This is a genomic window from Streptomyces sp. NPDC001339 (genome assembly GCF_042895955.1).
Lineage (GTDB): Bacteria > Actinomycetota > Actinomycetes > Streptomycetales > Streptomycetaceae > Streptomyces.
Window position 1 is genome coordinate 1,123,387 of sequence record NZ_JBIAWT010000001.1, and the last position, 57,671, is coordinate 1,181,057.

The window sequence follows — 57,671 nt, forward strand, 5'->3', positions numbered from 1 at the left end:
GCACGCGGCACGCGGCACGCGGCACGCGGCACGCGGCACGCGGCACGCGGCACGCGGCACGCGGCACGCGGCACGCGGCACGCGGCACGCGGCACGCGAGGAGACCATGGCATGCGAGGAGACCGTGGCACCCGGGGCCGAGAAGAACGCGATATCCGAGACCGCGATATCCGAGGCCGCGGCGCCCGGGTGCCGGAGCGCCCGGGGCCGAGGAGACGGTGGACTAGAGCTTCTCCACCGGGGCGTAGCGCAGCAGGAGACGTTTGGGCTTCTCGCCGCCGAAGTCGATGGTCGCCTCGGCGTTGTCGCCGCTGCCTTTGACGCCGACGACAGTGCCGAGCCCGAAGCTGTCATGGGTGACGCGATCACCGACGGCCAGCGAGACCACCTGACGGTCCTTGGCACGGCGGGTGGCGAAGCCGCTGGGCCCCTTCGAGCGGGCCGAGGACGACGACAGCGTGGAGCCGATGCCCCCGCCGAAGCCTCCACCACCACCGCCGCCCCGCGAGGACAGACCGCCCATCGAGGCGGAAGGCGTCGCCGGGCCCGTACGCTTCCACTCCACGTAGTCGTCCGGGATCTCCTCGAGGAACCGGGAGGGCGGGTTGTACGAGGGCTGGCCCCAGGCGCTGCGCATCGTCGAGCGGGTGACATAGAGCCGCTCACGGGCGCGAGTGATGCCGACATAGGCCAGCCGGCGCTCCTCCTCCAGTTCCTTGGTCTGGCCCAGTGCGCGCATATGCGGGAAGACGCCGTCCTCCATGCCGGTCAGGAAGACGACCGGGAATTCCAGGCCCTTGGCGGTGTGCAGGGTCATCAGCGTGATGACGCCCGCGCCTTCCTCGTCCTCGTCGGGGATCTGATCGGAGTCGGCGACCAGCGCGACCTGCTCCAGGAACTCGGCGAGAGTGCCGGGCCCCGGGGCGGCATCCCCTGATGTCGCAGCCTCGCCCCGCTCCTGCTCGAACTCCAGGGCCACGGCGGCGAGTTCCTGAAGGTTCTCGATCCGGGTCTCGTCCTGCGGGTCGGTGGAGGCCTGGAGCTCGGCGAGGTAGCCCGTACGCTCCAGGACGGCCTCCAGGATCGTGGCGGGTCCGGCGCCGGACTCGACGACCGTCCGCAGCTCCTCCATGAGGACGTTGAAGCGCTTGACGGCGTTGGCGGACCGGGCGGCCATGCCGTACGCCTCGTCGACCCGGCTCAGCGCCTGCGGGAAGGTGATCTTCTCGCGGGAGGAGAGCGCGTCGATCATGGCCTCGGCGCGTTCACCGATGCCCCGCTTGGGGACGTTCAGGATGCGGCGCAGCGGGACGCTGTCCTCGGGGTTGGCGAGCACCCGCAGATACGCGAGGACGTCGCGGACCTCCTTGCGCTCGTAGAAGCGCACGCCGCCGACGACCTTGTAGGGCAGCCCGACCCGGATGAAGATCTCTTCGAAGACCCGGGACTGGGCGTTGGTGCGGTAGAAGACGGCGACGTCGCCGGCCTTGGCGTCGCCTGCGTCCGTCAGCCGGTCGATCTCGTCGGCGACGAACTGGGCCTCGTCGTGCTCGGTGTCGGCGACATAGCCGGTGATCTTGGGGCCGGCGCCGGCGTCCGTCCAGAGGTTCTTGGGCCGGCGGTTCTCGTTGCGTTCGATGACCGCGTTGGCGGCGGACAGGATCGTCTGCGAGGAGCGGTAGTTCTGCTCCAGCAGGATCGTCGTCGCCTCGGGGTAATCCTCCTCGAACTGGAGGATGTTGCGGATGGTCGCGCCGCGGAAGGCGTAGATCGACTGGTCGGCGTCACCGACGACGCACAGCTCGGCGGCGGGGATGTCGGCGGTGCCCGGGCCGACCAGTTCGCGTACGAGCGTGTACTGCGCGTGGTTGGTGTCCTGGTACTCGTCGACGAGGACATGGCGGAAGCGGCGGCGGTAGTGCTCGGCGACATCGGGGAAGGCCTGGAGCAGATGCACCGTCGTCATGATGATGTCGTCGAAGTCCAGGGCGTTGGCCTCGCGCAGCCGCGCCTGGTACATCGCGTACGCCTCGGCCAGCGTCTTCTCGAAACCGTCGGCGGCCGTTCCGGCGAAGGTCTCCTCGTCGATGAGCTCGTTCTTGAGGTTGGAGATCTTCGCGCTGAAGGACTTGGGCGGGAAGCGCTTGGGATCGAGATCCAGATCGCGGCAGACCAGGGCCATCAGGCGCTTGGAGTCCGCGGCGTCGTAGATCGAGAAGGAGGACGTGAAGCCCAGCTTCTTGCTCTCCCGGCGCAGGATGCGGACGCAGGCGCTGTGGAACGTCGAGACCCACATGGCGTTGGCGCGCGGGCCGACCAGCTCTTCGACGCGCTCCTTCATCTCACCGGCGGCCTTGTTGGTGAACGTGATCGCGAGGATCTGGCCGGGGTGGACATGGCGCTCGGCGAGGAGATGGGCGATGCGGTGGGTGAGCACCCGGGTCTTGCCGGAGCCGGCGCCGGCGACGATCAGCAGCGGGCTGCCCGAGTGCACCACGGCGGCCTTCTGCTGGTCGTTGAGCCCCTCGAGCAGCGCCGCGGGGTCGATGGCCGGGCGGGCGGCGCCGTCGCGGTAGTACGCGTCTCTCGAGGCGGGCACGTCGAACTGCCCGCCGAAGAGGTCGGCAGGGATCTCCTCCGAGGCCGGCTCGTGCTCGTCCTCGGGAGGCGGCGGGGGCTCGTCCTCGCCCTTGTGGGCGAGGTCCGCCAGGAAGCTGTCGTCAAAGAGGCTGCTCATCGCCCACCGAGTCTAGGCCGCGGCACTGACAGCGCGCTGGGGAGTGTGGACAAGTGTGGCCGGCGGGCCGGATGAACCCGGTCTGTGTACCGGCGAACGCCGTCCGTAGTGGGCCGTAGTGGCCGTAGCAGTCGTAGTGGGCGTAGTGGCCGTAGTGGGCCGTAGTGGCCCGTCGTCACTGAGGTCACGAAAAGGTTTCGGGCATATCGAACACCAGCCTTCCCAGAAGCCACACCAGTTGGCTAACGTCCTGGCTCGGGCAGCCCGCACGCCGTCGGTGACAGCACCGGCACGGGCCGCCTCCGCCGAGTCCAGACGCGCCGGAAGATCCGAACCCCGGGTCCCGGCCGGAGCCGGGGCCCCACACGCACCACCGGGGTGAATCGATCCCGCGACCGCCGCTCACAGCGGACGCCCGGACCGTAGGGCCGCCCTTCCGTCAGCCCGAACCCTTCAGCTAACCCGGTAGGCGGCACACGGAAGGAGCCGCCGGTCGTGGCGTCCCACCGCAAGCCTCGCACCAGCGTTCTCACCTCGCCCGGAAGCCGCCGTACGGCCGTCGGGCTCACCACCGCCGCGCTCGCCTCGGTGACCCTGCTCGCACAGTCCGCCCAGGCGGCACCCAGCGCGCCCCGGCCCACCCTCGAAGGGGCCGAACAGCTCGAAGAGGTCCAGCAGAAGGTCGACAGCCTCTACCGCCAGGCCGAGGTGGCCACCCAGAAGTACAACGCGGCGAAGGAGAGCGCCGACCACCAGCAGGAGACCGTCAACGACCTGCTCGACGCCGCCGCCCACCGCGCGCAGAAGATGAACGACGCGCGGCGTGAACTGGGCACCTTCGCGTCGGCGCAGTACCGCGGCGGTGGCGTGAACCCGACGGCGCGGCTGATGCTCGCCGAGGACCCGCAGCAGTTCTTCGACCGCACCCACCTGATGGAGCGGCTGACCACCCGGCAGCAGCAGGCCGTCGCCGACTACCAGGGGCAGGCGGCTGCGGCGGCGCGCCAGCGGGCCGAGGCCACCCGCGGCCTGGAGCGGCTGCAGGCGTCACAGGAGTCGCTCAAGGCGTCCAAGCGGTCCGTCCAGCAGAAGCTGGCCGAGGCCCGGCAGCTGCTGTCCCGGCTGACGGCCCAGGAGAAGGCGCGGCTGGCGGAGCTGGAGCGCCGGAAGGAGGCGGAGGCCCAGCGCAAGGCCGAGGAGGAGGCGCGCCGCCAGCAGGAGCGCGAACGGCAGCGGGAGCGGGAGCGCGAACGGCAGCAGGACGGCGGCAGGACGGATGACGGCCACTCCGGCGACCAGTCCGGTGGCGGTACGGACGGCGGCCGGCCCGGTGGCGGCACCGGCGGTGGCGGCTCCACCGGGGACGCGTACTCCACCAAGGCCGAAAAGGCCCTTGCCTTCGCCCGCTCCCAGATGGGCAAGCCGTACGTCTGGGGCGCGACCGGCCCCAACTCCTACGACTGCTCGGGCCTGACCCAGGCGGCGTGGAAGGCGGCCGGGGTCGAGCTGCCGCGGACGACCTGGGACCAGGTCAAGGTCGGCGAGCGGGTGGCGACCAACGACCTCCAGCCCGGTGACCTGGTCTTCTTCTACAACGACATCAGCCATGTCGGCATGTACATAGGCGGCGGGAAGATGATCCACGCGCCGAAGCCAGGCGCCAGCGTCCGGGAGGAGTCGATCTACTACATGCCGGTCTACGGGAACGTCCGCCCGGCCTGAGCCCTTCGCGAAGACGCCCGGGCCGCCTGCGAAGCCGCCCGGGCTGCGCGCGAAGACACCTGAGCCGCGCGCGAAGACATCACGTCCAGAGCAGAGCGATGAAGATGTTGGCGACCGTGAGCGCGCCCACCGCGCCGAAGAGCGGCTTGGCGACCTTCTCCTCGTCCCGCTTGACGTAGACCAGCGCCAGGATCACCACCAGGACGGCCATCTTCACGCCGATCTTGATGTTGTTGACGTGGTGGTCCTGGGCCTGGTGGAGGCCGACCAGCACGATGCCGGTCACCAGCATCGTCAGCGCGCCGTGCAGCATCGCTGGGACAAAGCGCGCGGTGCCCGCGCCCATCGCCTTCATCTGGGTCAGAAAGCCGCCCAGCAGGGAGGCGATACCGATGATGTGCAGGGCGACGAAGACATTGATCACTACGTCCATAGTGCTGGATCGTATCCGCCGTATAGCACGGCACTTCCGGCAGGGCGTGCACAATCGTCGCTTCGGTCACGGCAGACCGGTCCCGGCCGTACGGCCATGACGCCGCGGTCAGCCGCATGTCGGCGGCGGTCGAAACCGAACAATCCCGGGCAAGCGGGCTCATTCCCACGACAGCCCGGTCTAGCGTCCTCCTCCAGGCGGCCGGCTCACCACCATCGCCGGACTCCGCACCGGCGTCCGTCGGCCGCCCCGCCGGGAGATCCGGCGGCGGTCCGCTCCCTCGTGACGGACCGCCGCCGGATCCACGGCCCGCAAGGGAAGGAAGTGACGGCCACCGTGGCCTCGCACCGCAAGCCAAGGCAGCATCCGCTTGCCGCGCTCTTCGGCCTCGGCCCGCGCAGCTCGCGCGCCGTCCGCCTGGCCGCCACGCTGGCCCTCGCCGGCGCCGCCACCGCCACCGCGCTCGACGGCACCGGCCAGGCCGCTCCCCAGCCCACTCCCGCCCAGGTCAAGGACCGGATCGACGCGCTGTACCAGGAGGCAGAGGTGGCCACACAGAACTACAACGGCGCGAAGGAAGCCGCCGACACGGCACGCGAGGAGCTGAGCAGACTGCAGGACGAGGCCGCCCGCCGGTCCCGGAAACTGAACGCCGCCCGCGCCGAGCTGGGCGCCATGGCGGCATCCCGCTACCGCTCCGGCGGCGTCGCCCCGGCCGTGCAACTACTGCTCTCCGCCGATCCGCAGCGCTATCTGGACGGCGCCGCGGTGCTGGAGCGGGCGGGCAGCCATCAGGCGGCCGCGGTGGCCGGTTACGCGCGTCGGCTCGGCAGCGTACGGCAGGTCCGCCGGCAGGCCGAGGACACCACGCGGCGGCTGGCGGCCGCCGAGACCAGGCTGAAGAGACACCGGGTCACCGTCGTACGGAAGCTGGACGCCGCCGAGCAGTTGCTGAGCCGGCTGACCGCGGAGCAGCGGCGGCTGATGGCGAGCCAGGGCCCCGCCGAGGACGCGTCGGACACCGGCCACGAGGACCGGCGGACGGGGCACGGGGACGGCCTCCTCGGCGGCATCCCCGCCGGCTCGACGGCCACCGCGGCGGCCGGGGCCGTCACACAGGCCCCCAACTCCCGTGCCGCACAGGCCGTTTCCTTCGCCTATGCGGCGCTCGGCAAACCGTACGTCTGGGGCGCCACCGGCCCCTCCGCGTACGACTGCTCGGGACTGACCCAGGCCGCCTGGAAATCCAGCGGTGTCGCCCTCCCCCGCACCACCTACACCCAGATCAACTCCGGACCCCGCATCAACCGTTCCCAACTCGCCCCGGGCGACCTGGTGTTCTTCTACTCCGGCGTCAGCCACGTCGGCCTCTACATCGGCGACGGCAAGATGATCCACGCCCCGCACCCGGGCGCCCCGGTACGCATCGCCCCCATCGACCAGATGCCCTTCGCCGGCGCCACCCGCCCGGCGTAACCGGCCCCGACCGGCGGGCTCCGACGCACCACACGGGGCCGGACACGCCTCGCGGGGTCTGACCTCGCGGAGCCGGACGCACCGCCCGGGGCCAGGCACACCTGACAGAGCCGGACGCGTCTCGCAGGGGCCGGACGCGCCTCGCGGGGGCGGGGCGCCTACTGCGGGAATATCTCCCGTCCCCGGTTCGCTGAGGACCGCAAGGGGTGCTCGCGCCCCCTAAGGGATCCGTTCGAACGCCCCCTACGGGACGGCCGGCCCGTCGCTCACGGCTTGAGCTGATGCCCCAGCCAGCGGAAGATCTCGGGGATCTGCTGCCGCCAGACCGCCGTGGTGTGGCCGCCCGCGCTCGCCGGGATCAGCTGGACGTTGATCGACGTCGGCGGCTTGGCGATCTGGCGGAGGCCGATGCCGGCCTGGTAGCCGTCAGCCGCCGCGCCGGACACGTACAGCGCCGTACGAGGCGGCTTGCCGGCCGCGTTGGCCGACTTCAGGATGTTCAGCGGGTTGGACTCGACGCGCAGCTTGGGGTCCTTGCCGGCGAGCGAGTCCGGTTCGAGGGCCGGGTTGTTGTAGCCGGACATGGCGACCGCGGCGCGGTAGCGGTCCGGGTGGGCGAGGACGAGCTTGCTGGCACAGTGCGCACCGGCCGAGTAGCCGGCCAGGGCCCAGGAGTCCGGGGTGTCGCCGACGCGGAAGTTGTCAGTGATCATCTTGCGTACGTCGACGGTCAGCCAACTGTCGGCGTTGACCTTGCCCGGGAGGTTGACGCACCCGGTGTCGGCACCGTTGATGATGTTCGTGCGAGGCGCCACCAGAATGAACGGCTTGACCTGACCGCGCTGCATCAGCGGTTTGAGCTGCTCGGTCACGTGCAGCGACCCGAACCAGGCCTTCGCCGAGCCGGGGTAGCCGGGGAGCAGCTCGACCACCGGGAACTTCTTGTCCTTGTAGGCGGGGTCGTTGTACTGGGGCGGAACCCAGACGTAGACCTCGCCCGTCACGCCCGAGATACGGCCCTGGAGATCGGTCATCTGCACGCCCTGGCCCATCCGCGGGTCATCCGCCGGCCGGAACTGCTGGATCTGTTTGGGCTCATCCTCGACCTGCTTGCCGCCCATGCCGTCCGGCCCGAGGTCCTTGGCCGCCGCGACATGGCTGTTGGTGCCGAGCAGATCACCCCACGTGTCGTAGAGGTTGTTGGCGTTGTTGACCAGGACAAAGACCAGGGTGATGGCCGTGACCTGGGCGAACAGCAGCATGAGCAGCCGGGCGAGGCCGCGCACCACAGCGGGCCCGGATATTCGGGTCCACAGCGCGAGCGGCAGGACGACGGCGACGATCAGCAGGGCGACCGCGGTGAGGAAGAAAGGGGTGCCCGTCAGGCTCATCGGGAACTCGCTTCCAGGACAGCTATGCGAAGGACGTGGGGGGTGGTTCGGGCCCCGCCCTCCGGCAGTGAGCCTCTCCGCGCCCTTAGAGGACATCCGCGCGGCTCTTGGTTGCCCGTCTTTGCTCTTCTTTACGTCGTCGTGGCCAACGTCACCTCCTCGGTCTGTCTCTCGTCCCTTCTCTCGTCCGGCTTTCACCCGGCTCTCATCCGGCTCCCGGCCCGCTCCCGGCCGGCTCTGCCGGGCTCCCGGTCCTCCCAGGTCAGAACACCAATACGGCGGTCAGACCAGGCGGCGGGCGGCTGCCCAGCGCGTCAGCTCGTTGCGGTTGGAGAGCTGGAGCTTTCTGAGTACCGCCGACACATGTGATTCGACGGTCTTCACCGAGATGAACAGCTGCTTGGCTACCTCCTTGTAGGCATAGCCGCGGGCGATCAGCCGCAGGACCTCGCGCTCACGCTGGGTGAGGCTGTCCAGGTCCTCGTCGACCGGCGGGATGTCCGTCCCGGCGAAGGCGTCCAGGACGAAGCCGGCGAGCCGCGGGGAGAAGACCGCGTCGCCGTCGGCGACCCGGAAGATCGCGTTGACCAGGTCCGTGCCGGTGATCGTCTTGGTGACATAGCCCCGCGCACCGCCACGGATCACGCCGATGACGTCCTCGGCCGCGTCGGAGACGGAGAGCCCGAGGAAGCGGACCGGGCGGTCGGGGTCGGTCATCATCGCCTCGCTGCGGCGCAGCACCTCGACGCCGCCACCACCGGGGAGGTGGACATCCAGGAGGACGACCTCGGGGCGGGTGGCGGTGATGACCGTGACCGCCTGGTCGACGTCGGCGGCCTCGCCGACCACCTCGATACCGGTGCGGCCGGTCTCACCGATCTCGGCCTGGACGCCCGTACGGAACATCCGGTGGTCGTCGACCAGCACGACCCGTACCGTCCGGCTCTCCGCCGCCTCGTCGCCGGGCTCGTGCTGCTGTGCGTCCTCGGTGTTCATGTGTCTTCCGTCCGTCCTTCGGTGTCTGCTCCGTCATCATCCCGTGTCACGGGCGGCTCCGCCGATGGCCGCCGCCGGCCCCAGCCGGTCATCGGCCCCACCCCGTCATGGGTCGCTCTCCGTCGCCTCGCGCTCCATCTCCAGCTCGACGACCGTGCCGCCGTCGGGTGCGGAGCGCAGCCGGGCCGTGCCGCCGTTGCGTTCCATCCGGCCGATGATGGATTCCCGTACGCCCATGCGGTCGGCGGGGACCGAGTCCAGGTCGAATCCGGGGCCCCGGTCGCGCACCGAGACAAAGACCGTACGGCCCTCGACCTCGGCGAACACCTGCACCGGGCCGCCCTCGCCACCGTACTTGGCGGCATTGACCATCGCCTCGCGTGCGGCCTGCATCTGGGCGCCCAGCGCCTCGTCCAACGGGCAGTCGCCGACGATCACCACCTCGATCGGGACGCCGTGATCGTCCTCGACCTCGGCGGCGGACCGGCGGACCGCCTCTGCCAGAGTGGACGGCTCCTCGTCCTCCTCCTTGCCTCGGCCCTCTGGTTTGTAGAGCCAGGCGCGGAGCTCGCGCTCCTGGGCCCGGGCCAGGCGCGCCACCTCGCGGGGGTCGTCGGCGTTGCGCTGAATCAGGGTGAGGGTGTGCAGCACGGAGTCATGGACATGGGCGGCCACCTCGGCGCGTTCCTGGGCGCGGATGCGCATCAGCCGCTCCTCGGAGAGGTCCTGCATCATCCGCACGAGGTAGGGGCCGGCGAGCAGCGCGACACCGACGATCACGGCGAGCGAGGCCTGTAGCACCGAGCCGAGGTTCCGCACCGAGCCCTGGAGCACAACGATGCCGGTCACACCGACACCGACCAGCAGTACCCCGGCCGCACCGCGCAGCACGGGCAGCAGGGCCTTGCGGCGGCCGATCTCCAGCCATTGGGCGCGGCGGGAGTTGTCCGCCTGGCGCCATACCAGGGCTACACCGGCGCCGATCAGCAGCACCGGCCAGAGATAGCCGTCGGCCCGGCCGAGCTGGAACCGCGAGGCGATGACGGAGGCACCGATCAGGAGCGCGATCAGGGCGACGACCTGGCCCTTGTCGGGTTTGTGCCGCAGCAGGCGCCGCTGCCCGAGGGCCGGGGCGGGCGGGCGATGCTCCACTCCGCCGACGCCCAGCGGGACGAAGAACCAGAACGCCGCGTAGAGGAGGGCGCCCAGGCCGTCGGCCATGAAGAGGGCCACGAAGACGATCCGCACCCAGGAGACCGGCAGGCCGAGGTGCCCGGCGAGCCCCCGTGCGACACCGCCGAGCAGCCGCCCTTCGGCGCTGCGGTAGAGCTTGCGCACGGGCGGCTCGTCGGGATCCGGTGCCGGACCGTAGGCGGTCTCGGCGCGGGGCGGTGCGGTGGTCATGTCCCCGATCGTCACACGCTGCGGGGGTCGGCGGCATCAGGGTCGTCCCTGAGCCCGCCCCTGACGTTTCCGCCGAGCGGCTCAGGGACGGGCGGCGGAGCGGCGGGTCAGCCCTGTCAGCTCTGCGGGCTGAGTCGGCTCATCGGACGGCGTCGGCTCAGCGGTCGGCGTCGGCTCAGCGGTCGAGGTCGGCCCACCGGTCCGCGTCAGCTCTTCGGGTCGGCCCTGCGGAAGCCGTCCTTCACGTTCGAGAAGACCTTCTTGTAGGTGGTCCAGTCGGCAGACGGAGCGGACACGTAGATCGCGTACTCCTTGCCGCCCTCCCGCCCGAACCCGAGATCGATGCCCCGGTACATGCGGGCCCGGCCCCCGAAGGTGAACTCCCAGATCGCCGCGGGGTCGCCCTGGAAGACGGTGTCCTGCATACGCAGCCGGGAATAGACGGGGTACTTGTGCTTGAAGGAGACCTCGACGTCCTTGAAGTGCTGCACCTGATCCGCCGAGGAGAAGTCCAGGACGCTCAGGGTGAGCTGCGCGTAGTCGGTCTTGGAGGCGTAGACGATTTGCCGGCCGCCGTCCTCGACCTTTCGCGTCCAGCCGTTGGGGACGGGGAAACTGACGCCAAGCGCGGATTCGGTGACCTGTCGGTAGCCGTCGGGAAGGGGTGGCGGCGGTCCGATGCTGCTGTCCGGGGGGCTGGGGAGGACCGGAGCCGGGGCGCCCTCGTCGCCGGTCTCCTGGGACGTGCCGGAGTCATCGTCGCGGTGCAGCAGGTACCAGGCGGTGCCCGCGCCACCGCCGACGGCCAGCACCCCCACGACGCCCCAGGCCACCGCCCGGGCGGCGCGCCGCCTACGGGGTGCCGGGCCGGCCGGGAGCCCGTCCGTACGGCCGTCGACGGGCCGCCCGCCGGACGCGCCATCCGGGACGGCCAGTCGGCCGGTCGCGGCACCGGTCCCTGTACCGCTGCCCGTACCGGCGGTGCCCTTACCAACAGTGTCCGTACCGGTGCCCGTGCGCCCCCCGGCATCGCCCGATACGTCTCCGGCTCCGCCCCTGTGGGACACCGGGCGGGTAGGCGCCTCCGTGTGCTCGTCCGCCGCCTCCGGGCCACCGGGGTCCACGGTCCCCCGTGCCAGGGGCGGCTGGACGATCCGGGCCGTGTCCGCGTCGGTCTCGGCCACCCGCAGCGCCCGCTCGACGATGTCGGCCGTCGGCCGGTCCCCGGGTTCCTTGGCGAGCAGCGCCTCGATCAGCGGGGTCAGTGGTCCACCGTTGCGCGGCGGCTCCAGCGGGTCCATGGCGATCGCGTACGCCGTCTCGACCGCGGTGTTCTTCCGGAAGGGGGGCCGTCCTTCGACCGCCTGATAGAGCGTCGCGCCCAGCGCCCACAGGTCGGAGGCGGGCCCCGGAGTACCGCCCTTGACGCGCTCGGGCGCCAAGTAGTCGATGGAGCCGACCAGCTCGCCGGTCTTGGTGAGCGTGGAAGCGCCGGTGGCAACGGCGATACCGAAATCGGTGAGCACGACCCGGCCGTCGTCGCTCAGCAGGACATTGCCGGGTTTGACGTCACGGTGCAGCACACCGGCGGCGTGTGCGGCACGCAGCGCGGCGACCATGCCGCGGCCGATCCGGGCTGCCTCGCGCGGGGGGACCGAACTGCCGGCCCGGGCGGCCTCCTTGATGGCGTCGCCGAGCGTCGTGGAGGGGACGTACTCCATGACGATGCACGGCAGCCCGGCGTCGTCCACGACATCGTGCACGCCCACCACATTGGGATGGTTGATGCGGGCCGCGGCCTGCGCTTCCCGGGTGGTGCGCTCATGGCGGGTCGCCAGTTCGTCCGCGTCCAGCTGCGGTGAGACATGGAGACGCTTGACCGCGACCTGGCGGCCGAGGAGTTCGTCCCGTGCCCGCCAGACGGTACCCATACCGCCCTGGCCTATCCGCTCGATCAGGCGATATCGCCCGGCGACCAGTCGTCCCTCGTCCACCGACGCCGCCTCCGTCACCGCACGCCCCTCCGGAAACCCGTACTCATCCCGGGCGCAACGATAGTCAACGGCGGCCGCGGACAGGCCTCTGCCCGCCGCGCGTCCGCCATGTTGTCCGGCCGCAGGAGGGTGGCCGCGGGGCATATGCGTACCTGCGAGGGATTCGGGACCCCTGGGCCCCCTGGGCCCTGGGGCGTCTCGGGGTGCCGGCGGCGGATCTCAGGGTTCGGCCAGGGTTTCCACGGATGCCGTGACGAAGCCGGCCTTGTCACCATGGCTTCATGAACGAAGCAGCCTCCGTCGACGAGTCGGCGCCCTCCGGCCCCGCCGGCTCCGCCCCGCCGCATGCACCGCTGCGCCGCAGCCGGCGGAACAAGGTCCTGGGCGGGGTGTGCGGCGGGCTGGGCCGACAGTGGGATCTCGACCCGGTGATCTTCCGGATCGTGCTCGCCGTGCTCGCCGTCGGCGGCATCGGCCTGATCGTCTACGGTTTCGCCTGGCTGCTCATCCCCCTGGACGGCGAGGACGAGAACGAGGGCCGCAGGCTGCTCTCCGGCCGGGTCGAGGGATCGGCGCTGACGGCGCTGCTCTTCGCGCTGGTCGGCTGCGGGCTGTTCCTGACGACGCTCGGCAAGGGCAGCATGATGTCCTTCGCCATCATGCTGGGGCTGGCGGTGGCCGGTTCCGCGTACTGGTCGCACCGGCGCAGGGAGGCGAAGGCCCAGGGACCGGATGCGATGGACGCCGCCACCGCCCAGGCGGTCGCCGACGCCCCGCCGGAGACCAAGGCGCCCCCGGCGCCCGTGAGCCCCTCCTGGTGGCGCGGCCCGCACTCCAGGGAAACGGCCGGCCGGGCCTACCTCTGGGGCCCCGATACCACCTCTCTCCCCCTCGACATCACCTACCGGTTCGAGCACGGCGCCGCGCCGGCCGCCGCCCCGGGCCCTCCGCACGGCTGGCGGCACACCGGGCCGGAACGCCCGCCAGGTGTGCCGCCGCACGGTGCGCGCCCCGTCGGCGCCCCGCCCAGCCGTCGCCGCGGCGGGCGTCCCCTCGGCGGCTGGACGTTCCTCCTCGCGCTGCTCATCGGCGCCGGTACGGCCGTCGCCGTCTCCGGGCACGACGCCCTCGCGTCGTCCCTCCAGGCCGGGCTGGCGGCCGCACTGGTCGTCTTCGGCCTCGGACTCGTCCTCAGTGCCTGGTTCGGCCGTACGGGCGGCGGCACGGTCTTCATGGTCGTGCTGACCGCCGCGCTGCTGGCGGGTGCCACGGTGCTCCCCGAGAACCTCACCGCCAACTGGCAGCGGCACACCTGGGCTCCGACCAGCCTCGCCGCCGTCCAGCCGCACTACGAACTCGGCTCCGGCGAGGGGCGGCTGGACCTCAGTGAACTGCCCCTCACCAACGGCCGCACGCTCCATACCGGGGCATCGGTCGGCGCCGGCCGCCTCTGGGTGACGCTCCCCCGAGGCGTCACGGCCCGCCTCCACATCTCCCTCGGCTTCGGCGACATCCAGCTGCCCGGTGAGTCGCCCGACAACGTCGATCTCACAACCGGGGGCCGGGACGAGACCGTCACCCTGCCCGCCGACGGCCTCAAGAAGGGCGAGAAGCCGCGCGGAACCCTGGACCTCGATCTCCATGTCGGCGCCGGCCAGGTGAGCATCGAACGCGCCGTCCCGGCCCCCGTCCCGTCGCCCACCCCCTCGCCCACCCCTTCGTCCACGCCGCCGTCCACCCCGCCGACCGCCCCGACCCGCCAGGGAGCCCCACAGTGAAGCGCCATCCCTTCGAGCCGGCCCGCCTGATCTCCGGCCTCACCGCCCTCACCGTCGGCACCGCCTACGGCCTGGACGCCCTCGGCATCTGGCACGCCCCCGGCCCCTGGCTCTTCCTCGTCATCCCCGCCGGCCTCGTCCTCTCCGGCATCACCGCCGCGCTCTGGGCCACGGTCCGCCGCCACCGCGCCCAGGACGCCGACGAACCGCCCATATCCCAGCGGCCCGAGACCGCATGACGCCCACCCCGGGCGACAGCTCGTCCGCTCTCCCCTGGACAGGGCTCAGCTCAGGACGTCAGCGGCCCGTCTGTGAGGGCCTGTACGAGCGCCAGCGTGGCGGCCTGTGAGGGCGTGACGGTCTGAGGGCGTGACGATCTGTGAGGGTCTGTGTCGGAAGTCCCGCCTGCCCCGCGACGCCCGGCACAGGGCCTAACCGAACAGTTTCGTCCCGTGCCGCTTACGGCGATTCGCCATGGCCGCGTCCACGGAGAATCTCGGGGTGCCGGCCAGCAACAGGGGGAGCCAGGCCATCAGATAGACGAGGTCGTTGCCGTAGTAGTAGGGCGTGGTCGCCCAGCTCACGGTGAGCCAGAAGGAGAGGGAGATCAGTGCACCGCCGAATGCCGCGAGCCGGCCCAACAAGCCGAGGAGGACCCCCAGGCCCACCGCCATCTCACCCACGGCGATGGCGTAGCCGAAGCCCACCGGGCTCTTCTGGCCGAGGTCCACCAGCAGCGGGAGCGCCGCGGTGTCGTGGACCTGCCGCAGTGTCTCCCCCAGTGAACCCGCACCGCCGTCCGCCAGGAACGCCGGATCTGTCAGTTTGTCCACGCCCGCGTAGAGGAAGGTGACGCCCAGAAAGGCACGGAGCGGGAGCAGCGCATGGCGAGCCAGCAGCGCGCGCAGCCAGGCGCCGGAACTACTGAACCCCGCCCCTCCGCCGATGCCTGTCCCTCCCACGTCGGCACCGATCGAACGATTCGCGTGAACCACAACGTCCGCCTCCTCTCCATTCCATTGCCACTGGCAGCAGAACGATTGTGCCGGTGCCCGGGGCTCAAAGGGAGGTAGGTACGCGCGGGCGCAAGACGTTCAACGGACTGATGCACGTCGGGCGCGTGACACACACAGAATCGACACGCCGTGGAGATGTCGAGTCGAGTCGGGTCGGGTCGCCTGGTGTCCCTGTCGGGGCGGCGAGTCAGTCCAGTACGTCGAGTGGGTAGCCGGCCGTCTCCACGCCGGCCGCCGTGATCACCCGGACCTCGACGCGGCCCGGCTCCACGTCGACCGGTACCGGGACCGTCAGCACCCCGTCCGTCGGGTTGGCGAAGCCCCCGGCCACCGGGACCAGGGGGACGGGGACATGGACGCCGCCGATCCGTACGACGGTACGGGCGAGCCGGTCGGGCGTGGCGGCGCCCGGTGGGACGAAGCCGGTGCCGCGGATCTCGATGTCGTCACCCGTACGGACGGGCGCGGCGAGATCGCCCAGTTCGCGGGAGCGGACGACAGAAAGGATCACGGGGCGGCCGCCGCCCGCCGACTTCCCCGCCAGATACACCGCCCCGGAGAGGAAGGCCAGGGCCACCAGCCCCCAGGGCAGTCGCGGCAGCGCATCGGGCTGTTCGGCCAGCCGGACCAGGGCGAGCGTCAGCACGACCGTGTTGACCAGGGCGTACTGCACATCGAGGAGGCTGCCGCGCCCGGCGTCGTCCGTCAGCAGGTCGGCGGCGCGGGGCCGCTCCGCGGGGATCTTCTGCAGCCGCCCCGACCGCACCCGCGTGGCGACCATCCCGTACGCCAGAACGGCGACCCCGCAGGCGAGTGCGAGGGCCGCCAACAGGGCTCCGGAACGCTCCAGTTCCAGGCCGTTCAGCAGGCGGCGTCGCACCCGCGGGCCGGGCCGCGCCGCCAGTTGCACGGCCAGCGTCAGAACGGCGTACAGCACCGCGGTCGCCCAGGCCGCCGCGACCGTCCGCGAAGTGGACAGCCGACCGTCCTCGCCGATCAGCGGCGCCATCGCCCCACCCTGCGCACGGTGCCGCCAGGCAGCCAGCGTCAGCCCCAGCGCCAGGACGACGGCCGCGACCAGGCCCGCCGTACGGGTCACCGTCCAGCCCGCGCCGATGGCGGTCAGCGCCTGCACCAGCAGCAGCGCCACCACCGCGATCCAGATCAGGAGCAGGGTGGACCACCGTACGGCGGTGAGCCAGGCGATCCTCTCGTCGGCCCTGCGCCGCGCCAACTCACGGGCGGACAGGGTCAGTTCATCGGAGACCCACTGCCGGGCGGCACCGGCGGAGCGGGCGAGCCCCGACGGTACGCCGCGGCCGGCCGCGAAGTCCTCGCGCAGCGCGATGAACGCGGCTAGCGCCTTCCGGTGCCCCGTCCGGGCGCCGTGCGGGCACCGCCCGCATCGGCACTCGCCGCCGCCGTCGGCGCGCAGCGCGCCACCACTCCCCTTCGGCCTGCTCGTTCCGGCCATCCTGCCCGCCGCCTCAACCGACACGTCCGTTACCGCCCCGCGACCGCTTGCCATCAACTTGTCTTGCGCGAAAGGGAATTGTGCCGCATACGGCCGGGCCGGATATCAAATGTCCAGCTGGTGGCGGGTGGCGTGGTGCGGCGGCACGTTGACGCCGGTAGGCGGATCCGCACACCTGATCGTCGGCCGACCATGCAAACCCGGCGCTTCCCCCCTTTGGGCGAACCGAGGCGATGCGACGGCTGAGCAGCCTCCGCTGCGCGCAAGCTCTCGCCGTGCGGCAGATATCCAGATTTCCCAGATTCCCCAGACTCCGTGGACTGCACAAGAGACTCCGTGGACTGCACAAGTCGCACGGACTGCATGAATCCCACAGCCTGCGCAGTTCCCCTAGCCTGCACAGTCCCCACGGGCCGCGCAGGCCTCATGGAGTGCGCAGGCCTCATGAGGTAAGCAGGCCTCATGGGGTGCGCGGTTTCTGCGGCCTGCCTCGAAGCATCGCCGCCGGGGCGCTGGCCACCGTCCTGCTGCTCCTGACCGGCGTCGCCGCCGCTCTGTCAGCCGACGCGACGCCGGCGTCCGCTCACGACGGGCCCCACCGGCCCAACGGCCCCAACCGGCCAGGCGGGTCCAACCGGCCAGGCGGGCCCCACCAGTCCAACCACCCCGGCCGCCCCGGCCACCCGAGCCACCCGAGCCACCCGAGCCAGTCTCCACGAGACAAGCAGCTCAGTAGCCCCAACCACCCACCCACCGGCGACAATTGCGCCTTCGCCGGGATCCGGCCCCCGGTGCACGTACCGAGCCGATTCCCGATGCCGCGCGGCTGGCACTTCCCCTGCACCAAGGTCAAGCCCTCACCCGCGCCCATCCGCCCGCTGGCACCTCGCCCACGCCCACCTGCACCACCCCCACCACCACCTGCGCCCCCACAGCCCTCATCACCCCCGCCACCAACTCACCACGCCCGCCCCGCTCCCCCTCCCCCATCGCCGCCCAAGACTCCCCCTCCTCCGCCCTCACCCACCCCCGCCATGCCCCACAGCCATCCGCAGGCATCACACTCACCACACCACGGACGTTCCCTCGTGACCACGACCTTGCTCATCACCGCCCCGGCCGTACTGGCCGGCGCCGCCCTCCGTCCCCGTTCGAGCTCCTCGTCCGGTTCCGCCGGGCGCCGTTCCTCGTAGGAGGTCTCCATGTCGCAATGGCTGGTACTGGGCATCGCCATGGCCGCGGTCTGCGGCGTCGTACTGATCATCACCGTCCTCAAGGAGCGCCGGATCGGCGAGGACGACGACCCGACCGAAACACCGGATGTCATCGAGTACCTGACGATGATGGTGGGGGTGGTGTACGCGATCGTGCTGGGCCTCGCCATCGCCGGCGTCTGGGAGGCCAGGGGCGCGGCCCAGGACACCGTACGGACCGAGGCACAGGCCCTGCACGAGGTCAGTGTGCGGGCGCGGGCCTACCCTGCGCCGGTGCGGGACCGGATCCGCTCGGACGTCGCGGCGTACGTGTCGTACGTCGTGCACGAGGAGTGGCCGGTGATGGCCGAGGAGGAGCAGCTGACCCAGCGTGGCGCGGATCTGCTGGCGAAGGTACGCGCCGATGTCACCGACTACCACCCGGCCAACGACTTCGAAGGGCAGTCCTACCAGCCGCTCGTGGACCAGGTGGCGGCGATCGACGCGGCCCGCAGCGCCCGTTCGGACGCGGCGGGCTCGACGCTACCGGGGGTGGTGTGGTTCGGCCTGGTGATCGGGGGCGCGATCTCCATCGGGGTGATGTTCACCTTGCAAATCCGGCGGTCGGGACGGGAGTTGCTGATGGCCGGACTGTTCAGCGCACTGATCGCCTTCCTGCTGTTCCTCGTCTGGGACTTCGACTCGCCGTTCGGCCAGGGCATCGCGGCGGGTGCGGAACCGTTGCTGGAGCTGTTCCCGCATGTGTGACGACGCTGTCCCCGCATGCGTGACGACGCTGTCCCCGCATGCGTGACGACGCCGTACTGGACGACGCCGTACTGACCGAGAAGGCGGGGGCGGTCATCCACAGGGACGCGCCACTACCCCAGAAGGTCGGGCTCGCTCCGTACGATCTGCTGGTACAGCGGCTGGTAGTTGATCCAGGCCACCAGATCGCTGCCCAGCTGCTCGCGGGTGCGGACGGCGTGGTGATGGTCGATCAGGACCGGTTTGCCGGCAGCCTTGGCGGTCAGCTGCACCTGGCAGGAGCGCTCCATCGCGATGAACCACCACGCCGCCGCGTCCACCGAGCCGCCGACCGTCAACAGCCCGTGGTTGCGCAGGATGACGGCCTTGTGCGGCCCGAGCGCGGCCGCGATCCGGCGGCCCTCTTCCTCGTCCACGACCACGCCCGTGTAGTCGTCGAAGAGCGCGGTGTCCTCGTAGAACGCGCACGCGTCCTGGGTGATCGGGTCCAGCAGCTCACCGAGGGCGGACAGCGCCCTGCCGTACATGGAGTGGCTGTGGGCCGCGGCGATGACGTCGGGGCGGGCCTGGTGGACCTGTGAATGGATCACGAACGCCGCCTGGTTGACGTGATAGCGGCCCTCGACGACCCTGCCCTCCGCGTTCACCAGGAGGAGATCGCCGACGGTGACGTGCCGGAAGGACATTCCGAACGGGTTGACCCAGAAGCAGTCGGGGAACTCCGGGTCGCGGGCGGTGATATGGCCCGCGACGCCCTCCTCGAAACCGAAGCGGCCGAAGAGCCGCAGCGCCGCGGCCAGCCGTTCCTTGCGGTGGCGCCGCTCCTCCTCGACGGTCCGAGGCGCCGGCGGCATCGCGAAGTGCAGCTGCTCGGTGGGTATGGGCGTCGGCTCGGGCATCGCGGCTCTCCTCCTGGCGCATCCGGCTTCTTCATGCGACGTAGAGCGCTCGGTGGCTCGGTGGCTCGGTGGCTCGGTGGCTCGGTGGCTCGGTGCGGAAGCTACCCTCCAGTTCCGCGGGTGACCAGGGTTCCGACGCGCCCCTGTGTGCCCACCGGCGTCACGATGTGCCCACCGACATCACGAACAGAAGACCCGCAGCACCCCCATACGCATACGACAACACGACGACGCCGCCGCTCAGACGCATGAGCGGCGGCGTCGACGTCGACCTCGGCGGAGCCCCGGATCAGCAGAGCCCCGCAAGAGTGGTCACTCCCACTCGATCGTGCCCGGGGGCTTGCTGGTGACGTCCAGGACGACCCGGTTCACGTCCGGGACCTCGTTCGTGATGCGGGTGGAGATCTTCGCCAGCACCTCGTACGGGAGGCGCGACCAGTCGGCCGTCATGGCGTCCTCGGAGGAGACCGGGCGCAGCACGATCGGGTGGCCGTACGTACGGCCGTCGCCCTGGACGCCCACGGAGCGGACGTCGGCCAGCAGCACCACCGGGCACTGCCAGATGTCGCGGTCCAGGCCGGCCGCGGTCAGCTCCTCGCGGGCGATGGCGTCGGCCTCGCGCAGCAGGTCGAGACGCTCGCGCGTGACCTCGCCGACGATGCGGATGCCGAGGCCGGGGCCGGGGAACGGCTGACGCTGGACGATCTCGTCGGGCAGGCCCAGCTCGGCGCCGACCATCCGGACCTCGTCCTTGAAGAGCTTGCGCAGCGGCTCGATGAGCTCGAACTCGAGGTCCTCGGGGAGGCCGCCCACGTTGTGGTGGGACTTGATGTTCGCGGTGCCGGTGCCGCCGCCGGACTCGACGACGTCCGGGTAGAGCGTGCCCTGCACCAGGAACCGGACCGGCTGGTCGTCCGGGGCCCCGGCGACGATCTCGGCCTCGGCCTGCTCGAAGACCCGGATGAACTCCCGGCCGATGATCTTCCGCTTCTCCTCGGGGTCGGAGACCCCGGCGAGCGCGTCCAGGAACCGCTGCTGCGCGTCGACGACCTTCAGCTGGACGCCGGTGGCCGCGACGAAGTCCTTCTCGACCTGCTCGGTCTCGTCCTTGCGCATCAGGCCGTGGTCGACGTACACGCAGGTCAGCTGGGAGCCGATGGCCTTCTGGACCAGGGCAGCGGCGACCGCGGAGTCCACGCCGCCGGACAGCCCGCAGATCGCGCGCTTGGTACCGACCTGGGCCCGGATCGCCTCGATCTGCTCCTCGATGACGTTGCCGGTGGTCCAGGACGGCTGGATGCCGGCGCCGCGGTAGAGGAAGTGCTCCAGGACCTGCTGGCCGTACGTGGAGTGCATCACCTCGGGGTGGTGCTGCACGCCGTACAGCTTCTTCTCGTCGTTCTCGAAGGCCGCGACCGGGACGAGGCTGGTCGAGGCGGTGACCGTGAAGCCCTCGGGGGCAGCGCTGCAGGCGTCGCCGTGGGACATCCACACGGACTGCTCGGCCGGGGTGCCCTCGAAGAGGGTCGAGCCGGGCCTGGAGACGGTCAGGGGGGTACGGCCGTACTCACGGGCACCGGTGTTGTCGACGGTGCCGCCGAGGGTGGTGGCCATGAGCTGGAAGCCGTAGCACATGCCGAAGACCGGGACACCGGCTTCGAAGAGGGCGCGGTCCAGGCGGGGGGCGCCCTCCGCGTAGACCGACGAGGGACCGCCGGAGAGGATGATCGCCGCGGGGTTCTTGGCGAGCATCTCGGCCACCGGCATGGTGGACGGAACGATCTCGCTGTAGACCCGGGCCTCACGGACGCGGCGGGCGATGAGCTGGGCGTACTGTGCGCCGAAGTCGACTACGAGGACGACGTCCGGGGCAGCGGCAGGGGGCGCTGAGGGCACTTCGGCGGCCTTCCGGGCGGGGTGGAGCAGGGTTGGACTTTCGATTCTAACGGGCTCATACTGTGGCCCATGTTCCAGCAGCTGACCTTCGTCTTTACCTATGGCACCGGCCCGTCCGGCTGCCATGGTCGTGCTGCTTGATCCACTGACGAGCAAACTTCCCAGGCGCCCCGGGCCGACAAGGTCCGGGGCGCCTGTCGTTCGTCCGGGACCGGTCGTCGGCTCCGGGGCCCCATCCCAGGTCACACCCCAGGTCACACCCCAGGAGACACGGACATGAGCACCGAGACCGCCGACCGCCGCACCGCCGACCGCCGCACCGAGACCACCGACCGCACCGACATGATCGCCGGCTCCTCCTCCCCGGCACCGGCCCCTGCCTCTGCCCCCGCCCCCGCCCCTGCCCCCGACACCGGCGCACGCACCCCGGAGGCGGCCGGGGCCATCACCGACGCCCGGAGCCGGATCGACGATCTCGACGGCCGGATCATCGGCCTCGTACAGGAACGGATGGCCGTCTCGGCGGTCATCCAGCGCGAGCGCGTCTCCTCCGGCGGACGGCGGGTGAACCTCGCGCGCGAGATGGAGATCCTCGCCCACTACCGCGATCAGCTCGGCAAGCCGGGCACCGCACTGGCCATGACGCTGCTGGAGCTGTCCCGAGGGCAGATCTGACGGTGGACGGCGCGCTGGGCGGGAGTCCGGCAGCGTAGGGAGCCAGCAGCGCAGCTGAGGGGGCCGGCAGTGCGGCGAGGGGATCCGGAAGTGCGGCGCAGCCGCCGGATCTGAGTTCGGTTGCCGACTCACCCGTACGGCGCGTGACCGGCCGCCGCGAGGCTTCGTTGTTCCCGGTGCCACGCCAGCCAGGCGCGGCCTGCAGGACTACGCGTAGACGCCGCCCCGCGGGCGGAATCCCGGAGCGATGAGACGTCGGCCGCTCACCGCGGTCCGCGTCGTGGGACCTCGCTCCGTTGCCGTGGCCGGTCAGCAGGGGACAGCAGCCCGGTCACACCGATGGGGTGGTCGGTCCTGGGGACGCCCGGGACCGACCTCATCCAGTCGAAACGGTTGCGCCGGGTGAGGCGTATCCAGCACGATGCTTGACGAACGACGCACCGCCTCTGGTCTGGACTTTTGCACTGCCATTGGTCCGACCAGTGCGGCCCCGCACCATCGAGTACCACCCCCGCACCACCCATAAGCCAGCGGCGCTACCCCCCCCCCCAGCGCCGCCCCTCGGTGCCGACGCTGCCCTGACGTCGGCGCCGAAAGCCAAGGGCCCCGTGGCCGTCCGCGCACCCCCCTAGCGGACGGTATCCGGGGCCCTTCGCTGTGCGGGGCGGGCCCTAGGGCCCTAATCGGGGGTGGAATCGGTGGTGGAATCGGGGGTGGATGGGGCGGGTGGGACAGGTGGGACGGGCAGGAACGGCAGGTTCAGGGCCCCGTAGGCCTTGGCGGGGACGGCGGGGCGGACCGGTTCGACCGGGGCCAGTCGCCGGTAGGCCTGGCCCTGGGCCGGGCGCGGGTCCGGCTCGCCCTTGTTGGGCCAGAAGGACATCGCCCGTTCGGCCTGTGCGGTGATGGTCAGCGACGGGTTGACACCCAGGTTGGCGGAGACCGCGGCGCCGTCGACGACCGAGATGCCCGGGTGCCCGTAGAGACGGTGGTACGGGTCGATGACGCCGGAGTCGCCCGAGTCGCCGATCGGGCAGCCACCGAGGAAGTGGGCGGTGAGCGGAGTGCCCATCAGCTCACCGATGTTGGAGCCCGCGAAGCCGTTGATCTCCTCCGCGAGGAGGGTCGCCGCCCAGGTGGCCTCGGGGATCTGGTTCGGGTTCGGGGCGCCGTGGCCCTGGCGCGCGGTGAGCAGGCCCTTGCCCAGGCCCTTGGGCTTGCGGTACGTCGTCAGGGAGTTGTCGAGGGACTGCATGACCAGTCCGATGATGGTGCGCTCCGACCAGCGGCGGTGGGAGAACGAGCGCGCCGCCAGCCAGGGGTGCCGGGCCAGGTGTGCGAGCCAGCCGGCCACCCGCCCCGCGGGGCGGTAGGGAACCTGAAGGACCGTCAGGCCGCCCATGGAGTTGGAGCCCTTGCCGTAGCGGACCGGCTCGATGTGGGTGTTCTCGTCGGGGTGGATCGAGGACGTGATGGCCACGCCCTTGGTGAAGTCGACACGGGGCGCGCCGTGGCGCTTGCGGTAGCGCCGGTTGTCGGTCTGCGCGCCCACCAGCGCCTCGGAGTTGGTGCGGGTCAGCGCGCCGAGACGGCCGGAGACGCAGAGGAGGAGGCCACTGTCCTTCATCCGGTGGAGCAGGGTCTGGGTCCCGTACGTACCGGCGGCGAGGACGACGCGCCGGGCGGTGAAGGTCCTGCCCGCGCCCTTCTTCCTGTCGTCCGTCGGCAGCGTACGGACGGCGAAGCCGCCCCGTGAGTCCTCGGTGAGCGCGACGACGGTCGTCATGGGGTGGATGACCGCCCCGGCCTGCTCGGCCAGGTGGAGGTAGTTCTCGTTGAGGGTGTTCTTCGCGCCGTGGCGGCAGCCCGTCATGCACTCGCCGCACTCGGTGCACGCCCTGCGCGAGGGCCCCGCACCGCCGAAGTACGGGTCCTCGACCTCCTGTCCGGGCGGTGCCGTGACCGACCCGTCGGCGTCCTCACCGTCTCCGAAGAACACCCCGACCGGCGCCATGTGGAAGGAGTCGCCGACGCCCATGGCCTCCGCGGCCGCCTTCAGATGGACGTCCGAGGGCGTCATGGTCGGGTTGAGCCGTACGCCGAGCATGCGCCGGGCCTGGTCGTAGTACGGCTTCAGCTCGTCCTGCCAGTCGGTGATGTCCTTCCACTGCGGGTCGTCGAAGAACGCCTTGGGCGGTACGTAGAGGGTGTTGGCGTAGTTCAGGGAGCCGCCGCCGACCCCGGCGCCCGCCAGGACCATGACCTTGCCGAGGAGGTGGATGCGCTGGATGCCGTAGAGGCCGAGCGCCGGAGCCCACAGATAGTTCTTCAGGTCCCAGGAGTTCCTGGGGAGCGTCTCGCGGGTGAAGCGGCGGCCGGCCTCCAGGACGCCGACCCGGTAGCCCTTCTCGGTCAGCCGGAGCGCCGAGACCGAGCCGCCGAAGCCGGAGCCGACGACCAGCACGTCGTAGTCGTAGTCGTAGTCGTACTCGTTGTTCTCCTCGTTGTTCTCCTCGTTGTTCTCCTCGCCGTTCTCCTGGTTGTTCTCCCCGGGCACTGGCTCTCCCTGCTGGTCGCTGGCGGAGGGGCGGAGGGACTGAGCTGTCGCAGGCCGTTCACCGCGGACCGTTCACCGCAGCCGCAGGGCCTTCAGCACGCGCAGGCTGCGGGTCATGAACCGGGCGTACTGCTCGTCGGTCATCCCGAAGGACGGTGCCAGCGGTATCACCCGCTGGTGAGCGACGGTCTGCGCCTCGGTGTACTTGAGGATGCCCTCGGCGCCATGCCTGCGGCCCAGGCCCGAGTCCCCCATACCGCCCATCGGGGACTGGGCGCTGCCGTAGCTCGCCGCATAGGCCTCGTTGACGTTGACCGTGCCGGTGCGCAGGCGTGCGGCGAGGGCGCGGCCGCGGCGCCCGTCCTTGGTCCAGACACTGGAATTCAGGCCGTACGGCGTGGCGTTGGCGAGCGCCACCGCCTCGTCCTCGTCGCTGAAGCGGTAGACGGAGACGACCGGGCCGAAGGTCTCCTCGCCGCAGACGGCCATGGGGCCCTCGACGCCGTCGAGGATGGTGGGCTCGTAGAAGTACGGGCCGATGTCGGGGCGGGGGCGGCCGCCGGCGACCAGCTCCGCGCCCTTGGCGACGGCCTCCTCGACATGGCGGGTGACGGTCGCCAGCTGCCGCTCGCCGACCAGTGAACCCATGTCGGCGCCGTACGTGAGGGAGTTGCCCAGCCGCATCGCCTTCGTACGGGCGGCGAAGCGCCGGAGGAAGTCGTCGGCGACGGACTCGTGGACGTAGAGCCGCTCTATGGAGATGCAGAGCTGGCCCGCGGAGGAGAAGCAGCCGCGGACGGCACCGGCGACGGCCTTCTCCACATCGGCGTCGTGGAGCACCAACATGGCGTTCTTCCCGCCGAGTTCGAGGGAGACGCCGACCAGACGGGCGGCCGCACCCTGGGCGACCTCCCGGCCGGTGCGGGTCGAGCCGGTGAAGGAGACGTAGTCGGCGTGCTCGACGACGGCGGGGCCGACGACCGGGCCCTCGCCGATGACGACCTGCCAGACATCCTCCGGCAGCCCGGCCTCGATGAGCTGCTCCCGGGCCCACAGCGCGGTCAGCGCGGTCTCCGTGTCGGGCTTCATGACGACGGCGTTGCCCGCGACGAAGGCCGGCAGGGCGTCGCCGACGGAGAGTTCGAGGGGGTAGTTCCAGGGCGCGATCTGGCCGACGACCCCTTTGGGCTGCCGGAGTTCGGTGACCTTGGTGAGGGTCGGTACGACACCGGTGTGGCCCTTGGGCCGGAGGTAGGCGGGGCCCTTGCGGCCGTAGTGGCGGGCGGCGACGGCGACCGCCTGTACCTCCTCGTGGGCGTGCAGCCGCGCCTTGCCGGTCTCCAGCTGGATCAGATCGAGCACCTCGGCCTGGCGGCGCAGCACCAGGTCGTGGAAGCGGAGCAGGACCGCGGCGCGCTGCCGGACCGGGACCCTGGCCCAGCGCTCCTGGGCGGCGCGGGCGCGGGCGAAGGCGGTGGCGACGTCCTCGGGGGCGGACTCGGGCAGGTCGGCCAGCTTTTCGCCGGTGAACGGGGTGTGGTTGGCGGTACGGCCTCCCCCGCTGACCACGCCGCGGGTCAGCCGGGCGGCGACCTCGGGGGTGACCACCTCGGCGGCGGTACGGGTGCCGGGCGGGGCGGTGACGACCGGATTGCCGTCGGCGGGGGCGGCGGTGGAGGCGGGGGCCTCGTCGGCGGTGGAGGCGGGGGCACCTCCCGCGCTTGGGGGTCCCCCCGCGCGAGCGGAGCCGGGCGTGGAGGAGGATTCGAGCGTAGGGGAAGCTCCGGTGTCCTGCGAGTCCGTCATGTCGGCGAGGGTATTCCTCCCCGGACGCTTTGTGTACCCGGCAGTAACGGCTTTTCCCCGGTATCCGTCATCGCGCCAGCGCCTGCTGGCCACAACGGTTCTGGCCTGGCCCGACGGGACATCTCGGGGCACGGCCTGAGGACGCCCCGAGTCACGTCCGGGTCACGTCCGGGTCACGTCCCGGGGAGCTGGAACGCGTCGATGGCCGTGGCGAATTGACCGTCGCATTGGCCGTCGCATTGGCCGTCGCATTGACCGTCGAATCAACCTCCGCCTCCCATACACAGCGATACACAGGGAAACCCCTGTCCGAACCCAGGGAAAACCCTTGTCCCAACCCAGGGAAAGCCTCTGTCCGACCCCAGGGAAAGCCCCGGTCCGAACCCGGGAAAACCCCCGGTCCGACACACGGGGTGGAACCTCCACCGGCTCCCGCGCCGTCCTTGACACAGTGAGGCTGCCGTACGGGACGGGCCGGTGCGGCGGCTGCGACAGGCGGAGCGGGGGTCGGTCATGGTGATGCAGGACGGTGGAACGGTGGACGTCCGCCCTGGCACCGACCCCGGCCGGGCCGCTCCGGAGCACCACGGCGCCTACCGCGTGACCGCGCTGAGCCTGGCGCTCTACGCCGGTGCGCTGATCGCCTGGACATTCCGCGGCATCGTCCAAGGAGACGGCGGGATCGGGGACTTCCTGGAGGGGCTGTTCAACCCCGTCGCGTCCACCGGCCCTCAGACGCTCGGCCCGTACGAATGGTCCTTCACCGCCATGCTCCTGGTGGTGGCGGGGCTGGCCCTGGCACAGCGGCGGATGGCCCGGTCCGCCGCGCTGCTCTCGGCGGTACTGCTGCTCGCCGGGGTCCTGCCGGAGGCCGTGGGCCTCTTCGACGCCGGCTACCGCAGCCAGTACCGGGGCGATCCGCTGGGCGGCTGGACACTCGCCACCCATGGGCTGGGGCTGATGGTGGCGCTGGCCGTGCTCTGCGCGATGCTGCCCGCCACGGAACGGCGGGGCGGGCCCGCGGCGGACCGGCGGGGCGAACCCGGGACGGACCGGCGGGCCGGGCCCGGGACGGACCGACGGGCCGTGGGGCCGGACGCCTGCCGTCGTCGCGCGTCCATGGTCGGCGGGGCGCTCTTCGTCGTGCTGGGGCTGACCCGGCTCGGCTGGGCCGTACGGACCCTGACGGCCGGCGAACTGGAGGCGTCGCGCTCGCTGCGCGCTCTGGTCGACGACTCCGTCCTGGGCACGCCGAGCCTGGCGCCGCCCGCCGAGTTCACCACCGTCAGTTCGGTGGCGGTGCTGCTGGTCCTGGGCCTGCTGGCGCTGCGGGCGCGGCACGATGTCCGGGGCGCACTGCTGGTGTTCGCGGGGATCGAGCTGTATATGACCGTGCGGGAGGTGGTGGGGCTCACCGTGTCGGGCTTCTTCAACCGGTCCTTCGAGACGACCGAGGGCGCGTTGTCCCTGGCGACCACCGCGTACGCGTTAGCGGCCATGACGTCGGTGGTCGTACTGGCCACCGGCCGCGGCTCCGGCCCGTACGGCGGGCAGCGGGCGGAAGGCTTCCGTACGGCACAGGCCGGCCGCTCGTAGGGCGTGACGCCGGGGGTTGCTGCGGCTGCGGGGGCTGTGGGGGCTGCTGCGACTGCGGGGGCTGCGCGTGGCGTTCGCGCGCCGAAGACGGCCGCCACGTGTGGGGGGCGCGGCGGCCGTCGATATGCGCTGCAACGCGTCCTGGGCTTGTCGCCTCTTCAGTGGTGCAGCATGTGAACCACTCTGCCCCCGGGGGCTCCCGTACGGCATCCTCCCGAGGTCGCGGGCTCACCCCCGCCGAGCGGCGGGGGTAGGAGTCCCCCACCGAGCGGAGTCGGGAGTGGGGGAGGTCCGTCGCCATGCGGGGCGGTCGTGGGACAGCGGTAAAGAGTCGCGCGGCGCCGGGCGGGTCCGCGAGCTCGGAAGGGTGCGAGGGAGAAAGGGGCGGCCGGTGATCCGTGTCGCTGTGGTGGACGACGAACGGCTGGTCAGGTCCGGGCTGCGGATGATTCTGGGGACCGCCCCGGACATCGAGATGGTCGCGGACTGCGGTGGCGCGGAGGCCGTGGAGACGGTGTTGCGCTGCGCGGCCGAGGTCGTACTGCTCGACATCCGGATGCCGGATGTCGACGGGCTGACCGTCCTGCGCGGCCTGCGCGCCGCCCCCGAGCCGCCGGCCGTGGCGATGCTGACCACCTTCGACGCCCAGGAGTACCTGACCGGGGCGCTGCGTGAGGGCGCGGCCGGGTTCCTGCTCAAGGACTCCGATCCGGAGCAACTCGTACGGGCCGTACGGACGCTGGCCGCCGGCGGGAGTGTGCTGGACCCGGGGGTCACCCGGGCGGTGATCGGGGGGTATCTGACCGCCGAGGGCCAGACCGCGGCGGCGCGCGCGGTGAGCGGGCTGACACCCCGGGAGTCGCAGGTGCTGGCCCTGCTCGGCGAGGGGCTGGGCAACGCCCAGATCGCCGAGCGGATGGGGCTGGCTCCCAGTACGGTCAAGGACCATGTGCGGGCCCTGCTGGGCAAGTTGGGCGGGATCAATCGCATTCAGGCGGCGATCGTCGCGGACCGGGCGGGCCTGGTGTCGGATGTTCCGGGGGGCGCGGAGTGAGGCCCGGGCGCGGAGTGAGGCCCGGGCGCGGAGTGAGGCCCGGGTACGGGCGGGTGCCCGGGCGTGGCACGGAGGCCGGACGGGCCATGGCTCGGGGAGCGCGCGAGGTGCGGGGGCGGCGGCTGCGCGGAATCGCCCCAGTGGTGCCGGTTGTGGTGCCGGTGGTGGTACCCGTACTGCTGGCGATCGCCGACGCGGTGCTGGTCAACAAGCTGGAGATGGCCCTGGAGCTGGGCGTTTCGATGGCCGCCGCGGCGGCGCTACTGCTGCGCCGGCGGTTCCCGCTGCTGGTCTTCCTCGGCACGCTCCCCGGTCTGTACATCGGCTACATCTGGTTCGCACCGATGATCGCGCTCTACACGCTGGCCGGCCGGCGGCCCGGCCGGGCCCGGCTGGGGATCTGTGCGGTGCTGCTGATCGCGGCGCACGTCTTCCCATATCCGATCTCCGACTTCGAGCTCGCCGAGTACCGCGACAACACCCTGACGCTGATCGACGCCTGTGTCACCGCGGCCGCGCCGATCGCCCTGGGCCTGCTGGTGCGCACCCGCCAGGAACTCGCCTCCCGGGTCGCGGACCTGACCCGCAGCCGGCAGCGGGAGGACCAGCTGCTCGCGGAACGGATCACGACCACCGAACGGGCCCGGCTCGCCCGCGAGATGCACGACGTGGTCGCCCATCAGGTCAGCCTGATCAGTCTGCAGGCGGGGGCGGTGCAGGTCAGCACGGCGGACGAGGCGGCGCGGGTGGGTGCCCGCACGATCCGGGAGCTGTCGGTGCGCACGCTGGAGGAGCTGCGGCACATGGTCGGTGTGCTGCGCGCGAACGGCGGCGATACGGAGGAGGCGCGTGATCTGGCACCGCAGCCCGGCCTGGCGGAGCTGCCGCGGCTGATCGAGATGAGCGCGCTGGATGTGACGTACGAGGGCTGCGCCGGCTACGAGGAGGGTGCGGCCGGCAGCGCGAGCGGTGCGAAGACCGTGGAGCGGGCGGCGTTCCGTACGGTCCAGGAGGCGCTGACGAATGTACGCAAGCACGCGCCCGGGGCGCGGGTACGGGTCCGGGTGGATCCGGTGGACACCGCGCTGCGGGTGGAGATCCGGAACGGGCCGGCGGACGCGTCGGCGACGGCTCCGGCGCTGCCGGGCGGCGGCCACGGCCTGGTGGGGCTGCGTGAGCGGGCGCAGAGCCTCGGCGGGACGCTGGAGGCGCGTCCTACGTCCGACGGGGGGTTCGTCGTACGGGCGGAGCTTCCGTACGGGCGGGGTTCCCGCACTGAGCGGAGTTCCTGAGCCGGGTGGGGTTCCCGCACCGGCCGCCGGCTTCGGGTACGGACCGCCGGCTCTCGGGCGCGGAGTCAGGCGGAGAGCGGTGCGGCGGCCTCGTCGACGGCGGTGCGCAGGTCCGGGTAGACCTCGAAGAGGCGGCGTACGCCGAGCGCCGCCAGCACCCGGTTGACGTGCGAGCCGTCGACGGCGCCCTGTGCGGGCAGGATCAGCCGCAGCCGTCCCTGGCAGGAGCGCATCAGCCGGCGGGCGGCGATCAGCACGCCGACGCCGCTGGAGTCGCAGAACAGGACTTCGGACAGGTCGAGTACGAGTGATCGGCGGCCGTCGGCCACCGCGTTGTGCACATGCTGGCGTACCGTGGGCGACGTGGCCATGTCCATCTCACCGGAGACCTGGAGTACCGCCCAGCGGCCCTGTTGGTCCTCTGCCACCTTCAACGACACGCGCTCGAAGCCCTTCGCTCGCTTGCGGACGGGTGTGCCCGGCTGCATCCGGAACTCACCCTTCCCCGGCTCGACTGCCCGGCCTCGATCCGCTGAAACCCGTGCGAACCGTCGGCACACCGGTGACGCAAAAGGCCGTTGCCTTCCAAGGCTATGCCCAGGACGGGGAGGGTTTTCTCCGATATTCGGTCACACCCGGATAACAGATCGCCTCATAGAGGCGTAAGCGGTCATCATCAATGCATCATCGATGCCCCTACGGGCAGATTCGTTCACCGTCCCCCGGGTCTCGCCCGGCCCTCCCTCGGGTCTCCCGCGGGTCTCCCTCAGGTCTCTCCTGTGTCTCCCCCGGGTCCGCGCAACCGCCCACGCCACCAGAGGGCGACGGTACGGCCGTCAGTCCATTACCACCCGCGTCCCCCTCAAGGCTCGGTTTGCCGCAAACGGGCATGCACTGTCGGACCCTCCCATTACATTCGTTGGCACGGCGGATTCGGTGATCCTGCGCACAGAACCGGGCAAAGTGTGTGCGGGAGCGTCGGCTGAGGTGTGAGCTCACAGCCGAAAGGGCAGGGATGGGGGTCCGATGGGACACGACGCGCCACCGCGCTGGGACAGGCGGATGCAGCAGCGACTCACCCGCGGCGAGGCAGCCGCGCTGGGTGAGCTCTACGACCGCTTCGCCTCGCTCGTGCACAGCCTCGCCTACCGCGTCCTGGACGACGAGGACGCCGCCGACCGCATCACCCGGGAAGTGTTCGGCTACATCTGGGAGCACCCCGGCTCCTACGACCCCAAACAGGGCTCACTGCGCTCCTGGGTCGCCGGCCTCACCCGCCATCACGCCGTCCAGCGGCTGCGCCAGGCCGAGGCCGCCTCGGCACGCGACTGCGGAGACGAGGCACCCGAGCCGGCCGAGATAGAGCAGCGGATCCGCGAGGCCTCGACCGCCGCCCGCGCCGACTACATCGTCACATCCATGCCCGCACCCCTGCGGGCCGCACTGGAGCTGGCGTACTTCCAGCGCCGGGACTACCGCCAGACCGCCGCCGACCTCGGCGTCACCGAGGACGAGGCCCGCCGCCGGCTCCGCCTCGGCCTGCAGCTGCTGTCCACCGCCCACAACCATCAGGCGCTGCCGCCCACCCACCGCACCACGTACACGTCGAGCACCGTACGTGCCACCCCCGTGGCGCCGTCCCGTGCGGCACAGCCGTCGCACTCGCCCCGCGTGCCACGGGCACCGCACCCCCACACCGGCCCCGGTTCCTCCGCACCGCCCGGCCCCGGCCATGGACGGACGCGGTGAACGGCCCGGACGAGTGGGACGGCCGCGAGCTGTCCGGCGGACCGGGTGAACGGCCGCGGATACCGGCACCGCGCCCCGCCGCCGAGGACCACGGCCCGCTCCCCGACATCCCGCGCACGCCCGCCGGCGATCCGTTGGGTGCGTCGGGCCATGACACCGCGCCGGGCGACGCCCTCCGGTACGGCATCGCTCCGCACACACCGGAAACCGGGCCCATGACCGGCCCCGGCGCACCCGGCCGGTTCCCGGCGCCGACGCCCGTCCCGTCGCACGCCGTCCTCAAGTCCCTCCTCGGCGCCTGGGCCCTGTCGGCCTGCTCGGCCGACGAGACCGCCGCCGTCGAGGCGCATCTGACCGACTGCGCCGCCTGCGCGGACGAGGCGCTGCGGCTGCGCGACGCCGTCGGGCTGCTGCACCCGGCCGACAGCCTCGACCTCGATCCGCGGCTGCGGTCCCGTGTGCTGGAGGGCTGCCTGGGCCGCCGGCCGGCCCGTATCCCGGTGCCCGACTGGGCGGTTCCGTACGACGCGGAGACCGCCAAACTGGATGCGCTGCTGCGCGACATGGGCGAGTCGGAGTGGCGCGCTCCGGTGCGGCTGCGCTGGTTCGAGAACGAGCGCCCGGCGGAGCGGGAGACCACCGTCGCCGGTGTCATCGGGCATCTGCTGGCGGTCGACGGCCTGGTCGCGACGGCGCTCGGCCTGCCCGACCCGCTCGGCACGGCCGCCCCGCCGGGCACCCCGAATCCCCTCATCCGTACGGAGACGTTCTGGCGGGACACGGACCGGGCGCTCGACCGCCCGGCCACGCACGGTCCCTGGCGCGACCAGAGTTACGCCCTGATGCGGCAGGTCTCGTTCGCCGGCAGCAAGGTCGCCGAACTCGCCGTCTCGTACGGGGACTTCAGCCTCGCGCTGCGCGACGCGTTCCTGGACCGCGCCTTCGAGTGCTGGGTGCACGCCGGTGACATCGCGGACGCGGTGGACTATCCGTACGAGGCCCCGTCCGCCGCGCATCTGCACCGCATGGTCGACCTCGCCGCCCGGCTGCTGCCCAGTACGCTCGCCGACCGCCGCCGGGCCGGGCGCGCCGCACCGCCACGGCGACTGGTGGAGGCGGGCGCCCCGGGGCGTACGCTCCACCTGGAGATCGAGGGCAATGGCGGCGGCCACTGGTACATAGCCCTGGACTCACCGGCCGCACTCGGCACACCGGATCACACGGTCGCCCATATCGCCCTGGACAGCGCCGAGTTCTGCCAGCTGGCCGCCGGTCACATCTCCCCCGAGGACGCTGCCGCGGGCCAGAACGGCGAACGCGACGCGATCCGCGAAGTGCTCTTCGCGACGGCGTCGCTGTCCCGCCTCTAGGGGGTTTCCCGTAGAGGGTTTCCGGGGGCTTTTGGGGGCTTTCCCGTAGGGGGCGGTCGAACAGATCCCGTAGGGGATCCAAGCGCCCCCTCGGGGCCACAACGTGACGGGGGCGGCGAGTATTCCCCGTGACGGAAAGCATTCCCCGATGCCGGGAAGACTCACTCAGCGCTCAACCGCTCGGCACCCAGCACTCGGCACCCCGCGCCCAGCCCTCGGTGCTCAGCGCTCGGCGCCCAGCCCCTCGGAGCTCAGCACCCAGCAGCACACGGCACTCAGGCGAAGACCACCGTCCGGCTGCCGTTCAGCAGCACCCGGTGCTCGCTGTGCCACTTCACGGCGCGCGCCAGCGCCTGGCACTCGACGTCCCGGCCGATCGCCACGAGCTGGTCCGGCGTGACCTCGTGGCCGACGCGCTCGACCTCCTGCTCGATGATCGGGCCCTCGTCGAGGTCCGCGGTGACGTAGTGCGCGGTGGCACCGATGAGCTTCACACCGCGGGCGTGCGCCTGGTGGTACGGCTTGGCGCCCTTGAAGCTCGGCAGGAAGGAGTGGTGGATGTTGATGATCCGGCCGGACAGCGCCTTGCACAGATCGTCGGAGAGCACCTGCATATAGCGGGCGAGCACCACCAGCTCCACGTTCTCCGCCGCCACCAGCTCCAGCAGCCGCGCCTCGGCCTCGGACTTGGTGTCACGGGTGACCGGAATGTGGTGGAACGGGATGCCGTACGAGGCGACCAGCTCTGCGAAGTCCGTGTGGTTGGAGACCACGGCCGCGATCTCGACCGGCAGCGCGCCGATCCGGGAGCGGAAGAGCAGGTCGTTGAGGCAGTGCCCGAACTTGGACACCATCAGGACGACCCGCATCTTCTCGTCGGCCCGGTGGAGCTGCCAGTCCATGCCGAAGGAGTCGCCCACCGCCGCGAAGCTGGCCCGCAGCTTGTCCACGCTCACCGGGGAGTCCGCGGTGAAGTGGACCCGCATGAAGAACAGCCCGGTGTCGCGGTCGCCGAACTGCTGGCTGTCCTCGATGTTGCAGCCGGTCATGAAGAGGTAGCTGGATACGGCGTGCACGATCCCCGGCTTGTCCGGGCAGGACAGGGTGAGGACGTACTGATCGCCTCGGCCACCGCGATCTCCGTGATCGTTCGTGCGGCCGTTCCGATCGACGGGACCGGGCTGGGGGGACTGCGACTCGCTCATGACCTCATAGGGTCGCACACCTGGAGCGCTGCTCAGGCACCCGGAGCGCTGCTCAGGCCGCGGTGGCCGGCTGGCCGGTCATGATGGCCAGCACGTGCAGTGCGCGGGGCGCGGCATCGGGGTCCTCGCCGTCGGCCGTCGCCAGCCGGACGTGGGCCTCCCGGGCCGCCTGTACGGCCTCCGGCCAGCCCTCGTGCGCCGTGTACGCGGCGACCGGGGCGTCCGGGCCGACCTGGTGCATGATCCGCAGCACCCGCAGCACCGCGAGGTCGACCAGCTGGGCCTCGTGGACGTCACGGAAGATCGTGCCGATGTACCTCTCGGCGGACCAGTGATCCAGCCAGGTGTCCTCGACGAGCCGGTAGACGGCGTCGGTGACGTCTCCGTATCCGGGCCGGCCGGCCAGCCAGACGTCCCGGTGGAAGGCGGGGTCGGAGAGCATGTGCAGCGCAGAGCGCACATTGCTGCGCCAGCGCCACCACGGCATGTCGTTGAGTGGCATACCGCCCATGGTGGTCGAGCGACGGCCGCGACGGGAAGACTTCTCCGAACCTTGCACGGTATGTGATCGTACGTTCCGCTTCGACGATCTCCAGCGGGCCCCCGGAGTTCACCTCCAGGTCACCGTCCGTTGCGCCGTCGTCACTCGAACGTTCCTCGCAGGACGCCAGGCTGCGGTGCCATGACCGGACGGCGACGCCCCTCCCCCCGCCCTGCCCGTCACGCTCCCACGGTCGCGGTCGCGATCGTGTCGACGGTGGCGTGCGGGGCGGCCCTCGCGTCGCTGCTCTCGGCCTGCGGCTCCCTCCCCGGACCGGGGGGTTCCGGGGAGAAGGAGCCGCTCACGGTGATGACCTGGGCGCCGGAGGGGACCAAGGCGACCAATATGCCCGGGATGCCGGCCATGGCCCAGGCGTACGCCCGCTGGGTCAACTCCCGCGGTGGCATCAGGGGACACCAGCTGCGGGTGCTGACCTGCAACGAGCGCAACGACTCGGTGGCCGCCGCGCAGTGCGCCCGGCGCGCGGTGGACGAGGGCGCGGTCGCCGTGGTCGGCTCGTACAGCCAGTTCGGCCGCCAGTTCATGTCGCCGCTGGAGGCCTCCGGCATCCCCTTCATCGGCGGCTACGGCGCCTCCGCGGAGGAGTTCGAGAGCCCGCTGTCGTACCCGGTCAACGGCGGCCAGGCGTCCCTGCTCGCCGGGAACGGCCGCCAGCTGGCGGGCGACTGCACCCGCGTCGCACTGGTCCGCCCGGACACCATCCAGGGCGACCAGATGCCGTCCCTGCTCAACTCCGGCCTGCGGAACGGCAGTCGCGAGACGGCCAAGGACATCAAGGCGCCGGAGGACGGCACCGACTACACACCGCAGGTGACCCGCGCCCTGGCGGCGGTCGGCGCGGACCCGGCCGCCGACGGGACGGCTCCGGCCGGCGGCGCGGCGGCCGGAGCCTGTGTCGCCGCCTCGCTCGGCGACCACACGGACGCCTTCTTCGACGCGTTCCGGCGGCTCCAGAAGGACCACCCCAAGGTGCGGGTCGCCTCCGTCCTGGGGAGCGTCGGCCAGTCGCTGCTGGACCGTACGGGCGGCGGATCCGGGCCCCTGGAGGGCGCGGACATCACCGGCTGGTACCCGGCCGCCGGCGACCGCCGCTGGGACCCGATGCGCAAGGTCATCACCGAGTTCGCCTTCGACGACAACCGCGTCGACCCGGCGGACCAGGGCGTCCAGACAACCTGGATCGCCTACACCGTCCTCCGCGCGCTGATCGAGGAGCTCGACGACCGGGGCGCCGACGCCATCACCGCACACGGCCTGCAGACGACGCTGGACCGCGGCGACCGCGCCGTCGACACCGGCGGCCTCACCCCGAAGCTGCGCTGGCGCGACGACGACATGCTCGCCGTCCAGGACTTCCCGCGCATAGTGAACGCCATGGTGACCTACCAGGTCGTCCGGGACGGCGAACTGGTCGCCGCGCAGGACGGGTTCGTGAACGTCACGGGGACGCTGGAACGGCGCCGGACGGACAACTGACCGGCACTGCTGGACGGACAACCGACCGGCGCTGCTCGACGGGGAGCAGGACGGCACTGCTCGACGGGCAACTGGACGGCACTGCTCGACGGGCAGCAGGAGGGCACGGCTGGACGGGCCGCCTCAGAGCTGTTGGGGGCTGCGCTCCGTCAGGCCGTACTTGCGGGCGATGGGGTTCCAGAGATTCGCCGCCTCCTTCTTGGCCTGGGTGGCCTGCCCGCTGGCGGCGTTGCCCTGAGCGGTCTCCTTGGTGGCGCGGGCCTTGCCCTTGTGGCAGCCCTTCTTGTCGGCGACCTGGCCGGCCCAGGCCGCGTAGTGGTTGTCCGCGGCCGCGGAGGACTCCCAGGCCTTGGTCAGCGCCGCGGTCAGCGCCGCATGGTCGCCGATCTTGTCGACGGGCAGCTGGTTCAGCCGCTTGACCAGGTCGTTGCGCTGTCCGGCCGCGGCTCGCAGGTCCTTGGCCGCACCGTCCAGGTTGTCACAGGACTTGATGCCGTTGACGGCGCCGATCACCGACGAGCGGCTGTTGTTGCTGTCGGCCAGCAGCGCGTCCAGGCCCTTGGCCTGGCCCTCGGCGGGGTCCGTGGCCGGCTTGGGCTCGTTCTCCTTCTCCGCGGGCCCGGCCGCCGGGCCTGCGCTGTTCCCGGGAGCCGGCTTCTTCTCGCCGTCGTCGCTGCCGCCGCCGCTGAGCATCCAGCCGAGACCGAGGCCGGCGCCGGCGAGCAGGACCACGACAGCACCGATGATCGCCGCCGGGGCGAGCCGACGGCGCCGCCCGCCGCCGTCCTCGTCATGGAAAGCCTGCTGGTCGTGGAAGGCCTGCTGGTCGTACGGGTCGTGGCCGCCGCCGGGCGGGAACTGCCGGCCGTAGCCCGGGCCGGAGGCATCGTACGGGGGGCGGCCCGGGTCCGCGAAGCGGGGCAGCTGCGCGGTGGCGTCGGCTGCCTCCGTGGGCTGCCCGGCCGGTCCGCCGGCGGGCGGCGCGCCCGGTCCGTCGCGGAACAGGCCCTCGAACTCGGCGGGGGTGGGACGGTCGCCGGGCGCACCGGGGCCGGCCCCCGGCATGCCCGGGCCGGTGCCGAACGGCGTGCCCGGGGGCGGGGCCGGCGTCCCGCCGCCCACCGGACGGAGCAGTTGGGTGGCGGAGTCGCCCGCGCCGCCGGCACCGGGCATCGGCTGTGCCGCCTGCGGCATCGGGCGGGACTGGCCCTGCGGCCCGCGCTGCCCCGGCTTGATGGCGCGGAGCATGGTGGTGGACTCATCGGGCGTCTCGGGCGTCTCGGGCGGCAGCGGCGCGGCACCAGGGGTGCCGGGGGTGCCAGGGGCACCGGGAGTGCCAGGAGCGCCGGAGCGGGAGTCGATGGGGGGTATCAGCGCGGTGGCCTCCGCATCGCCCGCGGCAGCGGGCGGAAAGGGCGCACCAGCCTGGGAGTTGATGGGGGGTATGAGCGCGGTGGCCTCCGCGTCACCCGCAGCGGCGGGCGGAAGGGGCGCGCCGTTCTGCGCGGCGGCGGACGGCGGCGGCGCCCCGTTGTTCTGCGCGGCGGCGGGGGGAAGAGGCGCCCCGGCCTGCGGGGTGGCGCGCACCAGCTCACCGGACGGGCCCGGCAGGGGCTGCGGGCCGCCCTCCGGGGCCGGCCGGCCGTACGGCTGCTGCGGGGGCGCCTGCTGCGGTATCGACGATATCGACGGCGGCGCGGGCGGTATCGGGGGTTGCCCCTGGGGCGGCGGCGGGAAGCCCTGGCCACCGCCCTGCGGATGCGCTGGCGGTACGGGCGCGGGGGCCGACGGAGCCTGCGGCTGCGCCGGTGCCGGAGGGGGCTGGTCGTGGCCCGGCTGCGGACCGGACTGCGGCTGCTGGCCGTACCCCTGCCCTGGAGCCGGCTGCTGGCCGGGACCCCACGGCTGGCCCCAGGGCTGCCCGGCGGGCGGTGCGGCCTGCTGGTCGGGCGCCCACGCCTCACCGTCAGGGGGCAGCACTACGCCCTCTCGCGCGGGGCGGCCGGCCGCAGAATTCTGCGGGTCGTGACCCTGTCCGCTCTGCGTCACCGTGACTCCTACCGACGTGCAGACCTGTGGAAACTATGGAAACTCCGGCTGCACGCTACCGGTTCGCAGTGACGTTCGACCATGCCGCCTGGTCACCACCCCCACCAGGCCCTCACCAGGCCCTGTCGTCAAACTCCCGCGCGCCCCTCCGCCCACTCTTCCGCCCACCCTTCCGCCCGCCCCTCCGGTCGCGCCGGACGGGCCCGGCCGACGGCCCGCCCGACGCATTACGGCAAAAACGGCGTCAGGCAACAAACTCGACAGACCAGCCGCCGCCTCCTGATGAAGCCTCGGTCACGCCGCCACCGCCCGGAGGTCCAGTCGCGCGCCGAACTCCCGTACCACCGGTTCGTCCCGGTAGGGCTCCAGCCGCAGCTGGAAGTCCTCCAGGTACTCCGCACCGCGGTCCGAGCGCAGCCCGCTCAGCAGCTCCACCGCCTGTGTGCCCGTATGGCAGGCGTGCTCGACCTCACGCTGCTGCACCTGGGCACCGGCCAGCAGCAGCAGCCCGATGGCGCGGCGCCGCACCCGGCCCTCCGCATGCCCGTTCAGCGCCTCCTGGGCACGCTGGGCGGCCGGCCCCGGCTGCCCCAGGTCCCGGTGACAGTGGGCGAGTTCGTCGGCGAGATACGCCGGGTCGAAGTGCGCGATCCACGCCGGGTCGTCGCCGGAACAGCCGGCACCCCCCTCGGCGCGCTCCATCGCGGCGACCGCCCGGCCGGCCACCGCCTGGAAGGCCCGGCTGTCGCCCATCAGGGCGTGCCCGCGGGCCTCCGCCGCGCAGAACATCGCCTCGGTCCGCGGGGTGACGTGTCCGCGGGCGCCTTCCTGTGCGGCGCGGGCGAGTTGGGCGATCTCCCTCGGGTTGCCGAGCGAGGCGGCGAGATGGCTCATGCTCGCGGCGAGCACATAGCCGCCGTAGCCGCGGTCACCGGCCGCCTGGGCCAGCCGCAGCGCCTGGATGTAGTAGCGCTGCGCGAGACCGGGCTGTCCGGTGTCGACGGCCATATAGCCGCCCAGTTCCGTCAACCGTGCGACAGCGGCGAAGAGTTCCCGCCCCACGGACTCGCGGTACGAACCGGCCAGCAGCCCGGAGACCACGCTGTTGAGGTAGTGCACCACGACCGGCCGGACATGGCCGGCACCGAAGCGGTGGTCGAGTTCGCCGAGCGCCGCGGTCATCGCGCGTACCGCGTCGACGTCCGAGATCCCGACCCGGGCGCCGGCGTTCCGGGCGACCTGGGTGTCCGCGCCGGTGATCAGCCAGTCCCGGCTGGGCTCGACCAGCGCCGAGGCCGCGACCGTGGAGCCGCTGAGGAAGTCGCGCCGCCCTACGTCGCTGCGCCACAGCTCGCAGACCTGCTCGATCGCCCCCAGGACGGTCGGCGAGAACTGCAGGCCCACCCCGGACGCGAGGTTCTTGCCGTCGGCCATCCCGATCTCGTCGATGGTGACCGTACGGCCCAGTTTGCGGCCCAGTGCCTCCGCGATGACGGCCGGGGCGCGGCCCCGGGGCTGCTGTCCGCGCAGCCAGCGGGCCACGGACGTCTTGTCGTAGCGCAGGTCGAGACCGTGTTCCGCACCGCACATGTTGACGCGGCGGGCGAGCCCCGCGTTGGAACAGGCGGCTTCCTGAATCAGCGCTTGCAGCCGCTCATTGGGCTGCCGCGCGACGAGTGGCCTGGCGGCCATGCTTGTTACCCCCTGGCTTACTGCTGCGCGTTCACCGGCGAACGCCGTTCCCCGTGATCGATGCCCCGCGAATATCCCGGATATCCGAGTCATCCCGGATATGCGCGATACGACGGACTCAGACCGATGGGCGCTTTGCGAAACAAAGGCGTTTGGCGCGCGGCGGTGTCCGTGCACAGACAGCGGCACCGCCGTGCAGGGCCTCCCCCTCATGCACCGCGGCGGCCGCCGGGCGGCCTTCCCGCCCGTCACGCAGGTGGCTACCCGCGGCTCGGCCCCGGCCCGCCTACGCGCCCCCACCAGTGCTTCCATGCGCCCCACGTGCAAGAACGATGCGCCGGGCAGGTCACCCCTTGAGCCGTAACCCTTGGTGACACGGAGAGTTGTCATCAGCGTGGAAGAGACCATCGGAGTCACAGGAGCCGCGCAGATCCCCAAGCAGCGCGGCGAGCAGCTGCTCGACACTGCAGTGCGTTACGCGGAAGAACGCCATTGGGACGTGTTCCCCGGCGCATGGCTGGAGCACGTCGGCGAGACACCGCGCTGCTCGTGCGGCGCCCACGACTGCCCCGCGCCCGGCGCGCACCCCACTGCGCCCGGCTGGGCCGGACTCGCCAGCGGCAGCGCGACCGCCGTGCGCCGGATGTGGAGCAAGCAGCCGCGGTCCTCGATCCTGCTGCCGACGGGCCGGACGTTCGAGGCGCTCGATGTGCCCGAGACCGCCGGCTGCCTGGCGCTGGCCCGTATGGAGCGGATGGGGCTGACGCTCGGCCCGGTCACCCGCACCCCGGATCGGCGGATGTTCTTCCTCGTCCTGCCCGGCGCCTCGGCGAAGGTGCCCGCTCGCGTACGGGAGATGGGCTGGGCGCCGGCCGGTCTCGATCTGATCTGCCGCGGCGAGGGTGAGTACATCGCCGCCCCGCCGACCCGGGTGGGCACGCACGGCTCCGTGCAGTGGGCCCGGCGCCCGACCGCCGCCAACCGCTGGCTGCCGGACGCCGAGGACCTGATCAGCCAGCTCGCGTACGCCTGCGCACAGGACGCGGCGGCGGCCCGGGCACGCTGACCCGGGGGCACACCGGCCCCGGGCGGGCTTCCCCGGGCCGCGCCGCCCCCGGCGGACGGCTTCCCCGGGCCGCGCCCCACCGGCGGACCTCCCCGGGGCCCGGGCGCCTCATCGGCGCCTGCCCCGCCCACTGCTCACTGCCCACTGCTCCCCTCCGACCGCCCTCGGTCGCTGTCAGCGGCTCCTCGTATCGTGGATTGCCGGACGGGGGCCAGGCCGGCCTCTGCGGGGACGTCGGAGGGCAGGACCAGTGACCAGCGATCCAGGGCACATCGACAGGCAGGCCGCCGCGGCACCGCCACAGCACGCGGCGGCCGCCGCTTCGGACGGCCAGCCCGCCGTACGCATCCAGGGCCTGTGGAAGAAGTTCGGCGAGCAGATAGCCGTCCACGGCATCGACCTGACGCTGCCCGCGGGCCGCTTCATCGGGCTGGTCGGCCCCAACGGCGCCGGCAAGACCACCACCCTCTCCATGGTGACCGGCCTGCTGCGCCCGGACTCCGGACTGGTCGAGATCGGCGGACACGACGTCTGGCAGGACCCGGTCGCCGTCAAGTCCCGGATCGGAGTGCTGCCCGAAGGACTGCGGCTCTTCGAGCGCCTCTCCGGACGCGAACTCCTCGGCTACATAGGACGGTTGCGCGGCCTGCCCGGCGAAGAAGTCGACAAACGGGCCGGCCAGCTGCTGGACGTCCTCGACCTGGCCGGCTCCCAGCACAAACTGGTCGTGGACTACTCCACCGGAATGCGCAAGAAGATCGGCCTCGCCGCGGCGCTGCTGCACAACCCCGAGATCCTCTTCCTCGACGAGCCCTTCGAAGGCGTCGACCCGGTATCGGCACAGACCATCCGCGGCGTACTGGAGCGCTACACCGCCTCCGGCGCGACCGTCATCTTCTCCAGCCACGTGATGGAACTGGTCGAGTCGCTCTGCGACTGGGTCGCGGTGATGGCCGCCGGCCGGATCCGCGCCCAGGGCCCGCTCGCCGAAGTCCGCGGCGCCGCGCCCTCCCTGCAGGACGCCTTTCTGGAACTGGTCGGCGCGAACGACCGGGGCACGGCGCACGACCTGGACTGGCTGGGCGGTGGCGGCGCACGATGAGCACCGAATCCGTGACGCCCGAATCCACCGCAGTGGCCTCGCGCCCGGCCGCCGCACCGTCCCTGACCTCCGTCTTCATACGGCTGAAGCTGTCCCTGCTGCGCAACGGACTGCGCCAGTCCACCGGGCGCACCCTCGCGTACATCGCCTCCATCGCCGTCGGCCTGCTGTTCGCCGCCGGCGCCGTACTGGGGCTGACGGCGCTGCGCGGCACCGCCCATGTGGGCGCGCTGGCCGTCCTGCTCACGGGGATCCTCACACTGGGCTGGGCGGTGATGCCGCTGTTCTCCCCCGGGGGCGACGAGACGCTGGACCCGACCCGGCTGGTCATGCTGCCGCTGCGGCCACGGCCGCTGGTCGTCTCCCTGCTGGTGGCCTCGCTCGTCGGTATCGGCCCGGTCGTCACCGTCGCGCTGGTGGCCGGCTCGGTCATCGCGGTCGCCCATGGGCCGGCCGCCGCGGTCACCGGCGTGGCGGCCGTCGTCCTGGTGGTACTGGTCTGTGTCGCGCTGGCGCGCGCGGTGGCCACCGCCGCGGTACGGCTGCTGACCAGCCGACGCGGCCGCGATCTCGCCGTGCTGAGCGGGCTGTTCATCGCGCTCGGCGCACAGGGCGTCAACATCGCCGCCCAGCGGCTGGGCCGCCCGGACGGTCTGGCCGTACTGGAACCGCTGGGGGACGTGCTGCGCTGGGTGCCGCCGGCCTCCGCGATCAGCGCCGTCGAGCACGCCGGTCAGGGCGCGTACGGGCGGGCGCTGGCCGGACTGGGGCTGACGGCGCTGGCACTGGCGCTGCTGCTGTGGTGGTGGCGGCGCACGCTGACCACGCTGATGACCTCGCCGGACTCCTCCACCCTCCAGGCGGTGGAGAAGGACAGCGCCCGCCGGTCCGGCACCGGCGAGCGGGGGCTCGCACGCCTGCTGCCGCGCGGCCGTACGGGCACGGTCATGCTCCGTACGCTGCGCTACGCCTGGCGAGACCCGAAGTCGAAGATGTCCTGGGCGAGCGCGCTGGGTCTCGGCCTGCTGCTGCCGGTCGTCACGTCCGTGCAGGGCAACGGCAGCATGTACACGACGTTCTCCGCGTCCGCACTGCTCGGTATGCAGATGTACAACCAGTTCGGGCAGGACACCTCGGCGTTCTGGATGGTCGCCTCGTCGATCGCCACGCCCCGCGACGCCTACCGGGAGCTGCGCGGCCGGGCGGCGGCGCTGGCGCTGGTGGGCGTCCCGTATGTGACGCTGGTCGTGATCGGCTTCGCGGCGCTGGTCGGTCCGTGGTCGGCCTTCGTCGAGGTGTACGGGCTGTCGCTGGCCGCGCTCGGCGCCCTGATAGCCACCGGCGCGCTGGCGTCCACGCTCTTCCCCTACTCCATACCCTCGGAAGGCAACAAGAACGTCGCCCCGGGCCAGGCCGCCATCGCCTGGTTCAGCCTCCTCGGCGGCGTCGTGACGGCCGGGGTCCTGTGCGCGCCGCTGATCGCCCTGACCATCTGGCTGCACGTCGCCGGCCTGCACAGTCTGCTGTGGGTACTCCTGCCGGCCGGCGTGCTCTACGGCACCGGCATCGCCGAACTGGGCTTCCGCGTGGCCGCTCCGCGGGCGGTGCGGCGCTTGCCGGAGATCCTCACCGCCGTTAGCCAATAGCTGCGCTTGGCTTGCTTCCCACGTTGTCGTCTGCGGCACCGTACCTTCCGTTTCGCCGTTACGCCTGCGGCGGGCGTGGGTTGGTCGGGCGCGGGTCCGCTCCTCCGGACTTCGTCCTGCGGAGCGGCCCCTCCCGGGAGTGGGAGAAAAAACGGTGAGTGGGGGTGTACGCAAGTGGTCCACTACGCGCAGGTGATCGCTTACGTACACCCCCACCGGTCTTCTTCCACCCACCCACGGGAGGGGGCGCACCGCAGAACGAAGTTCGGAGGGGCGCACCCGTGACGTACAGCCCCGCGCAGCGGCAACAGCCCGCCGCCAGGCGCAACGGCGGGACAGCCAAGAACAAACGGGGCGCCGCGACGGGCGCAACGGCGAAACGGAAGGTACGGCGCCGCAGCCAAAAACGTGGGAAGCCAGCCAAGCGCAGCGGACTGGCGGACCGGCGATTTTTAGGAGAGGAACCCCTCCACCGCCCCGCACCACGCCTCCGGCTGCTCCCAAGGGAGCAGATGGCCCGCGTCGGGGATTTCGGCGTAGGTGCCGCGTGGGAGGACGCGGACCATCTCCTGCGCCTCGGCGCGGCCCAGTTCGGCATCGAGGCCTCGGATGACCAGGGCTGGGCAGGTCACCTGGGCGAGCTCTTCCCAATGGGCGTCGTGGACCCAGGTCTCGCGGGCGGTGAGCATCTGCCGGCGGGAGAAGACCGGGCGCCAGCCGTCGGCACGCTCGGCCATCACCTCGGCGAAGAACTCGCCGCGGGCCGGCCGGGGCCGTTCCAGCACCGGGTCGTCCTCGCCGAACCACTTGCGGACGTCCGCGAGGGTGGCGAAGGGCACCGGCCAGGATCGGAACCACTCGGTCCATTCGCGCTGCGAGGCCGCGCCCAGCGCGGAGGCCCGCATATCGCAGATGACCAGCGCACTGACCAGATCCGGGCGCCGGGCCGCCAGCTGCCACGCCGTCAGGGCTCCCATGGCGTGCCCGACGAGGGCGACCGGGGCGAGGCCGAGCTGCTCGATGGCGGCGATGGCGTCCTCGACATACGCCTCGCGGTCGTACGGCCCGTCCACGGGCTTCTCGCTACGGCCGTGGCCGCGCTGGTCCAGGGCGACCGGGCGGTGACGGGGACTCAGCCGGCGGGCGGTGTCGGCCCAGTGCGCGGCACGCCCCATCAGACCATGGAGCAGCAGCACGCCCGGCCGCTGCTCGCCCCCGTCCAGCCCGCCGCCGGTCTTGGGCGGATCAGTGAATTCCCAGGCGGCGAGTCGCACGCCGCCGGCCCCCGTCACATCGATGCGCCGCACCATATGTCCTGGCACCCCCAATCGTCCCGCGAGCACGCCCACACTATCGAACCTCTATTCGAACGCACCGTTCTGGCACGCAACACCCCTCGTTCGAGTGACCTCGCTCAGGGATTGACCACGCTCACCACGGGGAGACATCTGCCGGGAGGCGGGCCCTACCGGGAAGGGGGCCTGTGGGGGAAGACCCTGAGAGCTCGGGGCTCCGGGTCTGGGGCGGGGGACATGGGGAGGCAGGGCCCCGGCTGCTCGCAGCGCCGGGGCCCTGAGTGTCACCACGGTCCGTGGATGCATCCGAGCCCCCTCCCTGGCAAGGACAGGCCGACGCATGGCCATGCGTCAGCGTGTCACGAGACCGGCCGTACCGCACGGATTCGCACAAGTCCGTTCAACGGACAAACACGTACCGAGCCCGCCCAGCAGCGCGTCGGCACAGCTCAGCGGGCTCGCGGAAGCGCTACGACGAGCGCGAAACGGCGGCGGGGCGGCGGTCAGCGCTTGGCGACGAACACATGCGAGGCGATCTCGGAGTCCAGCTCCGCGGCCTCACCGCTGCTGCCGACCAGCACCCCGCCCGGCGACTCCGTCACGCTCACCACCGCGCCCGGCTGCACACCGGCCCGCCGCAGCGTGTACATCAGCTGGGCGTCCGCCTGGATCGGCTCGCCGATGCGGCGCACCACGGCCGTCTTGCCGTCCGCGCCGGCGTCCAGCTCCATCAGGCTGACCATGCCGGCGTCCAGGAACGGGTCGACCTCGGACTTCTCGCCCAGCTCCGCGAGCCCCGGAATGGGGTTGCCGTACGGCGACTCCGTCGGATGCCGCAGCAGTTCGAGGACGCGGCGCTCGACCGCCTCGCTCATCACGTGCTCCCAGCGGCACGCCTCGGCGTGCACCTGCTCCCACTCGAGCCCGATGACGTCGACGAGCAGGCACTCGGCGAGGCGGTGCTTGCGCATCACCCGCGTGGCCAGCCGTCGGCCTTCCTCCGTCAGCTCCAGGTGGCGGTCGCCGGCGACCGTCAGGAGTCCGTCTCGTTCCATGCGCGCGACCGTCTGGCTCACCGTCGGGCCGCTCTGTTCGAGCCGCTCCGCAATGCGAGCGCGCATGGGCACCACACCCTCCTCTTCCAGTTCGAGGATGGTGCGGAGATACATCTCCGTGGTGTCGATCAGTCCGGACATGCGTGCTGCCCCTCGATGTGTGGTGCGGTGGCCCTGCATCCAATTCTGACGCATTCCACTGACAACGGGTGCCTCCTCTCCCCGGTAGCGCATGCTCGACGGCCGGATCGGTGGACATCCGGCGGCTGTATTGACAGCGCGGCGGTCCAGACCGCAACGTGATCCGCGCCACTGAGCAGACGCGACGCCGACGCGATGCGAGGTAGATGCGGCGACGCAGATGCGCCGCAGACGCGACACACATGCGGCGACATCCGACGTGATCCGACGAGAGGGGCCCGCGGCCATGGCTGACAGCGACCGGAGCGACCGGCTGGCCGGGACGTACTTCGACGCCGCGATCGACCTGCTGCGCCAGGTCCGCGACGGGGAGGGCGACCGGATCACCGCGGCCGGACGGCTGATCGCGGACACCGTCGCGGCCGGTGGCCGGGTCTTCTCCTTCGGCGCCGGGCACTCCTCTCTCCCCGCCCAGGACACCGTCTACCGCGCCGGCGGTCTGGCCGTCATGAATCTGCTGTCCGTCCCGGGCGTGGTCGGCGTCGACGTACGGCCCGCGACGCTCGGCAGCGCACTGGAGCGGGTGGACGGGCTGGCCGCCGCCGTCCTGGACACCAGCCCGCTGCGGCCGGGTGACGCATTGGTGATCATCTCGCTGTCCGGGCGCAACGCGCTGCCCGTCGAGATGGCGAGGCACGCCCGGGCCCTCGGCATCAAGGTCATCGGCGTCACCTCGGTCGCGTACGCGGACGCCGCCACGTCCCGGCACGCCTCGGGCAGCTACCTCAAGGACCACTGCGATCTCGTCCTGGACAGCCGGATCCCGGTCGGCGACGCGGAGCTGACGCTGCCGGGCATCGGCGCGCCGTTCGGCCCCGCCTCCACGGTCGTCACCAGCGCGATCATGCAGGCCATGGTGGCGACGGCGGCCGGTACGCTCGCCGAGCGGGGCATCGACCCGCCGCTGCTGCGCTCCGGCAACGTCGACGGCGGACACGACTGGAACGCCCAGGTGATGCGCGAGTACGCGGACCGGATCTTCTACCGCACGTGAGACCGCGTCGCAGGCACCACGCGTAGGACCGCGCCGTCAGGCCGAACACGTAAGACCCCGCCGTCAGGCCGAGGCCACGCCGTCAGGCCGGCGCCGCGCCCGCGAGATCCAGGCACGCGGCGATCCGGGCCGCGACCTCCTCCGCGTAGTCCGCGTCCGCGCGGTCGAAGCGGCGGCGCGCCGGCGACCGCAGGAAGGTCAGTACACCGAGCGTCCGGCCGCGGCTGCGCAGCACCACACACAGGCCGTGCACCGTCCCGTCCGGCCAGTTACGGGCCGCCGCCCAGCCCTCCGCCGGGGCGGGCCCCGCGCTGCTGCGCACCGGGCCGCGCCGCCGGTAGGCCTGGAAGGCCGGATGGCCCGGTGCGTACGGCACAGGCATGCCGGTCGTCGCCGAGAACGCCTCGGACGGACCGGGCGCACCGGGCTCACCGGGCGGCGAGGCCAGCTTCCGCACCAGACCGCAGCCCGCCCCCCTCACCCCCGCGTCCCTGGCGCTCTCCCCCTCGGCCGCCCCACCACACCCGCCGCCGTCATACGTAACGCCATACGCATCGCCGTACCTCTCGCCGTACGCGTCCCCATGCGTATCGCGGTACGTGTCGCCGTACGCATCCCCGCACATGCCCCCATCCCCATCACCGTCCGCACCGCCGTACGTGTCGCCGTACGTGTCGTCCTCCGCGACCACCCCGTACGGCGCCGGCGCGGACTTCTCCGCCAGGTCGACCAGACCGTGGTCGGCGAAGCCCGCCAGCGCGAAGTCCAGGTGGACGGCGGCGGCCTCGGCCGGGTCCGGGCACTCCGCGGCCGCCCGGCCCGCCCGGTGGAGCTGATGCGCCCGGAAGCGCACCAGGGAGTTCTCCCGCTCGGTGCGCTTGGCCTCCGTGACGTCCTGGAAGAGCCAGGCGACGCCCAGCGGTACCGGCTCCTCCGCGAGCGGCGAGGCCAGCCGGACGAAGCCGCCGCGCCAGCACCGTAGCGACGGCCCGGCCTCCTCGGAGCGCAGCGTCACCCACATCTCGGCGACGGCCGGCGGCGCGCCCCCGGCGAGGACGTGCTGGAGTACGCACTCCAGCTCCTCGGCGCCCTGCGCCAGCAGATCGCCCAGCGGGCGGCCCAGCAGGGCGGTACGGCGTACGCCCAGGGTGCGGGCGGCACGCCCGTTGACGAGGGCGGGCCGCAGGTCCACGTCGACCAGGACCACGCCCCACGAGGCGTCCTCGAAGAGCGCCTCGCTGAGCGCGACGGACCGCTCCAGGTCCAGCTGGGTGTGCACCTCGCTGAAGGCGCAGTACACACCCGCGACCCGGCCGCCGGGGGCGCGGACGGCGGAGGACTGGGTACGGACGAGCACCCGGTGGCCCCCCTTGGCCAGCAAGGCGAATTCGTGGACCTGGCGGCCCGGGGAGCGCATCGCGGCCGCGAGCGCCGCCTCGATGCCGCCGGCGTCCTCCTTGCGGACGGCCCAGCCGGACAGCCCCGTGCGGCCGACGGCCTCGGCGGGGGTCCAGCCCAGGATGCGCTCGGCCTCGTGATTCCAGTGGGTGACCGTGCCGTCCGCCGCGAAGGCCATCAGGGCGGCGTCCATTCCGTCCAGGAGAGCGGCGAGAAGTCCGGAGTCGTCGGCCTGGTCGCCGCCGCGGCGCGCCGGCACCGATGAGCCGGAAAGCCCAGAAGAACCGGAAGAATCGGAAGAACCAGAAGGACCGAAAGAACCGGAAAGCCCTGAAGAAGCCGACGAAGCAGTCACAGGCACTCCTCACGAACGCGGCCGTACGTGCTGCACCTGGCCACATTCAACTGGAACGTGACCCACCCCACACCCGATTCGCGGAAATCGTTGTTCCCCGAGCTCCCGGAAAATCGGTTGTGCGGCTCCGGACGGCTTCCTAGTGTGTGGCGCACACAAGAAGGGAGGTGGTTCGGCCGATGATTTCGCACCGGACATGTGAGGTGGCTGCGGGCTAGCGGCCCGTCGCTCACCGAAGTGCAGCGCCGGACCAGCGCATACTGCAGATGCGCAGCCGGCCAATCCCACGCAGTCACCCGACCCGCGGGCTGCCGGTTCGTCCGACCGGCCCTTCGCGCCACCGAGCGCGGAGGAAACAGCCCGCGGGTCGTCTGCGTGTACGGCCGCGTACGGGGCCGCCGGGCGTCTCCCCCGGCCCGTTACCCCTCAGGGCGCCAGACGCTCCACCCGCCAGGTCACCGCACCGCCCCCGGCACCACCCCCGGCCTCGCCCTCGACCGCGGCCTCGCCCTCGACCGCGGCCTCCCCCTCGAGCCCTCCCTCAAGCTCCCCCTCAACCTCTCCCCCGGCCTCGCTCCCGGTCCGGCGGACGTACCGCAGCCGGTCGTGCAGACGGTTCAGCCGCCCCTGCCAGAACTCGACCGTCTCGGCGGTGACCCGGTAGCCGCCCCAGTGCGGCGGCGCCGGCACCTGCTCGCCTTCCGGGTAACGGGCCGCCAATTCCTCGTAGGCGCGCTCCAGTTCCTCGCGCGACGACAGGGGCGCCGACTGCTCACTGGCCCAGGCGCCCAGCTGGGACCCGTGCGGGCGGGTACGGAAGTACGCCGCGGTCTCGTCCCGCCCGATGCGCTCCGCGGTGCCGGTCACCACGACCTGGCGGGAGAGCGGATGCCAGGGGAACAGCAGCGAGATATGAGGGTTTTCGGTCAGTTCACGGCCTTTGCGGCTGTGATAGTTGGTGAAGAACACAAAGCCGCGGTCGTCGAACCCCTTGAGGAGCACGGTCCGTGAACTCGGCCGGCCGGCGGCGTCCGCCGTCGAGACGACCATGGCGTTCGGCTCGTGCAGACCGGCCACCGTGGCGTCCTTGAACCAGCGCGCGAACTGGTCGTACGGGCTGGCCGCGAGGTCGGACTCGGCGAGTCCCTCGGCGCGGTAGTGCGCGCGCATGGTGGAGGGATCAGGGGTCTCGGTATGGGGCGCGTCGGCTGGGTGCACGGCCTCATCTTGCAACATCGGCACCGGCCCGGTCAGCCGGGTTGGTGCGAAAGTCTGCCCCTCGTCGACCTGGTGTAACCCTCCCGTCGGCAAAACGACCGGTGTGCCGGATGTCACGCTTCCCCGCGGGTGGAGGGACCCGCCAGAATCATGGCCGACCCACTGTGGTGCCCTGACAGGAACAGGGATAGGGACAGGTACGGGTACAGGTACCGTGTGCCGTCCGGTCCGCGGCCTGAGCACTCATGAGCACTACGGTGCACAGCACAACACAGCGCCGCACCGCACCGCACGCACCACCGCATCCGCCGCCCGCCGTCCGGCCCACCGCGGGCACGGCCCATCGCGTGACCCATGCCCTGGCGGGGCATCACCGGGGTGACCGGTACGGACCGCGAGCTGCCCGGCGCAGCCGCGTAACCGCGTCGGCACCGCACACCACTCGACCGCACGGCAGCCGGTCACGGACCCTATGCCGTCCCCATTCTGAGGAGCCGCCTGATGTCCGACTTCGTACCCGGACTCGAGGGAATCGTCGCGTTCGAGACGGAGATCGCCGAACCTGATAAGGAAGGCGGCGCGCTCCGCTACCGCGGGGTCGACATCGAAGACCTCGTCGGGAACGTGTCCTTCGGGAACGTCTGGGGACTGCTGGTCGACGGCGCGTTCAACCCCGGCCTGCCGCCCGCCGAGCCGTTCCCCATCCCCGTCCACTCCGGTGACATCCGGGTCGACGTCCAGTCCGCGCTCGCCATGCTCGCGCCCGTATGGGGCCTGAAACCGCTGCTGGACATCGACGAGGAGACCGCCCGCGACAACCTCGCCCGGGCCGCGGTGATGGCGCTGTCGTACGTCGCCCAGTCGGCGCGCGGACAGGGCCTGCCGATGGTGCCGCAGAAGGAGATCGACAAGGCGGAGACCGTGGTGGAGCGCTTCATGAAGCGCTGGCGCGGCGAGCCCGACCCCAAGCACGTCAAGGCCGTCGACGCGTACTGGACGTCGGCAGCCGAGCACGGCATGAACGCCTCCACCTTCACCGCCCGCGTCATCGCCTCCACGGGCGCCGATGTCGCCGCCGCGCTCTCGGGCGCCGTCGGCGCCATGTCCGGCCCCCTGCACGGCGGCGCGCCGTCCCGCGTCCTCGGCATGATCGAGGAGATCGAGCGCACCGGCGACGCCACCGCCTACGTCCGCAAGGCCCTGGACAAGGGCGAGCGCCTGATGGGCTTCGGCCACCGCGTCTACCGCGCCGAGGACCCGCGGGCGCGCGTGCTGCGCCGCACCGCCAAGGAGCTGGCCGCCCCGCGCTTCGAGGTCGCCGAGGCCCTGGAGAAGGCCGCGCTGGAAGAGCTGCACAACCGCCGCCCGGACCGCGTACTGGCCACCAACGTCGAGTTCTGGGCGGCCATCGTCCTGGACTTCGCGGAGGTCCCGGCGCACATGTTCACCTCCATGTTCACCTGCGCCCGGACGGCGGGCTGGAGCGCCCACATCCTGGAGCAGAAGCGCACGGGCCGCCTGGTCCGCCCGTCGGCCCGCTACGTGGGGCCCGCGGCACGCAGCCCGCACGAGATCGAGGGATACGGCGCCCTCACCGGCAGCTGACCGCCTACACGCCTGACCGCCGCGCCCGGGTCGGCTCGCGGCGGTCAGGCGACAGACGCAGAACAGCCGTGATCGGTCTCTGGGGGCGTTCTTCTCTTTGCCAGTCAGTCGCCGATGGCGGCAGTCACGGCAGACGGCCCCGGGAAGTCGGCGGGGATGGCGTCCATGAGGATTTCGTCTACGGGCTCCCCCAGCCAGTACCCCGACTGCCGAAGGTGCCCGACCTCCCGAAACCCGGCTTTCTGGTACGCGGCGACCCCAGCCCGATTGGGCGCCAGAACCTTCAGCCACACCATGCGCAACGCACCGAGGTGGAAGGCCCAGTCCAGAGTGAGCCGGGTTGCTTCGGTGGCATACCCCTTCCCTCGCGCCTCGGGGGCGAGCACGATCACGAACTCAGCCGTTCGCACGAACGTGTTGATCTGCAACACGGTGATGCCGATGGCTGTTTGCCCTTCGAGCTGCACCACCTCGAATTGCTGGTAGCGGTCGTTCGCGCGCTGTCGCTCGTACCCGGCCGCGCGCACCTCCCACGCCTGCGCCCACTGGTTGCCGTACCCCAGGATCGTTCGCGCGTCGTTCTCCCATCGGTGGTACTCCGGCAGCAAATCTTGCCGGGGCATCCCGAGGGCAAGCCTTTCGCCCGTCAAGAGAATGTGTGGATCACTCACGGTGTTTCTTCCCGCCGGTCCCGGGCGGTGCCCGGCCCGTCTGGTGTGTAGGTAGCGGTATAGAGCGCGGTATCGGCGGGCTCCTCAACGGGGTTGCCTTCCGGGTCGGCAATCCAGGCGTGCAGTCGCACAGGGTCAACGGCCACGCCATGCCGCCACTCCGCCCGGCGCCCCGCGAACGCCAGCAGCAGAGCTGCCGATGTCGATTCCTCCATGCACGCCCACCGCATCGGCATCCGTCGTGTGGCCCAGCGGACCGCGCACACAGCGTAGCGAGCCTGATACGCCGTTGCGGGTCGCAGAGCGCGGCCAAAGCATGCGAGCCGGACGAGCCGCCAGAACCGGTGCCGACGGCGGCCGACCGTCCATGCTGTTGTGGTAACCAACACGGCGGGGACGGCCCCCACCCGCCATCGCCACGGCGTACATGGAAGGGGCGACAGTGCGGCCGGTTGTTCGACGGTCCCCCACGAAGGGGCAACTTCGCGCAGCAGAATGACATTTGCGGCCAGCACGGCGGCGGCCTCGGACGCGGGGCGCAGCTCTGTGCGGCCGGTGTCGTAGTCGATCAGCACGCAGGCATGCGCGGCCTTCGCGGCCACCGTGTTGTTTCGGCTCATTGCGCACCCGCCCAGGGCAGCGTGCACCACTCAGTGCGCGGGCTGCGGTCGATCGCCTCTAACCACGATTCCGCCGCGATGGCGGACAGCAGTGGCGGCCATATCGTCCGCGCCCCCAGGGCTGCCGCGTGCATAGCAGCGCGCAGTGGTCCCGGGCTGACCAAACCCCTAGCCGCGAGGCGTCCGTCAGCGAGGGTGAGAAGGCGCCGCAGGTTGATCCGGAGCCCCTGGTGGAAGTCGCCGACGAACACCCCCTTGGACGCTCGCTCGCGGTGTGCCTTCGGGAGCACACCCGCGAATGCATCAGCCAGCAAAGGCTTGTAGCGACGCGCGGAAAACCGAACTTCGGCGCAAGCGGAAACCACCGCGTCCAGTACCGCCCCGTCGAAATACGGATTATGCAGAGCAACCCCCAAGGAGTCGGCGAGTTGTAATTCCGACTTGGCGGAACGTGCGACGCCCCGAATGGAGGCAACAAGTAGGGCGTTCGGATCAGTCGTGGTGCCGGTGCCTACCGGATCCGGCACATTCGCTGAGAGCCAAGCGGGGCGGGGGCGTTCCGCACGGCCTATGCGGCCAGCGTCCCCGCGCAGCGCCGCCGCGATCAACAGTCGGGGGCTCTGTTTACGAAGCCGGGCCCAATCCATCGCGTCTCCCACCATCCGCAGCAGTCGCCCTTGCCGGGAAAGGTTCACCAGGTGTGTAGGCGGAACCGTGAACAGGTTGTCCCCGCCGTCACCGGTCAAGTGGCAGCCTGACCTCACAGCGGCCACGGCTCGTAGTTGTTCAGAGAACATCGCCCACACGGCGGTCGACGGTGCCGGCTCATCCGTAACGGGTAAGGGCACAGATGATTCAGAGAAGGGAAGGTGCCCCACCGTAAGCGGAAGGCGCATACACAACACCTTTTCCCCACAGAGCGATTGGGCGTATTCCAGGTCTCCGCCGTCCGTGATTTCTACCGGGTGCAGCGTGACACCCGTGACCTGCCCGTGCCGTGCGGCGAGCAGCGTCACCGTGGTCGAGTCCATCCCCGCCAGGTCCGACGTGGCGGTGACCCCTTCTACCCGTACGCGAACGCCCTCCCCCAGCGCCCACCGCAGCGCAGCCATAGCGGCATCCGTCGACCGTTCCGACGGGGACCACCACTCGGCAAGCGAGGGTGCGCCACCATCGCTGCTCCACCTCAGGACGTGACCCGGAGGGACCGACCGAACACCCACCCACGCGCTGAGCCCGGAAGCCGGCGCGTTTCGCTCCCGGAGGTACGCCCCCAGCCAATCCGTGTCCACAGCGCCCCCGGCCAATGCTCCAAGGGCAAAGGCGCTTGATCCCCATACCTCCCCGTCGGGAGTCGCCACCGTGTAGACGGGGCTCGCGCCGGTGGCGTCCGCCAGCACCTCGACAGCGCCGCCCGGGCCGCCCCGCACGGCCGTATAAGAACCCGCCCATGCCCCCGCAGCCGAGGCAAACATAGGACTGGACAAAGCACGTTTCATGTCCTGTTCGGTGGCAGAGCAAGGTCCGAACACCGCCAATTTCGCATTCGACTGTTCGAGCGTGCGCAGGTGGCCGGGCACGACATCGCCGACCGTCCACAATGGCGGGTCTTGCCACACCAGGCGAGCGCCCACCGGAGCAACAGGGCGCTTACCTGGTGCGCAACCGCCGAACCACCGCATCCGAAGTCCGTTCACATTGGCACCTCTCACATTGGCACCTCACTTGCCGCATCACCGGAGCGGCGGTCCCCGAAATGGGGACCGCCACACTTGGGTCAGTCATACGGGCTCTGCTTCGACTCCGTGCTGTTCTGGTCGCTGCCCTGTGTGAGCGCAGCAGCGTTCCCCAGATCGATCACCCTCGGTGGAGTGAACGGGTTCACCTCCGGCTGCGCCGTAGTCGACTCCTGGTCGGTCATGGTCTGTCCCTCCCTTCTCAACTCGACTTGCTCGGTGCTCCCTTGACCGGGAGCATCCCCGGCCTCATGACTGGCCGGGAGTCTCGGGGGTTTCGTTGTGGGAGCCCCACCGCCGGTGTTCGGCGATCTTCATGCCGGCGATAACCGACACCCCGTACTTCGCGTGCTCGCGCGCCTGTGAGCGTTCCGCAGCCAGCGCTGCACACCGTTCACAGCCTTCTACCGGCTCCGGGTCGAGATCCTGGGGACTGTACGGCCAGGGAAGCTCTACCGCGCGTTCCTGATATCCGCTCACCGTCGACTCCCCGACTCCGGCGTAGCATCCAGTTTCGCCGCCAGCCGCTCAGCATCCGTCAAGGACAGGTTCGGCGGGGCGATTCGGTCCGGCCCGTTGCGGGTCACCGACACGAGCGACGGCTCCAAGTGGAAACCCGCCCGTCGGAGCGCGTCGTCCAGTCGCTTACGCACTTCGCTCGCCGTCTGCCACGCCGTCTGGACTGCCATGGTTGCGCTCTCTCGTTAGCCTGTTGAGTGGTTCCACCGTGCCGGGCCGGGCGTACGCTGAACAGGGGCGGAGCCTTAACTCCGCAGAAGTTAAGAGCCAAGATCATCAAGGGGGTCGCACGCTTGTGGCAACGGAAGATGACAACGGACAACCCGCCCCACCTATAAGCCTGTTGGGCTTCTTCGGATCACGAGTGCTCAAGCTGCGCACCGAACGCGGCTGGTCGCAGGCGGAGTTAGCGAATGAGGCGCACACCACCGGCGCCATGATCAGCTATGTGGAAAACGCGAAGCGGGTACCGTCTGCCGACTTGGCGCACGACCTCGACGAGGCGTTTGAGGTTGACTTCTTCGCCGAGTTCTACCCCCTTGTAGTCCGGTACGCCTACCCGGCATGGTTCCTGCCGTACATCGAACTTGAGCGCGAAGCCTCAGCGATCCGATCGTTTCAGAGCCAAGTCATTCCTGGCTTATTGCAGACAGAGAACTACGCGCGAGCCATGCTCGCCCCGGTACGACCTGACAACTTGGATGATCTCGTTGCCGCCCGCATGACGCGCCAAGCAATATTCGAGCGGGCAGCACCCCCGCGTACGTGGTTCATCGTGGATGAGCAAGCGCTACGCCGGAAAATCGGCGGCCCTGATGTCATGGCAGAACAGCTTGAACGCCTCCTGACGGCAAGCCACGAACCCCGGATTGTCATTCAGGTGGTGCCGGACACCATCGCTGCACACCCAGGGTTGGCCGGACCGTTCACCCTGCTCACCTTCGACCAGGGGAAGGACCCGAAGACTGGCGACCGTAAGCCGCCGCATGACGTGCTGTATGTGGACGCCTTCTCCCAAGGACGGACAGCCTTGGACACGACAGAAGTCACAGCAGCAACACACGCCTATGATCTCCTCAGGAGTTACGCCCTGTCGCCGGAGGACTCAGCCGCCCTCATTGGCGATCATCTGGAAGGACTGAAAAAGGCATGACCAGCGCAAGCACACTGCCAGTCCGCTGGCGCAAGTCCAGCTACAGCAGCACCAACGGCGGCGAGTGCATCGAGATCGGCGAGGGAATCACCGGCATCGTTCCCGTCCGTGACAGCAAGGACCCGAACGGCCCCGCGCTCACCTTCAAGACTGGCGCTTGGTCGTCGTTCGTCTCTGTCATTAAGGGCGGGAAGTTCCCCGGCTGACTCACGAGCAGCACCCCGAGTAAGTGGTCCTCGCCGAGGCGCCCGCTGATCAGCCGGAACCGCCGTCAGCGCAGGGACGTGTGGATGATATGTGCCCACTGGTCGACGACGCGTTTGCGGCGGGGGGAGTCGTCGGTGAGGAGGTTGGCCAGGCCCAGGCCGCGGGCCATGTCGAGGAGGCCCTGGATGGTCTCCCGTATGCCGGGGGCGGATTCGTCCGCGTCCAGGAGGGCCACCGCCGTGCGGTGTACCTCGCGCCCCACGCGGGCTTCCAGGGCGGTGACGCGTGCGCGGAGCTGGTCCTCGTCGGCTGCCGCCACCCACAGGTGCAGTGCGGCGCGGAACAGCGGCCCCGTGTACAGGCCGACCAGTTCCTCGACGATGATCCGGGTGCGGGCGGGGGAGTTGGTGGGGGGAAGGTCGGCGGCGAGCGCCTTCAGGGCGGCCTTGCGCTTCTCGGCGACGTGCTCGACGGCCGCGGTGAACAGGTCCTCGCGGGTACGGAAGTGGTGCTGGGCGGCGCCCCGGGAGACGCCCGCCCGCTCGGCGACCACGGAGACCGTACTGCCGC

The 57,671-nt window shown here is 71.4% G+C and carries 45 protein-coding genes, 1 pseudogene and 1 riboswitch (1 of these 47 running past the window's edge); of the genes and pseudogenes, 19 read left to right on the forward strand and 27 right to left on the reverse strand.

Features of this window, described 5'->3' with window-relative positions:
* Positions 1 to 223: 223 nt before the first annotated feature.
* Entirely contained in the window at positions 224 to 2,497 is a 2,274-nt protein-coding gene (gene pcrA / locus ACFY12_RS04805; RefSeq protein WP_390714251.1) for a DNA helicase PcrA, read from the reverse strand.
* Between the two features lie 564 nt (positions 2,498 to 3,061).
* A riboswitch (cyclic di-AMP (ydaO/yuaA leader) is annotated at positions 3,062 to 3,224 on the forward strand.
* A gap of 8 nt (positions 3,225 to 3,232) precedes the next feature.
* On the opposite strand from pcrA, the gene ACFY12_RS04810 reads away from it, so the two are divergent.
* Positions 3,233 to 4,459, forward strand: a complete 1,227-nt coding sequence (locus tag ACFY12_RS04810) for an NlpC/P60 family protein (protein ID WP_390714252.1) — start codon at positions 3,233 to 3,235, stop codon at positions 4,457 to 4,459.
* 79 nt (positions 4,460 to 4,538) lie between these two features.
* Here the strand turns inward: ACFY12_RS04810 and ACFY12_RS04815 are convergent, their stop codons facing one another.
* Entirely contained in the window at positions 4,539 to 4,892 is a 354-nt protein-coding gene (locus ACFY12_RS04815) for a hypothetical protein (RefSeq protein WP_390714253.1), read from the reverse strand.
* A 324-nt stretch (positions 4,893 to 5,216) separates the two neighbouring features.
* Here ACFY12_RS04815 and ACFY12_RS04820 point away from each other — a divergent pair, with 324 nt between their 5' ends.
* On the forward strand, positions 5,217 to 6,368 hold the full coding sequence (locus ACFY12_RS04820; RefSeq protein ID WP_390714254.1) for an NlpC/P60 family protein: 1,152 nt from the start codon (positions 5,217 to 5,219) through the stop codon (positions 6,366 to 6,368).
* A gap of 266 nt (positions 6,369 to 6,634) precedes the next feature.
* Here ACFY12_RS04820 and ACFY12_RS04825 read toward each other — a convergent pair whose 3' ends face one another.
* The 4 genes from ACFY12_RS04825 to ACFY12_RS04840 all read right to left on the reverse strand — a co-directional run bounded on the left by ACFY12_RS04825 (position 6,635) and on the right by ACFY12_RS04840 (position 12,090).
* On the reverse strand, positions 6,635 to 7,759 hold the full coding sequence (locus ACFY12_RS04825) for an alpha/beta hydrolase (RefSeq protein WP_390714255.1): 1,125 nt from the start codon (positions 7,757 to 7,759) through the stop codon (positions 6,635 to 6,637).
* Positions 7,760 to 8,041: 282 nt separating this feature from the next.
* Positions 8,042 to 8,755 carry a LuxR C-terminal-related transcriptional regulator gene (locus tag ACFY12_RS04830; protein WP_390714256.1) on the reverse strand — a complete coding sequence of 238 codons (714 nt, stop codon included), beginning with the start codon at positions 8,753 to 8,755 and terminating at the stop codon, positions 8,042 to 8,044.
* Between the two features lie 105 nt (positions 8,756 to 8,860).
* Positions 8,861 to 10,159: a PspC domain-containing protein gene (locus tag ACFY12_RS04835; RefSeq protein ID WP_390714257.1), complete on the reverse strand. Its 1,299-nt coding sequence runs from the start codon at positions 10,157 to 10,159 to the stop codon at positions 8,861 to 8,863.
* A 206-nt stretch (positions 10,160 to 10,365) separates the two neighbouring features.
* Positions 10,366 to 12,090, reverse strand: a complete 1,725-nt coding sequence (locus ACFY12_RS04840; protein ID WP_390714380.1) for a serine/threonine-protein kinase — start codon at positions 12,088 to 12,090, stop codon at positions 10,366 to 10,368.
* A gap of 344 nt (positions 12,091 to 12,434) precedes the next feature.
* Between ACFY12_RS04840 and ACFY12_RS04845 the strand changes: the two genes are divergently transcribed.
* Positions 12,435 to 13,931, forward strand: a complete 1,497-nt coding sequence (locus ACFY12_RS04845; RefSeq protein WP_390714258.1) for a PspC domain-containing protein — start codon at positions 12,435 to 12,437, stop codon at positions 13,929 to 13,931.
* Entirely contained in the window at positions 13,928 to 14,170 is a 243-nt protein-coding gene (locus tag ACFY12_RS04850; protein WP_390714259.1) for a hypothetical protein, read from the forward strand. The genes ACFY12_RS04845 and ACFY12_RS04850 overlap by 4 nt, the downstream gene beginning before the upstream one ends.
* A gap of 192 nt (positions 14,171 to 14,362) precedes the next feature.
* Here ACFY12_RS04850 and ACFY12_RS04855 read toward each other — a convergent pair whose 3' ends face one another.
* Both ACFY12_RS04855 and ACFY12_RS04860 read right to left on the reverse strand, forming a co-directional pair.
* Complete coding sequence (locus ACFY12_RS04855) at positions 14,363 to 14,926, reverse strand: TQO small subunit DoxD (protein WP_390714260.1); 564 nt, start codon at positions 14,924 to 14,926, stop codon at positions 14,363 to 14,365.
* Between the two features lie 208 nt (positions 14,927 to 15,134).
* The gene (locus ACFY12_RS04860) at positions 15,135 to 16,421 is read right to left on the reverse strand and encodes a hypothetical protein (protein ID WP_390714261.1); all 1,287 of its coding nucleotides are present in this window, start codon (positions 16,419 to 16,421) and stop codon (positions 15,135 to 15,137) included.
* Between the two features lie 1,202 nt (positions 16,422 to 17,623).
* On the opposite strand from ACFY12_RS04860, the gene ACFY12_RS04865 reads away from it, so the two are divergent.
* Positions 17,624 to 18,382, forward strand: a complete 759-nt coding sequence (locus tag ACFY12_RS04865) for a DUF4239 domain-containing protein (protein ID WP_390714262.1) — start codon at positions 17,624 to 17,626, stop codon at positions 18,380 to 18,382.
* A gap of 113 nt (positions 18,383 to 18,495) precedes the next feature.
* Here ACFY12_RS04865 and ACFY12_RS04870 read toward each other — a convergent pair whose 3' ends face one another.
* Both ACFY12_RS04870 and guaA read right to left on the reverse strand, forming a co-directional pair.
* Complete coding sequence (locus ACFY12_RS04870) at positions 18,496 to 19,281, reverse strand: class II aldolase/adducin family protein (protein ID WP_390714263.1); 786 nt, start codon at positions 19,279 to 19,281, stop codon at positions 18,496 to 18,498.
* 312 nt (positions 19,282 to 19,593) lie between these two features.
* The gene (gene guaA, locus ACFY12_RS04875) at positions 19,594 to 21,177 is read right to left on the reverse strand and encodes a glutamine-hydrolyzing GMP synthase (RefSeq protein ID WP_390714264.1); all 1,584 of its coding nucleotides are present in this window, start codon (positions 21,175 to 21,177) and stop codon (positions 19,594 to 19,596) included.
* 342 nt (positions 21,178 to 21,519) lie between these two features.
* Between guaA and ACFY12_RS04880 the strand changes: the two genes are divergently transcribed.
* Positions 21,520 to 21,852 carry a chorismate mutase gene (locus ACFY12_RS04880; protein WP_390714381.1) on the forward strand — a complete coding sequence of 111 codons (333 nt, stop codon included), beginning with the start codon at positions 21,520 to 21,522 and terminating at the stop codon, positions 21,850 to 21,852.
* Positions 21,853 to 22,531: 679 nt separating this feature from the next.
* On the opposite strand, the gene ACFY12_RS04885 is transcribed toward ACFY12_RS04880, so the two are convergent.
* Complete coding sequence (locus tag ACFY12_RS04885; protein ID WP_390714382.1) at positions 22,532 to 24,316, reverse strand: GMC family oxidoreductase N-terminal domain-containing protein; 1,785 nt, start codon at positions 24,314 to 24,316, stop codon at positions 22,532 to 22,534.
* A gap of 165 nt (positions 24,317 to 24,481) precedes the next feature.
* Positions 24,482 to 26,215, reverse strand: a complete 1,734-nt coding sequence (locus tag ACFY12_RS04890) for a succinic semialdehyde dehydrogenase (RefSeq protein WP_390714265.1) — start codon at positions 26,213 to 26,215, stop codon at positions 24,482 to 24,484.
* A 513-nt stretch (positions 26,216 to 26,728) separates the two neighbouring features.
* Here ACFY12_RS04890 and ACFY12_RS04895 point away from each other — a divergent pair.
* The 3 genes from ACFY12_RS04895 to ACFY12_RS04905 all read left to right on the forward strand — a co-directional run bounded on the left by ACFY12_RS04895 (position 26,729) and on the right by ACFY12_RS04905 (position 30,157).
* Positions 26,729 to 27,811: a hypothetical protein gene (locus ACFY12_RS04895; RefSeq protein WP_390714266.1), complete on the forward strand. Its 1,083-nt coding sequence runs from the start codon at positions 26,729 to 26,731 to the stop codon at positions 27,809 to 27,811.
* A 391-nt stretch (positions 27,812 to 28,202) separates the two neighbouring features.
* Positions 28,203 to 28,865 (forward strand): response regulator, encoded by a 663-nt coding sequence (locus ACFY12_RS04900; RefSeq protein WP_390714267.1) that lies wholly within the window; start codon positions 28,203 to 28,205, stop codon positions 28,863 to 28,865.
* Positions 28,866 to 28,951: 86 nt separating this feature from the next.
* On the forward strand, positions 28,952 to 30,157 hold the full coding sequence (locus ACFY12_RS04905; protein ID WP_390714268.1) for a sensor histidine kinase: 1,206 nt from the start codon (positions 28,952 to 28,954) through the stop codon (positions 30,155 to 30,157).
* 65 nt (positions 30,158 to 30,222) lie between these two features.
* Here the strand turns inward: ACFY12_RS04905 and ACFY12_RS04910 are convergent, their stop codons facing one another.
* Positions 30,223 to 30,645 (reverse strand): STAS domain-containing protein, encoded by a 423-nt coding sequence (locus ACFY12_RS04910; RefSeq protein ID WP_390714269.1) that lies wholly within the window; start codon positions 30,643 to 30,645, stop codon positions 30,223 to 30,225.
* A gap of 538 nt (positions 30,646 to 31,183) precedes the next feature.
* Between ACFY12_RS04910 and ACFY12_RS04915 the strand changes: the two are divergent.
* Positions 31,184 to 31,720: pseudogene (locus tag ACFY12_RS04915) on the forward strand (sigma-70 family RNA polymerase sigma factor); the annotation flags it as partial.
* 182 nt (positions 31,721 to 31,902) lie between these two features.
* Positions 31,903 to 33,276, forward strand: coding sequence for an anti-sigma factor family protein (locus tag ACFY12_RS04920; RefSeq protein WP_390714270.1), 1,374 nt, complete (start codon positions 31,903 to 31,905; stop codon positions 33,274 to 33,276).
* Between the two features lie 275 nt (positions 33,277 to 33,551).
* Here ACFY12_RS04920 and purU read toward each other — a convergent pair whose 3' ends face one another.
* Complete coding sequence (gene purU, locus ACFY12_RS04925) at positions 33,552 to 34,481, reverse strand: formyltetrahydrofolate deformylase (RefSeq protein WP_390714271.1); 930 nt, start codon at positions 34,479 to 34,481, stop codon at positions 33,552 to 33,554.
* Positions 34,482 to 34,533: 52 nt separating this feature from the next.
* Positions 34,534 to 34,992 (reverse strand): hypothetical protein, encoded by a 459-nt coding sequence (locus ACFY12_RS04930; RefSeq protein ID WP_390714383.1) that lies wholly within the window; start codon positions 34,990 to 34,992, stop codon positions 34,534 to 34,536.
* 171 nt (positions 34,993 to 35,163) lie between these two features.
* On the opposite strand from ACFY12_RS04930, the gene ACFY12_RS04935 reads away from it, so the two are divergent.
* Positions 35,164 to 36,519, forward strand: coding sequence for an ABC transporter substrate-binding protein (locus tag ACFY12_RS04935; RefSeq protein ID WP_390714272.1), 1,356 nt, complete (start codon positions 35,164 to 35,166; stop codon positions 36,517 to 36,519).
* A 123-nt stretch (positions 36,520 to 36,642) separates the two neighbouring features.
* On the opposite strand, the gene ACFY12_RS04940 is transcribed toward ACFY12_RS04935, so the two are convergent.
* Positions 36,643 to 38,568 (reverse strand): hypothetical protein, encoded by a 1,926-nt coding sequence (locus ACFY12_RS04940; RefSeq protein ID WP_390714273.1) that lies wholly within the window; start codon positions 38,566 to 38,568, stop codon positions 36,643 to 36,645.
* A gap of 294 nt (positions 38,569 to 38,862) precedes the next feature.
* Positions 38,863 to 40,260, reverse strand: a complete 1,398-nt coding sequence (locus tag ACFY12_RS04945; RefSeq protein ID WP_390714274.1) for a transcriptional regulator — start codon at positions 40,258 to 40,260, stop codon at positions 38,863 to 38,865.
* A gap of 394 nt (positions 40,261 to 40,654) precedes the next feature.
* Between ACFY12_RS04945 and ACFY12_RS04950 the strand changes: the two genes are divergently transcribed.
* The 3 genes from ACFY12_RS04950 to ACFY12_RS04960 all read left to right on the forward strand — a co-directional run bounded on the left by ACFY12_RS04950 (position 40,655) and on the right by ACFY12_RS04960 (position 44,074).
* Positions 40,655 to 41,326: a bifunctional DNA primase/polymerase gene (locus tag ACFY12_RS04950; RefSeq protein WP_390714275.1), complete on the forward strand. Its 672-nt coding sequence runs from the start codon at positions 40,655 to 40,657 to the stop codon at positions 41,324 to 41,326.
* Positions 41,327 to 41,597: 271 nt separating this feature from the next.
* Positions 41,598 to 42,428, forward strand: coding sequence for an ABC transporter ATP-binding protein (locus ACFY12_RS04955; RefSeq protein ID WP_390714384.1), 831 nt, complete (start codon positions 41,598 to 41,600; stop codon positions 42,426 to 42,428).
* Positions 42,425 to 44,074, forward strand: a complete 1,650-nt coding sequence (locus ACFY12_RS04960; RefSeq protein ID WP_390714276.1) for a transporter — start codon at positions 42,425 to 42,427, stop codon at positions 44,072 to 44,074. The genes ACFY12_RS04955 and ACFY12_RS04960 overlap by 4 nt, the downstream gene beginning before the upstream one ends.
* A 452-nt stretch (positions 44,075 to 44,526) precedes the next feature.
* Here the strand turns inward: ACFY12_RS04960 and ACFY12_RS04965 are convergent, their stop codons facing one another.
* Together ACFY12_RS04965 and ACFY12_RS04970 are read right to left on the reverse strand one after the other, a co-directional pair.
* Complete coding sequence (locus ACFY12_RS04965) at positions 44,527 to 45,384, reverse strand: alpha/beta fold hydrolase (protein ID WP_390714277.1); 858 nt, start codon at positions 45,382 to 45,384, stop codon at positions 44,527 to 44,529.
* Positions 45,385 to 45,872: 488 nt separating this feature from the next.
* A complete protein-coding gene (locus ACFY12_RS04970) occupies positions 45,873 to 46,565 on the reverse strand; it encodes a metal-dependent transcriptional regulator (RefSeq protein ID WP_066925553.1) in 693 nt (230 codons plus the stop codon).
* 286 nt (positions 46,566 to 46,851) lie between these two features.
* On the opposite strand from ACFY12_RS04970, the gene ACFY12_RS04975 reads away from it, so the two are divergent.
* On the forward strand, positions 46,852 to 47,619 hold the full coding sequence (locus ACFY12_RS04975) for an SIS domain-containing protein (RefSeq protein ID WP_390714278.1): 768 nt from the start codon (positions 46,852 to 46,854) through the stop codon (positions 47,617 to 47,619).
* An 82-nt stretch (positions 47,620 to 47,701) separates the two neighbouring features.
* Here the strand turns inward: ACFY12_RS04975 and ACFY12_RS04980 are convergent, their stop codons facing one another.
* Together ACFY12_RS04980 and pdxH are read right to left on the reverse strand one after the other, a co-directional pair.
* Positions 47,702 to 49,210, reverse strand: a complete 1,509-nt coding sequence (locus ACFY12_RS04980; RefSeq protein ID WP_390714385.1) for a PAS domain-containing protein — start codon at positions 49,208 to 49,210, stop codon at positions 47,702 to 47,704.
* A 588-nt stretch (positions 49,211 to 49,798) separates the two neighbouring features.
* Positions 49,799 to 50,608 (reverse strand): pyridoxamine 5'-phosphate oxidase, encoded by an 810-nt coding sequence (gene pdxH / locus ACFY12_RS04985; protein ID WP_390714279.1) that lies wholly within the window; start codon positions 50,606 to 50,608, stop codon positions 49,799 to 49,801.
* Between the two features lie 483 nt (positions 50,609 to 51,091).
* Between pdxH and ACFY12_RS04990 the strand changes: the two genes are divergently transcribed.
* A complete protein-coding gene (locus tag ACFY12_RS04990) occupies positions 51,092 to 52,195 on the forward strand; it encodes a citrate synthase 2 (RefSeq protein ID WP_390714280.1) in 1,104 nt (367 codons plus the stop codon).
* Between the two features lie 104 nt (positions 52,196 to 52,299).
* Here ACFY12_RS04990 and ACFY12_RS04995 read toward each other — a convergent pair whose 3' ends face one another.
* From ACFY12_RS04995 to ACFY12_RS05015, 5 genes are all read right to left on the reverse strand, one after another.
* Positions 52,300 to 52,866 carry a GNAT family N-acetyltransferase gene (locus ACFY12_RS04995; protein ID WP_390714281.1) on the reverse strand — a complete coding sequence of 189 codons (567 nt, stop codon included), beginning with the start codon at positions 52,864 to 52,866 and terminating at the stop codon, positions 52,300 to 52,302.
* A complete protein-coding gene (locus ACFY12_RS05000; protein ID WP_390714282.1) occupies positions 52,863 to 53,486 on the reverse strand; it encodes a lasso peptide biosynthesis B2 protein in 624 nt (207 codons plus the stop codon). Before ACFY12_RS05000 ends, ACFY12_RS04995 begins: the two co-directional genes overlap by 4 nt.
* A complete protein-coding gene (locus tag ACFY12_RS05005; protein WP_390714386.1) occupies positions 53,483 to 55,168 on the reverse strand; it encodes an albusnodin/ikarugamycin family macrolactam cyclase in 1,686 nt (561 codons plus the stop codon). Before ACFY12_RS05005 ends, ACFY12_RS05000 begins: the two co-directional genes overlap by 4 nt.
* Positions 55,169 to 55,263: 95 nt before the next feature.
* Positions 55,264 to 55,407, reverse strand: a complete 144-nt coding sequence (locus ACFY12_RS05010; protein ID WP_390714283.1) for an albusnodin family lasso peptide — start codon at positions 55,405 to 55,407, stop codon at positions 55,264 to 55,266.
* Positions 55,408 to 55,471: 64 nt separating this feature from the next.
* Positions 55,472 to 55,702, reverse strand: a complete 231-nt coding sequence (locus tag ACFY12_RS05015; RefSeq protein ID WP_390714284.1) for a hypothetical protein — start codon at positions 55,700 to 55,702, stop codon at positions 55,472 to 55,474.
* 334 nt (positions 55,703 to 56,036) lie between these two features.
* Here ACFY12_RS05015 and ACFY12_RS05020 point away from each other — a divergent pair, with 334 nt between their 5' ends.
* Together ACFY12_RS05020 and ACFY12_RS05025 are read left to right on the forward strand one after the other, a co-directional pair.
* A complete protein-coding gene (locus tag ACFY12_RS05020) occupies positions 56,037 to 56,894 on the forward strand; it encodes a Scr1 family TA system antitoxin-like transcriptional regulator (RefSeq protein ID WP_390714285.1) in 858 nt (285 codons plus the stop codon).
* Positions 56,891 to 57,100 carry a DUF397 domain-containing protein gene (locus ACFY12_RS05025; protein ID WP_390714286.1) on the forward strand — a complete coding sequence of 70 codons (210 nt, stop codon included), beginning with the start codon at positions 56,891 to 56,893 and terminating at the stop codon, positions 57,098 to 57,100. The genes ACFY12_RS05020 and ACFY12_RS05025 overlap by 4 nt, the downstream gene beginning before the upstream one ends.
* A 65-nt stretch (positions 57,101 to 57,165) precedes the next feature.
* On the opposite strand, the gene ACFY12_RS05030 is transcribed toward ACFY12_RS05025, so the two are convergent.
* Positions 57,166 to 57,671, reverse strand: the 3' portion of a protein-coding gene (locus tag ACFY12_RS05030) for a TetR/AcrR family transcriptional regulator (protein ID WP_390714287.1). It continues 115 nt past the right edge of the window; 506 of the gene's 621 nt are visible here — the last part of the coding sequence; its start codon lies beyond the right edge, outside the window; the stop codon is at positions 57,166 to 57,168.

Coding starts and splice junctions, on each gene's coding strand:
- ACFY12_RS04815 (WP_390714253.1), bottom strand. CDS start 4,892: ATGGACGTAGTGATCAATGTCTTCGTCGCCCTGCACATCATCGGTATC.
- ACFY12_RS04825 (WP_390714255.1), bottom strand. CDS start 7,759: ATGAGCCTGACGGGCACCCCTTTCTTCCTCACCGCGGTCGCCCTGCTG.
- ACFY12_RS04830 (WP_390714256.1), bottom strand. CDS start 8,755: ATGAACACCGAGGACGCACAGCAGCACGAGCCCGGCGACGAGGCGGCG.
- ACFY12_RS04835 (WP_390714257.1), bottom strand. CDS start 10,159: ATGACCACCGCACCGCCCCGCGCCGAGACCGCCTACGGTCCGGCACCG.
- ACFY12_RS04840 (WP_390714380.1), bottom strand. CDS start 12,090: ATGGGTACCGTCTGGCGGGCACGGGACGAACTCCTCGGCCGCCAGGTC.
- ACFY12_RS04845 (WP_390714258.1), top strand. CDS start 12,435: ATGAACGAAGCAGCCTCCGTCGACGAGTCGGCGCCCTCCGGCCCCGCC.
- ACFY12_RS04860 (WP_390714261.1), bottom strand. CDS start 16,421: ATGGCCGGAACGAGCAGGCCGAAGGGGAGTGGTGGCGCGCTGCGCGCC.
- ACFY12_RS04865 (WP_390714262.1), top strand. CDS start 17,624: ATGTCGCAATGGCTGGTACTGGGCATCGCCATGGCCGCGGTCTGCGGC.
- ACFY12_RS04870 (WP_390714263.1), bottom strand. CDS start 19,281: ATGCCCGAGCCGACGCCCATACCCACCGAGCAGCTGCACTTCGCGATG.
- ACFY12_RS04880 (WP_390714381.1), top strand. CDS start 21,520: ATGATCGCCGGCTCCTCCTCCCCGGCACCGGCCCCTGCCTCTGCCCCC.
- ACFY12_RS04890 (WP_390714265.1), bottom strand. CDS start 26,215: ATGACGGACTCGCAGGACACCGGAGCTTCCCCTACGCTCGAATCCTCC.
- ACFY12_RS04895 (WP_390714266.1), top strand. CDS start 26,729: ATGGTGATGCAGGACGGTGGAACGGTGGACGTCCGCCCTGGCACCGAC.
- ACFY12_RS04905 (WP_390714268.1), top strand. CDS start 28,952: ATGGCTCGGGGAGCGCGCGAGGTGCGGGGGCGGCGGCTGCGCGGAATC.
- ACFY12_RS04910 (WP_390714269.1), bottom strand. CDS start 30,645: ATGCAGCCGGGCACACCCGTCCGCAAGCGAGCGAAGGGCTTCGAGCGC.
- purU (WP_390714271.1), bottom strand. CDS start 34,481: ATGAGCGAGTCGCAGTCCCCCCAGCCCGGTCCCGTCGATCGGAACGGC.
- ACFY12_RS04930 (WP_390714383.1), bottom strand. CDS start 34,992: ATGGGCGGTATGCCACTCAACGACATGCCGTGGTGGCGCTGGCGCAGC.
- ACFY12_RS04935 (WP_390714272.1), top strand. CDS start 35,164: ATGACCGGACGGCGACGCCCCTCCCCCCGCCCTGCCCGTCACGCTCCC.
- ACFY12_RS04945 (WP_390714274.1), bottom strand. CDS start 40,260: ATGGCCGCCAGGCCACTCGTCGCGCGGCAGCCCAATGAGCGGCTGCAA.
- ACFY12_RS04960 (WP_390714276.1), top strand. CDS start 42,425: ATGAGCACCGAATCCGTGACGCCCGAATCCACCGCAGTGGCCTCGCGC.
- ACFY12_RS04965 (WP_390714277.1), bottom strand. CDS start 45,384: ATGGTGCGGCGCATCGATGTGACGGGGGCCGGCGGCGTGCGACTCGCC.
- ACFY12_RS04970 (WP_066925553.1), bottom strand. CDS start 46,565: ATGTCCGGACTGATCGACACCACGGAGATGTATCTCCGCACCATCCTC.
- ACFY12_RS04975 (WP_390714278.1), top strand. CDS start 46,852: ATGGCTGACAGCGACCGGAGCGACCGGCTGGCCGGGACGTACTTCGAC.
- ACFY12_RS04980 (WP_390714385.1), bottom strand. CDS start 49,210: ATGGACGCCGCCCTGATGGCCTTCGCGGCGGACGGCACGGTCACCCAC.
- pdxH (WP_390714279.1), bottom strand. CDS start 50,608: ATGTTGCAAGATGAGGCCGTGCACCCAGCCGACGCGCCCCATACCGAG.
- ACFY12_RS04990 (WP_390714280.1), top strand. CDS start 51,092: ATGTCCGACTTCGTACCCGGACTCGAGGGAATCGTCGCGTTCGAGACG.
- ACFY12_RS05000 (WP_390714282.1), bottom strand. CDS start 53,486: ATGAGCCGAAACAACACGGTGGCCGCGAAGGCCGCGCATGCCTGCGTG.
- ACFY12_RS05005 (WP_390714386.1), bottom strand. CDS start 55,168: ATGCGGTGGTTCGGCGGTTGCGCACCAGGTAAGCGCCCTGTTGCTCCG.
- ACFY12_RS05010 (WP_390714283.1), bottom strand. CDS start 55,407: ATGACCGACCAGGAGTCGACTACGGCGCAGCCGGAGGTGAACCCGTTC.
- ACFY12_RS05025 (WP_390714286.1), top strand. CDS start 56,891: ATGACCAGCGCAAGCACACTGCCAGTCCGCTGGCGCAAGTCCAGCTAC.